This is a genomic window from Microcoleus sp. B4-D4 (genome assembly GCF_036705185.1).
In the GTDB taxonomy this organism is placed as follows: domain Bacteria; phylum Cyanobacteriota; class Cyanobacteriia; order Cyanobacteriales; family Microcoleaceae; genus Microcoleus.
Window position 1 is genome coordinate 1 of record NZ_JAUBTX010000013.1, and the last position, 57,671, is coordinate 57,671.

The window sequence follows — 57,671 nt, forward strand, 5'->3', positions numbered from 1 at the left end:
GCTTGGATGGCTCCGATCGACCAACCTCACGAAAACTTCATGTTCCCAGAAGAAGTTCTTCCTCGCGGTAACGCACTTTAAAAAAATCAGGATTTGGATTTCAGATTAATTTAAGTTTTTTAAATTCTAATTGGAAATCCAAATACCTGTGCCTCGGGCGATCGCGGGTTCACCGCGATCGCCCGAGGCACAAAAAACCCAAAATCCCAAAACTAACATCGTTGGAGGTTCTACCGCGTGGTAACGCTCTCTAATTCCTATGTAAGCGGTCGCGACCAAGAATCCTCTGGGTTCGCTTGGTGGTCTGGCAACGCTCGTTTAATCAATCTCTCCGGCAAACTCTTGGGCGCACACGTCGCTCACGCTGGTTTGATCGTGTTCTGGGCCGGAGCAATGACTTTGTTTGAAGTCGCTCACTTTATCCCAGAAAAGCCCATGTACGAACAGGGGTTAATTTTGATGCCCCACGTCGCTACTTTGGGTTGGGGCGTCGGCCCCGGCGGTGAAGTCATTGATATCTTCCCGTTCTTCGTAGTCGGCGTTCTTCACTTGATTTCATCTGCTGTTCTCGGTTTGGGCGGCATTTATCACGCCGTTCGCGGCCCGGAAGTTCTCGAAGAATATTCTTCATTCTTCGGCTACGACTGGAAAGACAAAAACCAGATGACCAACATCATCGGTTATCACCTGATTTTATTGGGTGGCGGCTGCTTGCTGCTGGTTGCTAAAGCCATGTTCTTCGGCGGTGTCTACGACACTTGGGCTCCGGGCGGCGGCGACGTGCGTATTATCACGAACCCCACTCTGAATCCTGCCGTGATTTTTGGCTATTTGACTCGTTCTCCTTTTGGTGGCGAAGGCTGGATTGTCAGCGTCAACAACATGGAAGACATCATCGGCGGTCACATCTGGCTCGGCTTGATTTGTATCGGTGGCGGTGTTTGGCACATTTTGACCAAGCCTTTCGGCTGGGCTCGCCGTGCCTTAATCTGGTCTGGTGAAGCTTACCTGTCTTACAGCTTGGGCGCTTTGTCCCTGATGGGTTTCATCGCCGCCTGCTTTGTCTGGTTCAACAACACTGCTTACCCTAGCGAATTTTACGGCCCGACGGGCCCGGAAGCTTCTCAAGCACAAGCTTTGACCTTCCTGATCCGCGACCAACGCTTGGGTGCTAACGTCGGCTCTGCACAAGGCCCTACCGGTCTGGGTAAGTACCTGATGCGCTCTCCTACTGGCGAAATCATTTTCGGCGGTGAAACGATGCGTTTCTGGGATTTCCAAGGCCCTTGGTTGGAACCCCTGCGCGGTACTAACGGTTTGGACTTGAACAAAATCAAAAACGATATTCAGCCTTGGCAAGCTCGCCGCGCTGCTGAATACATGACTCACGCTCCTTTGGGTTCTTTGAACTCTGTGGGCGGCGTGGCAACTGAAGTTAACTCGTTTAACTTCACGTCTCCTCGTTCTTGGTTGTCCTGTTTCCACTTTGTGATGGGTTTCTTCTTCTTGGTCGGCCACTTGTGGCACGCGGGTCGCGCTCGCGCTGCTGTTGCTGGTTTTGAGAGAGGTATCGATCGCGAAAATGAAGCTGTGATGTCTATGCCTAACTTGGACTAATCGATCGAGCTTACGCTGATTTGATGGTCTAGTCAAAAAAAAGCTCCTGCGGTTAAGCAGGAGCTTTTTTTTGAGTAAATATAGCAGAAGGAAATTCGGCAACGAGCAATGTACGGGATGTAACGAATGGATGGATGGAACAAGAAAGAAGCAATAGACTGCATGGCTTTGGGCCATCAAGAACGTCCTAACTGTCAGGACGCTACATCGCATAAAAATTGGCGTTACGGTCGATCGACCGTTTTATAAATAATTATGCAAGTCTTGACACTTGACATTTTTCATGCTTTCGGGTAAAGAGCTTGCAAGGCCGGGTCTACAAAGTTTATATTTAATTAAGGTACAAAAGTTTTAATCGCACAAAATTGAAAAAAGTCATCAAAAGTTGCTGTTTGAAGGCAGCTCGCTAGCGGTACAAAACAAATCGACAATTGTTCTCAGGATATTCATATTTTTGATTAAATAACTGTGCTTGACAATTTTTTAAACACGCACAAAACTTTTGTGCCGCTTACTGTTATTGCTGGGAAAGCAAAAAATTAATAATGGACTCATTAAAAATCGAAAATGTCCAGGTAAGTTACGATCGAGCAAATTTACTCGATCGCATTGCCAACCGCATTCGCCACTCTCTAGAACTGCCAGAAATTCTCGGTGCCACAGCAGCAGAAGTTCAATCCTTCTTGGGAACAGACAGAGTTAAAATCTACAAATTTCATAGCGACGGCAGCGGTGAAGTGATTGCCGAATCAATTAACGGCAACCGCTTGCCATCTTTATTAGGACTGCATTTTCCAGCAGACGATATTCCCCCTGACGCCCGCCAACTGTTCGCGCAACTACAAGTGCGATCGATCGCCGATATCGATTCCGGGCTGCTCGGCCAAAGTCCCCGCCGCGACGCGGTTTCCGGTCAACTGCTGCCCGACGGAGTGCGCTTTCGGGCGATCGACCCCTGCCACGCCGAATACTTGAGCGCACTCGGTGTCAAAGCTTCCTTGGCAGTACCAATTTTTCACGGCGCAGAATTCTGGGGGTTGTTGGTATCTCACCACTCCGAATCCCGGAGTATCGCAGAAGAGGAACTGCAAGGCGTTCAGATGGTGGCAGATCAGCTCGGCGTAGCCATAGCCCAATCAACCCTCCTCGCCCTCGCCCAAGCCAAAGCTCAGCGGGAAGCTGCCGTCAACCGCGTCACCGCAGCCCTGCACTCCCACCCCGCGATGGAACTGCAAGCAGCTTTGGCAGAATGTGTAGCTGCACTAGCCGGAGCCGGCGGCAGGCTGTGCATTTTCGACAGCAAAATCACCAGTTTAGAGCCCGACTCGAACAATTCCACTCCCACACTCAAAGTCTACACTTGTGGCTCCGGGCCGAGGATGCAAATTTCGGCAAAATACCAGCAGGTAGAGCAATACAGCGTCTGGCACGAATATTTTAAATCCGGCGAGCAACAAGTTTGGGCAATTCCCGACTTGTACAAAATTAGCACTTTGAGAAGCCTGCAACCTGCATTTCGATCGACCAAAATTCGTAGCATTTTAATCGTACCGCTCAGAACCAGCCAGCAAATATTCGGTTACTTGAGCATTTTTCGAGAACAATTTGACACCGAAACTCTCTGGGCCGGACAGTTGGATGCCGACGGGCGGCTCGCCCAATCTCGGATATCTTTTGAAATATGGAAAGAGTCAAAAACCGCCCAAGTTCGCAAATGGAATGCTGAAGAACTTGAATTAGTAAAAACTTTTGGCAGATTTTTTTCTCAGGCGATTAACCACTCACAGCTTCACCAACAAATAGATGAACTTAATGTTAATTTAGAAAATCAAGTTCAAGAGCGCACGGATCAACTGCACCAGTTGACCCAACAGCAGCGAGTGCTGTTTGAAGTTGTGGCAAAAATGCGGGAATCCCTAGACTTGAACAGGATTTTTAACACGATGTCCCAGGAAGTGCGGCGGGCTTTAAATGCCGATCGCGTTGGGGTTTACCGCTTCGATCCTGCATCGGAATTTAAGGATGGCGAATTTGTTGCCGAAGATGTTTTGCCAGATTTTCTGTCAGCAATGGCAGTCAAAGTACACGATCATTGCTTTGGAGAAAGATACGCCCTGCTCTACTCTCGGGGGCGAGTTCACGCACTACCCGACATCACACAGGTCGGACTCCCAGATTGTTTTCGGCAAATATTAGATCAATTTCAGGTGAAAGCTACTTTAGTTGCACCAGTAATGAAAGGCAACGACCTTTGGGGGTTGCTGTGCGTACATCAGTGTTCGGCTCCCCGCAACTGGGAATCTTCGGAAATTCAGTTTCTTACCCAAATTTCCGCTCAGCTCAGCATCGCCCTAGAACAAGCAGATTTGCTCGCTCAAACTCAGCAGCAAGCAGTTGATTTGCAGCGGGCAGCCGAGCAGGAGCGGATACTATTTGAGGTGGTTACTAAGATTCGACAATCCCTCGATTTAGATAAAATCTTTCGCACGACAACGACAGAACTGCGGCGGATTTTAACTGCAGATAGAGTTGGAATTTATCGCTTCGACCCTGATTTAAATTTCAATGAAGGCGAATTTATTGCCGAAGCTGTTTTGCCAGCTTTTGATTCAGCAATCAATGTGAAAGTTTACGATCGTTTCTTTAGCGAAAAGTATGCAGAAAAATACAGTCAGGGACAAATTCAAGTGCTGCCACACATCGAAACTGCGGGACTCTCAGACTGCCACACTGCTCTTTTAGCTCAATTTCAAATTAAGGCGCAAATAATTATGCCTATGATGAATGGCAGCGCACTTTGGGGTTTGCTGTGCGTGCACCAATGCGACAGCCCGCGCAATTGGAATACTTCGGAAATCCAATTTGTGACGCAAGTTGGAGCTCAGTTGAGCGTTGCATTAGAACAAGCAGATTTGCTCGCTCAAACGCGGCAGCAAACGATCGACCTCCAGAGGACATCTGAGCAACAGCGGATACTGTTTGAAGTTGTGACAAAGATTCGAGAATCTCTCGATATGAACCTGATTTTTCAGACTGCAACCCAAGAACTTTGTCAGTTTATGCAAGTCGATAGAATGGCTGTCTATCACTTTAATCCTGATTGGGGCGGCGAATATGTTGCTGAGTTTGTCAAGGATGGCTGGAAAAGATTGGTAGGGGAAGATATCAATACAGTTTGGGAAGATACTTATTTGCAGCAACACCGAGGCGGCAGGTATCGCAATAATCAAACTCTAGCCGTTGACGATATTTATCAAGCTTGTCACTCGGAGTGTGTCGTCGGTATTTTAGAGCAATTTCAGGTGAAGGCTTATGCGATCGCCCCAATTTTTTTGGGACAAGAACTTTGGGGCTTGCTGGCAGCTTATCAACATTCTGGGCCGCGCTACTGGGAAAGTTCAGAAGTTAAATTTTTAGCTCAAGTCGCCAATCAGTTAGGCGTAGCTATCCAACAAGCCGATTTTCTGGATCAAACGAGACTACAATCCGCACAAATTGCTCAAAATTTAAAGGATTTACAGCAAACTCAAGCTCAATTGATTCAGACTGAAAAAATGTCGGGTTTGGGGCAACTGGTGGCAGGCATTGCTCACGAAATTAACAATCCCGTTAATTTTATTTACGGAAATCTCAATCACGCCAGTGATTATACTGAAAATTTGCTGACTTTGCTGGAACTTTACCAGCAGCAATATCCAGATTCTAGTTCTGAAATTGCTGAATTGACCGAAGAAATTGACTTGGAATTTCTGCTGGAAGATTTGCCTAAATTGCTATTGTCGATGAAGGTGGGAGCAGATCGCATCCGTCAAATTGTTCTGTCTTTGAGAAATTTCTCTCGGCTGGACGAAAGTCAAATGAAGGCGGTTGATATTCACGAAGGCATTGACAGCACGCTGTTAATTTTGCAGCACAGGTTGAAGTCTAATCCCGACAGTGCACATATTGTGCTAGTTAAAGAGTACGGCATTTTGCCTCTGGTTGAGTGTTATGCGGGACAGTTGAATCAGGTGTTTATGAATGTCATCGGAAATGCGATCGATGCTTTGGAATCGGAAAAGTTGCTTTCTGGTAAATCTGTGACTCCTCAAATTAAAATCTCTAGTGCTGTGGGTCAACTTAATGGCAATGTTCCTAGCGCGGTGATTCTGATTTCTGACAACGGCCCGGGAATTTCGGAATCTATGATACAACGCATATTTGACCCTTTTTTCACCACTAAGTCGGTGGGAAAAGGTACTGGATTGGGATTGTCAATTAGTTACCAAATTGTGGTAGAGAAACACGGCGGTGTTTTTAAGTGTAGTTCTCAATTGGGCAAAGGTACAGAGTTTGCGATCGAGATTCCGATTAATCAGCCGTCATCAGTCATTAGTCATTAGTCATCAGTCATCAGTCATTAGTGTTGTCCTCCCCGAGTTATTGTAGGGTGCGTCAGGGGGCTGAATGTTTTCGTCGCCTACTCAAGGATTCGGGCCCCCTGACGCACCCTACGGTTAGCTAACAGTCCCCTGGTGATCGCATTATGCAATACGAGGTTGAAGATGTGGGGGATGCGGAAGCATTTGAGGAAGAGTGTGCGGCGTTACCAGATTTTTCAGCAATGTTTGAATCACTTTGAAGAGTTGGTGATATAATAAAAAACCTTCAGCTTAAAGCCGAAGGTTGTCATCAGGGTGCATCTACTTGTTCTATATTCATTGGGGATTGAGTTGGATCAGGAAGAAGTGAGGGTATTGTGGCAAAGATTGCTTAACGAGTAATATCAATAGGTTTAGCGATCGCTATTTTCTACAACCTTACTTCACCGATAGACTTGCGGCGCTTCGTGTACATGGGCTTGTGCGACTGCCCGTGTCTCTCCCTATGTTTTGATGCTATCGCAAAGAAGCACGTAGACTTTCAAGTTCATCATCCTGTAAGCACTTAATAAAAGAACGAGGCATTCGCGCATTTGGATGTGGAAGAAAAGCAAAAAATCTCTCATAGTCCCCGATTTTAATGGACTCGGATATCGAAGCTGTTGAGGAAATATTGAATTGACTTTGGATCGCTTGGCGCGCAGGAGCTCCTAGAACCACAATGACTTTTGCTCTTGATAGTTCTAAAGTCCTCAATAAATAGGCTTTTACGCATTGATCCTGAGCTTGTTCTACGCCAATTTCAGAATGGGATTTGCAATGTACTATTTCGGTGAGAGCATAATCAATTCCTGGATTAACATCCCGTTGCAATAATTCAATCGCACGTTGACGGACTGCTGCCCAAAACTTAACAGCACGACTATATGTCCCATCCTTCATCAAGGATTGTTTACCATTGATAATCCAATCCTTTTGCCCTCCTCCAAAACGATAATTAAAGTAATTGTTTATATCGTTATCTGACCAACGCCAAGTGGGGTAGACTTCATCAGAACCAATTGATGGATTTGAACTCAAAAAAAGAATAGGCGCTTGCTCGATCTGCCCACTCCAAGGTTCAGGTATTTGGAAATTGTCTAAATCGAGCGATTTTTGAGAATTAACTATGTCACGGCAGGGATTTTCTGTAGAAGGATCTTCTAGACATTTCCGTGCATGAGGGCAGTGAGTAATTTCAGATAACAAATTTTTCTCAGACATTATTAAGGAGGTCTCAACTGAGACAGTCTTTCTTATAGTTTAACAGGGAATCTGGCTGTCTAACGGTTGAGACGAGCCGCAGCAGAAACTTCTGATTCTCAAAGATAACCTCTCGGTGGCTCCATCGATTTGTTGTCTTGCTTAACAAGCACATACCGCTCACTCCCCAATCATCGTCTTTGTGGCGGCTATTTCTTTTGGGCAGTTATTGTAGGGTGCGTCAGGGGGCTGAATGTTTTTGTCGCCTACTCAAGGATTCGCGCCCCCTGACTACGGTTAGCTTTGTTTATGTAGAGTCTCGGTTTTAACCGCCGAGTCAAGCCCAGTTCGATCGCCCGCGCCTGAACATGGTAAATTCAGTCAGACAGGCTTTTTTTAAAATAGCAAACTAAGCGCTTACAGTCGATCGACCCATACGCCATGCCAGATTCCGAATTCTCAGACGATTTAAAATGGACGCCCCAAGCCAAGGCTAAGCTGAAAAATATTCCCTATTTTGTCCGGGGACAAGCCCGCGTCCGCATCGAGCAATTGGCCCGCACCGCCGAAACCCAAGTCGTCACAGTTGACTTAGTTGAGCAAGCTCGCATCGAGTTTGGACAATAAGGGATCGAAATGTACCCTAAAGCTTTAGACTATATATTGCGTTGTAAGGACAAGGATTTAAAAAAGTAGTGCGTAAAATCGTTATAGCTGGCAACTGGAAAATGTACAAAACTAGGGCAGAATCCCTAGAGTTTCTTCAAGGATTCATGTCCTGCTTGACGGAAACCCCAGAGGAACGGGAAGTCGTGCTTTGCGTTCCTTTTACAGATTTGAGCGCCCTCTCGAAAAACCTTCATGGCAGCCGCATCAGACTCGGTGCTCAGAACGTTCACTGGGAAGAGTCGGGAGCTTTTACTGGCGAAATTTCCGGGTTAATGTTGGCAGAAATTGGGGTTCGCTACGTCATCGTCGGCCACAGCGAGCGCCGTCAATATTTTGGGGAAACTGACAAAACGGTGAATTTGCGGCTGAAAGCTGCTCAGAAATACGGCTTAATTCCAATTCTCTGCGTGGGAGAGACGAAGCAGCAGCGGGATTTAGGGGAAACAGAAGCTCATATTTTCTCTCAGTTGGCTGAGGATTTGGTTGGTGTTGACCAAGATAACTTAGTAATAGCTTACGAACCGATTTGGGCGATCGGCACTGGCGATACTTGCGAAACAAAGGAAGCTAACCGAGTTATTGGTTTGATTCGCTCTAAATTGACTAATCCTGACGTGCCGATTCAGTACGGCGGCTCTGTCAAAGGTGAGAATATTGATGAAGTTATGGCGATGCCTGAGATTGACGGAGTTTTGGTAGGCGGTGCGAGTTTGGAAGCTGCGAGCTTTGCTCGAATTGTCAATTATAAATAATTAGTATGTGCTAATTGGTAATTGCTAATTGGTGGTTGTCTGAGGCGTTTTGATGTTGAGAAATGACAATCTTTACGAGTTACCCCAAAATCTTCCAGTACCCAGTTGATGATGGGGCAACTAACCACCTTTTGGGCTACCAGCTTCTTCCAATTCCCTTGATGTCAACGGCTGGACTTATTTGAGGATGATAAATAATACGACGTTCGAGCGATCGCCTATAATTGTTATGTGCCTGTGAGTATTTCTCCAATCGAGAGAATTTTTCCATGAATGCGATCGTTCAAGCCAAACCCGCTTTAGAGGAGTTCCTCAAACTTCCTGAAACTGAACCAGCCTCAGAATTTCTTGAGGGAGAAATCCTTCAGAAACCCATGCCTCAAGGCGAACATAGCATACTTCGAGGCGCACTCTGCGAGACTATCGATCGAGTAGCGGAATCTCGGAAAATTGCTAAGGCTTTTCCCGAATTGCGCTGCACTTTTGGCGGTATGGCGATCGTACCAGATATAGCAGTATTCCGATGGGAAAGAATTCCTTTTTTGCCTTCGGGTAGAATTGCCAACATCTTTGAAATTAATCCAGATTGGTCGATCGAAATTTTATCCCCAAACCAAAGCCAAACAAAAGTCCTTGGTAAATTGCTGCACTGTTCGCGACAGGGTACTGAGTTGGGTTGGTTGCTAGATCCAGAGGAAGAAAGTATTTTAGCTGTATTTCCCGGACAAAAAGTAGAATTGTACCGAGGTACAGATCAGTTGCCAATTATTAATGGAATTGAGTTAGAATTGACCGTTGATAATGTTTTTAGCTGGTTGACTTTTGGTTGAAGAATCTTGGACATATCAGACTTTAAAAAACCTCATTTTAAAAAATGGTTCGTAGTGCGGAATGCAAGTCCGCTCTCAGGATGCGGAATGCGAGTCCGCACTACAAACCGTTTTTGTTATGCTAATCTACCGGACAGGATATCCAACCTAAAATCTCTAATTTAAAATCTCACTCGCCATGACACCTAACTCAGCCCAAATTATTATTAGAAATAAAGCTTTCGAGTGGGGAAAACGCACTTATTTAATGGGTGTTTTGAATATTACGCCTGACAGTTTTAGCGACGGCGGTGAATTCTATAGCATAGAATCTGCTTTAGCGCAAGCTGAAAATATGGTAAAATATGGCGTAGATATTATTGATATTGGCGGTCAATCTACGCGGCCCGGTGCAGCGGAAATATCCTTAGCAGAGGAACTCGATCGCGTGATACCTCTCGTAGAATTACTGCGACAAAAAACCGATGTTTTTGGGTCAGTTCCGATTTCGGTAGATACTACCAGAGCGGATGTTGCCAAAGCTGCTGTTGAGGCCGGAGCTGATATTGTCAACGATATTTCGGGAGCAACTTTTGACTCGGAAATGCTGTCAACCGTTGCTCAGTTGAAAGTGCCGATAATTTTGATGCACATTCGGGGAACTCCTGAGACGATGCAAAAACTAACTGACTATCGGGATTTAATAGGGGAAATTGGGGAATTTTTAGAGAGCCGAATTGCGGCGGCAGTTGCTGCGGGAATTGACAAATCTCAGATAATTATCGACCCCGGTATTGGCTTTGCTAAGACTTACAGTCAAAGCTTGGAAATTCTACAACAGTTGCCAAAATTTTGTTTTTTGGACTGTCCGATTTTAGTCGGAGTATCGCGCAAAAGCTTCATCGGTCAGATTTTGCAGCAGCCGGAAGCTAAACAAAGAATTTGGGGGACAGCGGCGGCTTGTACAAGTGCGATCGCAAATTTGGCCGATATCTTGCGAGTTCACGATGTCAGAGAAATGCACGATGTTTGTCTGGTGGCCGACGCTATCTTCAGAAATCAGTCTTGAGAAGTGTTGCTATCGATAACTTTTATTTCCCCGCCCTCAGAATGAATCACATCGGGCATAGAACCCATCAGCTCGCCCAGAGCTTCGCTCATGCTCCTCGGATCCATAAACAGAATTTTGGCGTTATCGCTTTCGCCTAATTTTTGTTGAGCGTCTAAGTATTTTTCAGTTACTAAGTAATTCAAAACTTGTTTGCTATTCGGATGGGAGTCTAAAGCTTCAACTAAGAGCCTCATGTACTCTTTAGTACCGATCGCCTTATTGACCATTGCTTGCCACTCGCTCTTGGTAGCCCGCTCTTCTTCCATAGCTTCTTGCACCCTTTTCGGAGGTGTAATGCTTTGAATTTCTACGCGAATTACTTTAACGCCCCAAGTTTCGGTAGCTTCGTCCAACTTCTTGAGTAACTTTTTATTCATGTCATCTCGGGAACCCAAGATGTCTTGCATGGGCAATCGACCAATTTCGGCGCGAAACGTAGTTAAAACTAAGTTGGCGATCGCATTTTCAATTTGATCGATTCCATAATAAGCTTTCTGCAAATTCACAACCCGCCAATACACAACGGCATCGACTTCAAGGGCCACATTATCTCCCGTGATTGCTGACTGAGGTTTAATATCTAAAACTCGTTCGCGGGTTGTGTCCACGCAGACTACTTTTTCGACCACAGGACTGATAAAGTGGAATCCGGGCTGGAGGGTTCGCTTGTATTGACCCAAACGTTCGACTAAAGCTTGATCCCCGCCGCTGATTATTTTGACGCTTGAGTTAAGAGTGTAGCCGAGGATGAGCGTAACGAGCATGGTGAGAATAGACGGCCCCATTTCTACTTTCCTGCTAAGGTTGACTGAGAATCGATCGGAAATATAATCTAATTTAACTCAAAATCAGCCGCACAGTGCTAAAATATCACGACTGTTAATAAGTCCTAACAGTTACTCGTATTGCTTCCGACTTAATATGCCGGACTTAACGTACCCGATTTGACCGCAGGATATCAAAAACACTTTTCCACAAAAATGAAAAACGATCGAGAGTTTCGCTTGTTCAAACCTTTGAAGTGGATCGCCCCAAGCATTTTGGCGGGTGCAGGAATCTGCCACATTGCAGTGGCCCAACCGGTACAAGCTGAACCAATCGCCCTGCAACTCTCGCAAAACTTGCAGTCGCAGAACTCGCAGCCACCGCGCCGGGGGCCTGCCGTGCGCGAAGTTATATCCTACGAAATGAAGGGAGACGAACTCAGGATTTGCAAGCAGGAAGGCAATTCCGAGAAAAAGTGCCAAGTTGTAGGTAAAGGCTACACGGTGGGTTTGAGAACTGCCAACGACCTCTACGGTCAAGGAAATCTGGTCAATGCCGAAGTTTTGTACCGACAAATAATCGCTCGCTATCCGAAACAAGCTGATACTTATTATAAGCTGGGAAATCTGCTTTCCGGGCAAGGTAAAATGAGCGATGCGATCGTCCAATTCCAAAAAGCAGTTGAAGTCAACCCACAGCACGCCAAAGCTTACAACGATTTAGGCGTGGCGATGGCAAGTCAAGGGCAGTTGCCAGAGGCAATTTTGCAGTGGAGACAAGCAGTTAAAATTAACGATCGATATCCCGATGCTTTAAACAATTTAGGAGTCGGTTTGTTCCAGCAAGGAGACAAGGAAAAGCAAGCCGAAGCAGTAGCCAGTCTCAAAAAAGCTAAGGAGTTATTTATCAAGCAGGGCAGAACTCAAGCGGCGACTAGAGTCGATCGAATTTTGGAAGAAATGAACTCGCAGTCGAGCGGTTCCTAAAACCGTACCGTGTCCGATCTACCTGGAATTAACCCGGTTCGACAGTTCTGAATGTAAGTTTTGTGACTCTGAAAACTTGGATTCAAAACTGTCAAACCAATCTTAATTATGCTCGTCGGCGGATTGAATGTGCGATCGATCTTGAGGTTTCTCCGACTTAAGTAACTACACAAAATTAATTACATAAAAACTCCTTGCTAGGTAAGGCTTTCACGCGAAATATTGTGTAATTAATTTTGCACGACTACTTATTCAGCCCGCCCTAACTACTGACTACTAACTAATGACTAATGACTTCTTAAAGCATTTCCCTCAAAACTTGTAAAATTACATCTCCGTCCACCCGATCGCTCACAGCAGCCTCGCCCAAACGCACCGGCAGCACAAACCGCACCTTACCATCCTGCACCTTCTTATCCAGTTGCAAAGTATTCAAAATCTCCTCAACATCCACACCAGCAGGCAACTTGGCAGGTAAACCCGCTTTTTCAATCAAAGCAGACTGGCGGCGATCGCACTCAGCGTCCCACATACCCAACTCCACAGCCAACCGGCTAGACGCAGCCATACCAATTGCCACACCTTCCCCGTGATTGATGACCTTGTAATTAGTCAAACTTTCCACAGCATGACCGATCGTGTGACCGTAATTCAAAATCGCCCGCAAACCCGACTCCTTCTCGTCCTTGCTGACCACATCAGCCTTAGCTTGACAAGACCTGCTCAAAATTTCCGCCAACAAATCCGCCTTCACATAGCGCATTTGATCCAAACGCTTGCAATTCTCCAACTTCGCGAAAAGTTCAGCATCCCAAATCACCCCGTACTTAATCACTTCCGCCATCGCCGAACGAAACTCCCGCGCCGGCAGAGTTTTGAGCACATCCGGGTCAATCAAAACCAAACGCGGCTGGTGAAAAGCCCCGATTAAATTCTTCCCCAAAGGATGATTTACCCCCGTTTTCCCGCCAATAGAAGCATCAACCATCGCCAGCAGCGAAGTCGGAACCTGCACCACATTAATTCCCCGCAGCCAAGTCGCCGCAGCAAAACCCGTCATATCCCCAACTACCCCGCCGCCCAAAGCCACCATTGTCGAAGAACGTTCCAAGCGATTGGCCAAAGCCGCACCGTAAATCTTCTGGATCGAATTTAAAGTTTTGTACTGTTCTCCCGGTGGTAAGATGCAGCTACTAACTTCCAGACCCGCAGATTCGAGGGCTGCTGTTGCTCTTTCGCCGTAGTGCCGAAAAATCGACTGATTCGAGACCAGCAGCACTTTTTTACCCAAATTTATCTCGCCCATCCGACTGCCGAGTTCGTCTAAACCGCCCGATCGCACGCAAACATTGTAAGATTGCGGCCCCAAGTCAACTTTTATCACTGAGTGCATATTTATTGATTTTAGATATTAGATTATAGATTATAGTTCTTAGTGTATGTCTTCTTATTGATTGTTTGGGAGAAATTGCAATGAGTCTTACCGGAGCAATAGCTTATTTTGGGATTTTCGGGGGCATGGTCGGCTTGGCGACAGTGCTGATGTTTGGTCTGCGGGCTGTCAAACTCATCTAATTTACTAACTTCAATGTGAAAACCAGAACATTAAACTTCTGGTAAAAATTGCGATCGGACGAAGTATTCGTGCAAAAAATCTTGAATTGTTCCTCTAGATTTAGCCTGCCAATACTTCGACCGATCGAACAATTATAGGATAGGTTTAATATAGTCTTTCTCAAAAATATTTTAGATACTTAGGCTTCGCTCAGTACGAGTTTTAGATTTTAGATTGAGGTATTGATCGATCGATACCTCATTTTTTGCTCGAACTGCTATAAATATTTAACCAGATGTGATAGATCGTGTTTTTAGATTTTGAGGATTTATACTTCTGATACCTGAAATAACTAAGAACAATGACGAAAAAATCATCTGGGTTAGGAACGTTCGGGGGTGTCTACACACCGTCAGTTTTGACGATCCTGGGCGTAATCATGTATCTGCGCTTTGGTTGGGTTGTCGGAAATGTTGGTTTGGTGGGAACCTTGATTATCGTCACCCTCTCCACCAGCATTACCTTTTTAACCTCCCTTTCGATCGGCGCGATCGCCACCGATCGCGTCGTTAGAGTCGGCGGAGCGTACTATATGATCGGTCGTTCCCTAGGACTAGAAATTGGCGGTGCTGTAGGCATTCCCCTTTATCTAGCCCAAGCCCTCTCCGTAGCCCTCTACACCCTCGGGTTTGCTGAAAGCGTAGTAGCAACCTTCCCGCAACTCAATCAGTTGTACGTAGCGTTAATTACAACGGTATTGGTCGCAGTATTGGCATTGACTTCTGCAGAAATCGCCATTCGCGCTCAGTACATAATTATGGCAGCGATCGCCCTTTCCTTGATCTCCCTCCTATTGGGCAACCCCTTAAATGTCCCCAACCCACAGATGTTTGAGACTCCAGCTTCTGGGGAGCCCTTTTGGGCAGTATTTGCGGTATTTTTTCCTGCCGTGACAGGGATTATGGCTGGGGTGAGTATGTCGGGAGATTTGCGAGATCCCAGTCGATCGATTCCCCTGGGCACGCTAGCAGCAGTAGGCACCGGATATTTGATCTATATGGGATTACCATTGATTCTGGCTATGCGGGCAGATACCCAGAGTTTGATCGACAATCCCCTGATTATGAAACAAATGTCTCTGTGGGGCCCAGCAATTTTGTTAGGCGTGTGGGGAGCAACCTTGAGCAGCGCCCTAGGTAGTATTCTCGGCGCACCCCGCGTTTTACAAGCCTTAGCTCGGGATGGCATTTTTCCTCGATGGTTGAGCTTTCTCGGCCAAGGAAGCGGCGCGGGTGATGAGCCGCGCATCGGGACAGCAGTAACTCTTGGAATTGCAACCGCGACGGTTTGTATCGGCGAGTTAAACCTGATCGCCCCCGTGCTGACAATGTTTTTCCTCACCACCTATTTAGTTCTCAACGTCTCCGCCGGGATAGAAGGATTTTTGCAAAGTCCCTCGTTTCGCCCCACCTTTCGCGTCCATTGGTCTCTATCTATGTTGGGGGCTTTGGGTTGTTTGGCGGTCATGTTTTTAATTGATGCTGTGGCCACCGTCATCGCTGGAATGATTGTCCTAGGGATCTATTTCTGGCTGCAGCAACGAGAATTGATCTCTGCCTGGGGAGACGTGCGACGGGGCCTTTGGCTGGCTATTTTTCGCTTTTGCTTGTTTAAATTGGGTACAGATGAAGACACGAAAAACTGGCGTCCCCATATTTTGGTACTCTCTGGTGCGCCAACCAAACACTGGTCGTCGATCGAACTGGCTGATGCGTTTACCCACAACCGAGGACTGATTACAGTTGCCACCATTCTGCCACTAGGCTCTCGGAATTTAGCCCAACAAACCCAGTTAGAAGCCACTATCCGGGACTATCTCGAACAGAGAAGCGTTCAAGCCCTGGTGCGCGTTTTCATGGCAAGCGATCCTTTTGTAGGGGCCCTGCGGTTGATCGAAGCCTACGGGTTGGGGTCTTTGGTTCCCAATACAATTCTTCTGGGGGATAGCGAAAGTCCAGAACGGCGATCGGGATACTGTCAGAACATCGCTGCGATTCACGCCTGCGGCCGCAGCATCGTTATTTTGCGAGAAAATCGCGATCGAGGGTTTGGAGCACGCCGCCGCATAGACGTCTGGTGGGGGGGACTGAAAGCTAATGGTAGTTTGATGCTATTGTTGGCCTATTTATTACGCACGGAAAGCGATTGGCGAGAAGCTACCATTAATCTCAAATTAGTGGTGAAAGACCAGAATGCTGCTCGTAGTGCCCAAAGCAATCTCGCCCGCGCGATCGCAGATTTACGCATAGAAGCGCAGCCGCAAGTGTTAGTAGCCGACGGAAGAACCTTTCATCAGATTCTCCACGATTCTTCAGAAAAAGCAGACCTAATTTTCTTAGGAATGGCCGTCCCTAGAGACACCCAAGATTACATTCAATACTATGAAAATTTGCAGAACATGGCGAAAGGATTACCCACAACTCTCTTTGTGCTAGCAGCTCCTAATTTTGCCTTTGAAGAAATCTTGAGCGATAGTCTTTGAACTCATATTTTCCATTGCTCGTTACCAGGATGTTCCTGGTAACGAGCAAATCCCCCAATCTAAAATCCCCCAATCTAAAATCTAAAATCTAAGCTGCTCACATTTTTGATAAAGGCTATATTACGACATACTCACCTTCACATTATAATTGGAATCAAAATTGTAAAATCTGTTAGTTTTCCCGGAATTGAGGAACAATTTAGCTGACCATGATGGTTGTCGCAAATAATGTGATAGCTAATAGATAGTCCCATTCCTGTACCTTTACCGATTTCCTTCGTGGTGAAAAATGGATTGAATATTTGCCCTTGAATCGATTTTGGTATGCCGTATCCATTGTCGGCGATCGCAATTTGAATAAATCCATCGACTACAGATGTCCGAATAGCAATCTGACCTACCTTTATTTCACGTTGATTAATATTATCTATAACACTTCTTTCATCAATTGCATCAATAGCGTTAGCGATAATATTCATAAATGCTTGGTTCAATTGTCCCGCACAGCACTCAATTTTTGGCAGCGCTTCATACTTTTTGACGATCGAAATTTGCGGGCGGGTAGAAGTAGCATTCAAACGATGACTTAAAATTAGCAGACTGCTATCAATTCCTTCGTGAATATCGACTTTTTTAAACTCAGCTTGATCTAAACGAGAAAAGTTACGTAACGATAATACAATATCTTTAATTCGGGTAGTGCCGACATTCATAGACTTTAATATTTTGCTAATATCTTTTTTCACAAAATCAAAATCCACCGCCTCTAATTCAGTTTTAATTTCAATAGGAGGGTGTGGTAAATATTTATGATAAAGCTGTATCAAATTCAGTATTATTTGAGTGTATTCCTCGATATGTCTAAGATTGCCGTGAATGAAACCAATGGGATTGTTAATTTCGTGGGCTATACCTGCCACTATTTGTCCTAGACTGGACATTTTCTCGCTATGAATCAGCTTTGCTTGGGTTTTTTTAAGCTCAAATAAGGTAGTCTCTGTTGCGATTTGAGCGCGACGGTAAACCTCTTGAGTAACTCGTGTTGCTAATAATTGCTGGAACGTGTAATGATAGATATTAACGTTAAGCAGAACAAATAGTGAACCCAGGCAAAATACTAAGCCAATCAAAATAGGAAGGAATTGCCACTGTTGATTTATAAGTAAGAATAAAGCTAGGCAATATCCCAATAGAAAAAATACCATCAAAAACCGCAGTATCTTCCAAGCTAGGTAGCCACTGTGTTCTTTTAGTAAATTTAAAATTTTTTGAGTTTTGATGATTGACAAGAGCATAAACCCTGCTCCTAACGCAATCAATAATAATGAAATCAACAATAAAATATCGACGTTCATAGATTTAAATTCTTCTTATAAAAAGCCTATATTACTTGTTTTTAAAGTAATATAGGCTGGTTTGTTTAGTAATTGATAATCGATAGACCTCTTGCAGAAATCTTCGAGTCATAGAGCAACCGCAGATATCGGGCAGATAAACACCGATTGACGCAGATGGTTTCAGGGTATTTTCGGATTTTTGCAAGAGGTCTGATGTATATGGCCATTACTCGTCACTTATCTTTTGATAATTGCTATAGATACAATTGATATTTCACTACCACAGAGTTGTTAATGAGAGCGGAGCTAAGTTAATCAGCAAATATCTGCGAAGCTTGGTTAATACCAATTTCATAAAGTAGCCCTAGATATTACCCCCCCAACCCCCCCGCGAGTTCGGGGGGGCTAAGAATTCATCTCTAGCACATCTTTAGAAAAATGATATAAATTAGCAAAATTAGCGAACCGAATAGTTCTATGTGTAACATTGCCGATCAAAGCATCGCAAGCAGACTCGACATAAAATTGTTAGTGGAGATCGATATTGTATATGACTTACACATCAATACCCCAGAAACCGGATTTTTGTCGTTTAAGCGGCCTTTAACGATAGTAGAGAGCATCTCATTTCTGTCGCAAAGCATTTTTTTTTGAGTGCTGTCTCGCACAGCACAGCTATACAAGACTCGATCGCAAAACAGCACTACAAATGTAAAACTACAGATGATCCCCAAGAGTATTTCGGGAAAACAGAAAAGTGATGATACCCGTGCGTAAGTCCTATAGTAGTTTAAACTAGATTTGTACTCAACTGCTTTCAAATCATCATTAAATTATCTGCGTCCATCTGTGTTAATCCGCTTGAAATCTGCGGTTAAAAGCTAGATAGAAATTGATCTAACTCAAGTCTTGTGTTGCATTGATTTATTGATTGATTAAGAGTATCCCCAAAAAAGAGAAAATCCCTCAATCAGAATTTTTAAATAAGTGGGAGAGCAAAATCGCCAATCGATCGCTCTCGCTTTAACCTAAAATAACTTCTACTCCCCCCAATCCAAAATCTAAAATCTAAAATCTAAAATCGATATGTCTCATTCCACCGATATAGTCACCCTCGCCCGCTGGATGGCCGCCGACTTCAGCAATCAAGCCCAAGCCTTTGAAAATCCGCCTTTTTTCGCCCACATCCGCGTCTGCATGAGACCGTTACCCGTGGAAGTATTGGGCGGAGTAAGTCTTTATTTAGAACAAGCCTACGACATCGAGATCAACTCTCCGTACCGAGTGCGAGTGTTAAAATTAGTCCCGGCGGACGATCGCATCGACATCGAAAATTATGCGATCGAAAATGAAGCACAATTCTACGGCGCATCCCGCGAACCCCAACGGCTGCAAGAAATCAAAACAGCGCAACTGAAACTGCTCCCCGGATGCACCTTTCTCACGCACTGGACGGGCAGCAGCTTCAAAGGGTGCGTCGAACCCGGAAAAGGCTGCGCTGTGGTCAGAAACGGCAAAAACACCTATCTAGACAGCGAATTCGAGATCGACCAAGACAAGTTTATCAGTCACGATCGCGGACGCGACCCAGAAACCGACGCCCACGTCTGGGGAGCTCAAGCCGGCCCCTTTGAATTCACTCGCTGGGCCAGTTTCGCCGACGAAATTCAGGTTTAATGCCGAAAAACAGAGTCTCTTTTGGGCGATCACTTGCAGATTAAAGGTTCACAATGCACCATTACCTGGTACATTAACCCAGTATTGGCAAGCAAGATTCACCGTTGATTTATGAAAGTCCTGGTTATTGGTGGCGATGGCTATTGCGGTTGGGCAACCGCACTCTACCTTTCTCAAAAAGGTCACGAAGTTGGCATCCTCGACAGCTTCGTGCGGCGGCACTGGGATCTGGAACTGTGCAGCGACACCCTCACTCCTATCGCGCCGATTCAGCAACGACTCCAGCGATGGCAAGATTTAACGGGTAAGTCGATCGACTTGTTCGTCGGTGACATCACCAACTACGATTTTCTCAGCAAAAGCATGAGAAAATTTGCACCAGAGGCGATCGTCCATTTTGGCGAACAGCGTTCGGCACCTTTCTCAATGATTGATCGCGAACACGCAGTCCTCACCCAAGTCAATAACGTCGTCGGGACACTCAACCTGCTGTACGCCATCCGCGAAGACTTCCCCGACTGTCACCTAGTGAAACTCGGGACAATGGGCGAATACGGCACCCCGAATATTGACATTGAAGAAGGCTACATTACGATCGAGCACAACGGCCGCAAAGATACACTACCCTATCCCAAACAACCGGGCAGTTTCTACCACCTGTCAAAAGTCCACGACTCCCACAACATCCATTTTGCTTGCAAAATCTGGGGTTTAAGAGCCACCGACTTAAATCAGGGCGTAGTCTACGGCGTGCTCACAGAAGAAACCGGCATGGACGAACTGTTAATCAACCGTTTGGACTACGACGGAGTATTCGGTACGGCATTGAACAGATTTTGCATCCAAGCTGCGATCGGTCATCCCCTGACAGTTTACGGCACCGGCGGACAAACCCGCACCTTCCTAGACATTCGGGATACAGTGCGCTGCGTGGAATTAGCAATCGCCAACCCCGCAGCCGCCGGAGAATTCCGCGTTTTCAATCAATTCACCGAACAATTCAGCGTCGGCGACTTAGCCTTGTTGGTGCAAAAAGCAGGCACGGCAATGGGATTAAAAGTAGAAATCAACAACATCGAAAATCCCAGAGTCGAGAAAGAAGAACATTATTTCAATGCTAAAAACACCAGTTTGCTAGAACTAGGCTTGCAGCCGCACTATCTCTCAGATTCCCTGCTCGATTCTCTGTTGAATTTTGCTACAAAATATCAGCACCGCGTCGATAAAAACCAGATTTTGCCGAAGGTTTCTTGGCACAGGTAATTTTGGGTTTCTAGTTGCGGGAAAGAGTTTTTGTTAACGAACCGCGAAGGCGCAAAGGGCGCTAAGGAAGAGAGGAGAAGGGAAGGGAATAACTGCTAGCTTGTTTGGGAATAAATATAGCAACCGCGCCCGATGGTTAGGACGTTCTTAATTGCTGAAAGCTGGGGATCGATTCCTTTTTTATTTTTTTCACCCGCTCAGCTTCGCCCTTATAGCCTTCTTTCTTCTTCTTTCTTCCTCTTCCTTCTTTTCACCCGCTCAGCTTCGCCCTTATAGCCTTCTTCCTAATGACTAATGACTAATGACTAATGACTAATGACTACTGACTACTGACTACTGACTACTGACTACTGACTAATGACTACTGACTACTGACTACTGACTACTGACTACTGACTGCTGACTAATGACTAATGACTGCACTAACGGCGAGTTATCAAAATTATCGCCGAGTTAGCGCCTCGCCTGTGGCTGCGGACAAGGAGATATTAATTGCCAAAACAGCACAGGAAATTCACAGGATTAACTGCTTCGCTGAAGGTGTGGGTTTGCTTTTAGGTGGAATAATTTCATCTATTGGGATTCAGGGAATTTGCCTTTTACCTCAGAAACCTCTCGATCGCACTTAACTTAATTAAACAGTGTATCCTGTTACTAACCGCGAGATTTACCAAAGACTAGAAATATCGATTTCCTCAAGAATATATAATAAAGAATAACTATAACCTTCTTCCTTATTCCTGATGACGTTATACGGAAAGCTCGGAGACGACAGCACTAATGACTAATGACTAATGACTGATGATTGGCCTTCGACTTCGCTCAGGCTAAAATGACTAATGACTTCTTCCTTCTTCCTTCTTCCCTCTTCCCTCTTCCCTCTTCCTTCTTCGTTCTTCCCTCTTCCTTCTTCCCTCTTCCTTCTTCCTTCTTCCTTCTTCCTTCATTGTTATGAAAATTGCTCTGTTCACTGAAACATTTTGGCCGAAAATAGACGGCATTGTCACGCGCCTGATTCACACTGTAGATCATTTGCAGCGATCGGGCGAACAAGTTCTGATTTTTTCTCCAGATTACGGGATTACAGAATACAAAGGCGCTAGGGTTTACGGTGTGGAGGGTTTGCCTTTGCCGATGTACCCGGAGTTGAAAATGGCACTTCCTTCTCCGGCTGTCGGTCGCGAATTAGAGCAGTTTAAACCGGATATTATTCATGTTGTCAATCCCGCTATTTTGGGGTTGGGCGGCATATATTACGGCAAAAAGTTTAATATTCCGATTTTGGCTTCTTACCACACGCATTTACCTAAATATTTACACCACTACGGTTTTGGAATGCTCGAACCTTTGCTGTGGGAATTGCTTAAAGGTGCTCACAATCAAGCTGAATTAAATCTGTGCACTTCTACAGCAATGGTGGAGGAACTCAGAAATCACGGGATCGATCGGGTAGACTTGTGGCAGCGGGGCGTTGATACTGAAATGTTTGTCCCCGAATTGGCAAGTCCAGAAATGCGATCGCGCTTGTCTGAAAATAACCCAGACAGCCCCTTACTACTCTACGTCGGCCGCCTCGGTGCCGAAAAAGAAATCGAGTCGATTAAACCAGTCCTCGCCGCGATTCCCGGTGCCCGCCTCGCCCTCGTGGGAGACGGGCCGCACCGACAAACCCTCGAACAATATTTTGCTGACACCCCCACTAATTTTGTCGGCTACCTCAAGGGGCAAGAACTAGCTTCTGCTTACGCATCTGCCGATGCCTTCATTTTTCCCTCCCGCACCGAAACGCTAGGCTTGGTGCTCCTAGAAGCTATGGCTGCAGGAACGCCCGTAGTGGCGGCGCGCAGCGGCGGAATTCCCGATATCGTCACCGATGGGGTTAACGGCTATTTATTTGACCCGGATGATGAAGCAGGAGCTCTGGCTGCTACAAAGCGCCTGTTTGCGAATCCCGAAGAACGGGAAACCCTGCGCCAAAACGCTCGCTCTGAAGCTGAACGCTGGGGTTGGGGCGCTGCCACCGCACAACTGCGGCGCTACTATCAATCGGTGGTATTTGCCCAGTCGATGCCTTCTGCTGCGTGAATTTTTCAGTCAAAGCTGGCGATGCTAAAAACCTGGTTTCTCGATCGAGCCGATTCGCGCGTGCGTATGCAAATTCGCACTACGAACCTGATTTATTGCGATTAATCCACCGGACGCTATCGGACTCCTCTGTTAGAAGCTGTTGTGCTTTTTGCTACCGACCGCCCGACCGATCGCCCGATCGCCCGTTGGTAGCGAAAACCCGCTTTCTCCAAGATCGATCGAATCGAAATTTTTTGCGGCTGGGATTGCTGTAGCTATCGTGTTGTTGCGTTTACCATTAAACTATGAGTAGCATTTGGAATGCTTCGCCCGTGACAAAATACCGCCATTCAGCAGACCGCATACGGTAGCCGAAGGCGCTAAAGCAGTCAGATTGCGTAGCAGCCCCCTTACATAGCGTCAAATCTACATTGCCCGCGCTCGATCGCACCAGCCTGCAAGTTAATTTTGAAGCTGGCAGTGTTCCTCACTCAAGTTCAGCTTTAATTCACGAACCCAAATTGGTATCGATGTTGTAAAAAAACGATCGATCGAGCATATCTAAAAAGCCAACTGAAGTTGCGGCCAAAAAATAAACTCGCGATCCCTCAAAGCTACAAGCAAGTGCAGGCTTTTGGAGCAAACAACTTAAAAGTTGGCACCGCCGCAGAATCTAGCACCGATCGACCAGCAGGTCTGTCTACCCCTCTGAGCAAGCACTTAATCATGACATTCTCCAATGCTGGTAGCGTTCTGGCTACACTGACTCAAGTCAATTTTATGGGGGCATTAACCTCCCGTGTTAAGAGCCTGCCAGTTCCTGAATTAGTGTGCTTGCTGGACTTTATCACGGCAGAATTTCAGCAATTCATCCGGGCGATGGACCTGATTAACAATGAAGCACTCGAAACTCTCTTAGAGCAACTGTTAGATGCCTTCACTGTCAAAATTGGTCAAATTCTGCAAGCAGACCGGACAACAATTTTTTTGGTTGACTCCAGCAAAAATCAACTTTGGCACAAAAGAGCCCACGCGCTCACGGGCGAAGATGTAGAAGTTCGCTTGCCTATGGATGCAGGCATTTTAGGCTACGTAGCAACTACCGGAAAATCGATAAATGTCACAGAAGCTCGATCGCACGAGCATTTTAATTCCGAAGTAGACGAACCGCCGGGGTATCAAATCGAGACCATCCTCTGTATGCCGATTTTTAGCAGCAAGAGCCAAAACGAACCCGTAGCGGTGGTCAGACTGCTGAATAAAGCTGGCAATGCCCCCTTTGACGAAGAAGACGAAGTGCAGTTTCAGGCTTTTGCAGATTCGATCGGGATTATTCTCGAAAGCTGTCAGTCTTTCTACGTTGTCGCCCGCAATCAGCGAGGAGTGGCCGCGCTTTTGAGAGCCACCACAACTTTAGGTCAAAGTCTTGACTTGGAAACAACTTTGCGCGCAGTCATGGATCAAGCTCGCGACTTGATGCAGGCCGATCGCAGCACGCTATTTTTATTAAATCGGGAAACCAACGAACTCTGGACAAAAGTCGCCAAAGCCGACGGTACAACCATCGTCGAAATTCGCATTCCTGCCAATAAAGGAATTGCCGGCTACGTGGCTTCGACCGGTCAACCCCTAAATATTACAGATGCTTACGACGATCCCCGCTTTGACCCATCTACAGACCAGCAAACGGGATACCGCACTCGGACTGTCTTGTGTATGCCGGTGCATAACGCTAAAGGTGAGCTGATCGGGGTAACTCAGCTAATTAATAAAAATCAAGGCACTTTCACCGCTTCCGATGAAGAGTTTTTGCGAGCGTTTAATTCCCAAGCCGGAATGGCGCTGCAAAATTCTCAACTGTTTCAGAACGTGATGGTGGAAAAGCAGTATCAAAAAGATATGCTGCAAAGTCTGTCAGATGCAGTGATTTCCACCGATTTGCAGGGGCGGATCGTCACAATTAACGAAGCAGCGCTAGAATTGTTGGGCTGTCCCCCAAATCAAGCCAAAGGCAAACACCATCCCCAGATTTGGGAAGAAAAACTGATCGATCGTTATGTTTGGGAAGTTTTGCCGATCGATAATTTGCAATTTAGACTCGAAGATAGTCTCAACCATGCAGCCCGACATTACGTTCCCGAACAAAGTTTAACCGTGGGACTGTTGGTGGAAAAAACATTTTGTTCTGCAGCATCCGCAGAAGAAACAGCAGAAGACAGTTATATTTTGGCCGTGCCCGATCGCACAGACCCGAATTTATATTACGCTTGGGGCGAAAACACGGCCTGGACTGAAGAAGTAGCTCTAGCAGAATTAGCTAACTCCCAATCTCTATTTTCGCTGCCGAATTCTGCCCGGAATCACCCTTATTGTCCCCTACCCATCAAGAAATCTCAAATTAAACTAATTGAACGCAGTTTGAATTTGACAGTTAACCCGCTGATCAATCCAGAAGGCGGCGTGCGCGGCGGTTTAGTGGTACTCGAAGACATCAGCCGCGAAAAGCGGATGAAAAATACGATGTACCGCTATCTGACTCCCGGAGTTGTAGATAAAGTGATGGCCCTGGGCGAAGGAGCCCTGATGGTGGGCGAACGCAAAGACGTTACTATTTTATTTTCCGACATTCGCGGCTACACAACGCTGACTGAAAATTTGGGAGCGTCGGATGTGGTATCCCTGCTAAACGAATATTTTGAGACGATGGTGGAGGCAGTTTTCCACTACGAAGGTACTTTAGACAAGTTTATCGGCGATGCTTTAATGGCCGTGTTCGGCGCGCCGCTGCCGCTGAATCCTCCCGAAAGTCACGGTTGGATGGCGGTTCAGTCGGCTTTAGATATGCGGAGGCGTTTGAAAGAGTTTAATGATTCTCGCCCCACGGAAGTTCCGTTTCGTTTCGGAATAGGGATTAGTTCGGGAGAAGTCGTTTCCGGCAATATTGGTTCGGAAAAACGGATGGATTACACGGTAATCGGGGATGCGGTGAATTTGAGTTCGCGCTTGGAACAGCTTACAAAAGAGTACGGCTGCGATATTATTTTGAGTGAATTTACCTACAATTTGTGCCGCGAAGGAATTTGGGTGCGAGAGTTGGATAAGGTGCGGGTTAAGGGCAAAAATCAGCCTGTGGGAATTTACGAGCTGCTGCAAAATAGTACCGATCCCCTTGACGGCGAAACTGAAAGGTTTTTGGAACTTTACAGTAACGGTCGGGATGCTTATATTTCTAGAAATTTTCCGAAAGCTATTAGTTATTTTGAAGCGGCTTTAGCTATTCGACCGAGCGATCGACCTGTGGAAGTTCACCTACAGCGATCCCTCAGTTATTTGGAAGTACCCCCGCCCGACGATTGGGACGGCGTGCATACTATGACAACAAAATAGTCTACTCTATCATATCCGAGCGTTAAAACATAAAAAGATTGGAATAATTTTTGATATCTTCCTTATGACAGAGTTGATAAGTATAAAAATGTGAAAAAATCAATCTGATACCAAATTAAAGTTAGTATTTATTTCCAGGCCAACCATTAAATGAACTATTTATCTGTTCCGAATGCCACAAAAGCCGATCGCATTCTGGTGGTAGATGACGCACCAGATAATGTTTTGTTGGTGCAGACAATCCTGGAAGAAGAAGGTTACGAAATTAGCACGGCAGAGAACGGCTTTTCTGCCTTGAGCCAAATTGACAAGTCCGCCCCGGATTTGGTACTGCTAGATGTAATGATGCCGGGAATGGACGGTTACGAAGTCACCAAGCGAATTCGACAAAACAAGGAATTGCCCTTTATCCCAATTTTACTGATTACGGCTCACGACAGCGCCAGCGTAGTCCAAGGATTGGATATGGGAGCAGACGATTTCATCCGCAAACCGGTGGAAATGGACGAACTGCTAGCTCGGGTGCGATCGCTCCTGCGGCTAAAACACAGCGTAGACGAACGAAATTCGATCGCCCTCCAGCGCGAAGATTTTGTCTCCAGACTCGCCCACGACTTGCGGACGCCCCTGGTAGCTGCCGATCGAATGCTAACTTTAATGCAGCAGGGAGCTTTGGGAGAAATCTCCCCTCAGATGAGCGACGCTTTCGGGACAATGGTTCGCAGCAACAAAAACCTGATCGCGCTGGTAAATATGCTGCTGGAAGTCTACCGTTACGAAGCAGGCCGCAAATCCCTCAGTTTCGCTCCCGTGGACTTGCGCCAGTTGATTACCGAAGTAGCTGAAGAACTCGCTGCCCTAGCCGATGTCAAAAATTTGTCGGTTAATTTAGACTTGAGCGAAAGCGCAGAAAGTGCTCCGATTGCGAAGTATCCGGGCGATCGTTTGGAGCTGCACCGCTTGCTGACAAACTTAATCGGAAATGCAATCAAATTTACCGACAGCGGCTCCATAGATGTCAGCTTAAAAGCGGCAAATTCCCCCGCTTATACGAGCTTCAAAAATCAACCGCTGGCCTGGGTAATTATTCAAATCCAAGATACCGGCCCTGGCATTTCTGCAGCAGAACAAACCAAGTTATTTGAAAGGTTTAGCTCTGGAACTCACAAGACATCGGGCACGGGTTTGGGACTGCATCTCTGCCGCCAAATAGTCGAAGCTCACCGTGGCACAATTCATGTAGAATCAGAGTTGGGTAAAGGTAGCTTGTTTACTATTCGTTTGCCTTGTTAGAGCGGTATAAATAACTCTAACTTTTTGGGTGGAAAATGCCGACATTACTACAGATCAACTGTAATTGTAGGTTGCAAATTGCGTACCTAATCGAATTATGGTTAATTTACCCGATGTCATATAATTACTTGGCAACCGAATTTATGGCAATATGTGTAACTGTCCAGTGTGCGGTGCCCAATACACAGAAGCAAAAGCCGAATTTTGCTCGATTTGCGGCTGGGAGTTGACTCCCTACCCGCAACGCCCTAAGCCTTCCAAAACTTATTTAAAACAAGAACAAGTTAGATTGCAGTGGGCAAAAAAAATGTGGGAATCGACCCGCAATCAACAAAATTGGTCAGCCAGATTTGACGAGTTGCAACAGGAATTGCAGCAAGGTGCGATCGCCCGCACCTACATTCAATCTCAGTTAGAATGGGTTCTGTACCGCCTCGAACAACTAAACCCCGAATTCATAGCCGACACTTTACTCCGACTCGAAGAAAAAATTGGCGCGATACCTGACCAAACTCCGGCTATCTCTGAAGTGGGGATGGATTACCGACAACTGACAAAGCTGTTAGAAACCGGAAAATGGCGCAAAGCCGACGAACACACTTGGGAAATTTTGCTGCAAATTGCTGTCAGGGAAGATGAAGGCTGGCTGAGTGCAGCCGATATTGACGCCTTTCCTCTTACAGACCTTCGCACGATCGACCAACTTTGGCAACAATACAGCAGCGGGCGGTTCGGATTGACCGTACAGCAGCAGATTTGGGAAAGTGTTGGGGGGAAATATACAGAATTGTGCGATCGAGTCGGCTGGCGAGTCAAGGAAAATTGGAAATATTACAGTGAGCTCTCGTGGGGCGAAAATGCCCCCGCCGGACATCTCCCCGTCACCGCATGGAGACAGCGCGCTTGTTACGGCGCGGGCACACTCACCGCAGCCGAAAACTTTGCCCGCATTGTGGGGAGAATGGCTGCGGGCGATCGATAATTATCAAAAATTAAAAAACTCAACTAGACAGCAGGAGTCGGGCCCTCTAACTGTACTCCGTTGAGTGCCGGGAGGAATGCGCGTGAGGCCTGACTGCCGAGAAAATCTTTGATTTCCGCTATTGCAATATGAGTTTTCACGAGATACGATAACACCAGAGTTTGTGAAGAAAATGTCCCAAGTAATCACCGCCAAGCTAAAACTAAACCTGACTACCGAGCAAAAAGCTTTGGTGACTCAGACTACTTTAGCCTACCGAGATGCCTTGAATTACACTTCACAAGTCGCTTTTGACGCAGGCAAAACCAGCAATGGTGCTAAGCTGCAAAAAGCCGTCTACAACGAATTGCGGGTGAGATTTGGACTTGGAACCCAAATGGCTTGCAACGTACCCAGACAAGTTTCTGGAACCTACAAAACTCTGTGGACTAAGGTAAAACAATCTAACGATGCTATTGCTTCATGCTACACCAAGAGACGATATAAAGGGTTAGACAAAGCCCCTAAATACATCTCTCGAACTTGCACCCTAAATTATCAGCGCGACTACTCTTTTAAAACCGAAAGGCGAGTAAGTATCATCACTCTCCAAGGTCGAATAGTAGTTTTGTATGATGGCTACAACAAGCATTTAGACTTAATTGCCAATGGCGCTCATATTGGAGCAGCTAAAATTGTCTATCAGCGTTCCTCCAAAATATATTACCTGATGGTAAGTCTTGAAGTAGAAACGCCTAAAATTAACCCACTGAAAATAACTAGAATTTCTGGTGTTGACGTGGGTATGCGCTACTTAGCGGTAGAAACAGACTTACAAAATAAGTCTAAATTCTACTCAGGTTCAGATGTTAGACATAAAGCTAACCGCTACCATAAAGCACGGATGACTCTTCAGCGTAAAGACACTCGTTCAGCGAAGCGAAGATTAATCGCTTTGTCTGGGAGAGAGAGACGGTTTATCGCTGATGTAAACCACCAAATCAGTAAGGATATTGCCAAACCTAACAGCCTGATTGGACTAGAAAACCTCACCGGAATCCGGGACAGGACTAGAACAAAATCGGGTAATAAGGCAAGCAAGAAGAGACGACTAGCTAATCGAAACAAAGCTAAATGGTCATACTCCGAATTGCACGGGTATATTGACTACAAAGCTAACCTAAATGGTTCGTTAGCAACGAAAGTTCCGGCTCATTACACATCGAAAAGTTGTTCTAAATGTGGACATACTTCGGATGCTAATAGACCAAACAAAGGACTATTTTTTCGATGCGAATGTTGTAGTCATGAGCTTCATGCTGATTTGATTGGTGCGCGAAATATTGCAATGAGAGCGTTGCTTGTCCGGCAAGACTGGATGAGTACGGGGAGTTTGTCAGCATCCCCTGATGTGTCGGGCCGTGAAACTAAAGCTGAGATTCTTTCTAGATTCTCAGAATTGCGGTGGAGCTCAGATACAAGCCCACACCTCCGGCGGTACTCCGCTTGGTGATGGGTAGTTGACAATTGACAAGAAGCTGCTATAATCAAAACGGTTCAGCAACTGGGGCTGTGGCTCAGATGGATAGAGCAAGCGCCTCCTGAAGAATCGGGCACCCTGCGAGGAAACTCTGGGAGTGAATGTGGTCAAACTCAAGGAAGCCTAAGTCTGACGGCAGATAAGGTAATCTTGAGCCAAGCTTTATCTAAGTTTAGGTAAAGAAGGTGCAGAGACTGGCTTTAGGAAGTAAAACACAATAAAACCTCCTAAACATACGGCCACCACCTAAAGGCTGCAAGCCTATGGTGAAGGAATAGTCCGGAGAGTGGGGAAACTCACACAAATCTGAAGCGCTAGGTCGCCGGTTCGAACCCGGCCAGTCCCGTTCAAAAATCCATAACCGCCAAAAACACAAGGGTAAAGCCTGCTTTTGCCCTTTTGTTGTGCGTATCCGCTAACCAATTCACCTGACGGGGCGACCCGTACAAGTTATAGATTCAATTATTCAATCTAAAATCGCCACTTCCAGGCCCAACACAAGCCATAGATTCAATTATTTAATCTTTAATCTAAAATCTAAAATCTAAAATCCCCTGACCCTTTTTTAAATTCTTAATTTTAAATTCCTGTTAGTGGGTTGTACGTGCGGTATTTTTTGTTATGGTTCCTTTGTCAGCTATGCAAAATTTTTATAGGTTTAGATGTGGTTAAGAATCAATTCAAACACGCGGCGTTACAAGCGTTTGAGAACTTCATGCAGTTTTTGGTTCCTCGTCGGGCTGGTGATAGCGTGTTGGTTTGGCTATCTCCAGCTTAAAAGCGAATTTCTGAAACCCCAAGCTTTGCTAGTTCTAGGTGGGGCTACGGAGCGAGAGGTGTTTGCGGCAAAATTTGCTCAGAAGCATCCTCAATTGCCAATTTGGGTGTCTTCTGGCAGCAATCCAGAGTTCGCCGAATGGGTGTTTTCAGAAGCGGGCATTAAGTCCGATCGCCTGCACCTAGACTACAGAGCGGTGGATACGGTAACAAATTTTACCACGCTGGTAGATGAATTGAAAGCTAGAGGGATTGAGAGCGTGTATCTGATTACTTCTGACGATCATATGCGGCGAGCCGAGATTATCGGCGAAATCGTGCTCGGCAGTAGAGGCATTAGTTTTAAGCCTGTAGCAGTTCCCTCCGGGCGAACCCCCGAACCGGTAGAAAAAGCTGTTCGCGACGGCGCTAGAGCCCTTCTTTGGCTGACAACGGGTTATACCGGTGCTAACTTCAGCCAAGCCAGAATTGAATAAATTACTCTGGGATGCACGGGTAGCCAGAAACCGAGTTTTCTCACCACAATATTTGTTTAAAACCTTCAATAATAGTCAAACAACCCCGGTTTCTTGACTCCGATGCGTAAGTTTTTTAAACAAACGTCAGGATTGAGCAAGCTTTAAATCTTTTTACACTTGTCTCCTATAGCGCAATTTAACAAACCACGAAAACGCTAATGAAAAATGTGCAATCAGAGCAGAGAAAAGCACAAAAAATCAGAAGAAAGCAAAACATAAAAGAGAAATAGTAGTTTAAAATTAGTAGATGAACTTCAATCGCCAAAGTTAATGACTGACATAATTATGCCGCAAGTTTTGGAGCAAATTTTGAGTAACAGCAAGACTGCGGATGCTGTTTTTTCAGCTTTGCTACCGGCTTTAGGTGAAGTGTTAAAATGCGATCGCGTTTTTCTTTATCTCCGCAATCCTGAAACCAAAACAGGTAAAGCAGCTTACTGCTGGTGTCGCAACTCGAACTATCCCGATGTTACCACTGTCGAATGGAAAAAAGAACCGGAATCTTTAGGGGAAGAAGACCCTTTGTTTGCAGCAGCCTTGCGAGCTGAGCCGTCGATTTTTGTTGAGGATGTCGAAACAGCAAATCCTGAAGTTGTCAACAAAGATTTTGAAGCAAAACAGTTCGGCCATCGTGCTTTGATTCACGCTCACCTTTGTGTTGATGGCTTGTTGTGGGGGGTTTTGCAGCCTTGTATTTTCGATCGCCCCAGAGTCTGGACTGACTCTGACCACCAATTTATTGCAGCAGTTACAGAAAAAATTTCGCCCTTGGCTGTTGCTTTTGTTAAGGGCGCGCAACCGACATAAAATAGGTTTGTAGTGTGGAATGCGAGTCCGCTCAAAAGAAAAAACTGAAGTCCGAACGATCGAACAAGGGCAAGCACATCAGCGGCCCAAATCGTGCATCGCATTAATCTCCCTTGCACATCTTTGAGTCAGCGCTTCCAACTCCTCGCGATCCGACGAACCGGGCGCCTCAATTACTTTACCAATTCGTATAGTTAACGGCACCGGTTGCGGTACTAGCAAACCTTTGATGGAAATCGCATGAGTTCCCCACAAACTAACAGGTAACAGCGGGGCTTTAGCCTTAGCAGCTATCAGCGCAGCACCTAATTTTGGTTCAGTAATTCTGCCGTCTGGCGTGCGACTTCCTTGCAAAAATACACCAGTCGCCCAGCCATTGTCCAAAGAGTTGATAGCCGATCGAATTGCACTGCGATCGGCACTTTTCCGGTTGACTGGATAAGCACCGTAAAGCGTAATTGCCTGCTTCAAAATAGGAACTTTAAATAATTCTTCCTTCGCCATAAATGCGACAGGCCGCCTCATGCAATTAGACAAAATTGGCGGGTCAAAATCGCTGGCGTGATTGCTGACTACTACCAGCGGCCCTTCTGCTGGAACGTTTTCGGCACCGTAGATGCGGCCCCGAAAGTAAAGGTGCAGCATGGGGCTGACTATTGACCACTTGAATAAATAGTAGAGAAGTAAACTTTCGACTGGTTCGCGACTTTTACTCACAGAAAAACCTGAAATTTTAAATTACATCGAATATTAGCCTATCAGTTCAGCAATCAAAATTGAACAGTATTTTGAGGTTTTTAGGGTGCTGGTGGCGCACCAGCGGTATCAACTCAAGCAAAAATATCCCGGTTGTCTGCGGTTGGAAACCGCGCCTGCACAAACAAAACCTACTCCAAGCGGTTAGCAACGTAGATTTTCAATTGAGGTTTTCGAGCCTTCTCGATCGCCCGTACCGGCTTTGCACAACAAGCCGCAGTAAAATTTGCCTGTTGTGCTATTTATTTTTCGCCACTTTTCGGGCCAACGAACTCAATTTTAGAGCCTGGGGCTTAATTCAACGTTAACAATCGATTAAGCGGGTACATCTGCAAAACTGCTCACATTTACCAAGTCTAGATCCGGACAAGTCCGTTTGATCAAACCTGTGAGAACTTTGCCGGGGCCAATTTCCAATACCCGATCGATTCCTTGTTGCGGCAATTGCAGCGAAATTTCTCGCCAGCGCACACCTTTAGTCATCTGCTGGTTCAACCGCTGCTTTAAAGTCGCCGCGCTGGTAGTCGCTGTCGGTTCTGAGTTCGAGAGCACCAGCATTTTAGCATCCGAAAACCTTGCCGCTTTTAAGGCTTGTTGAAACTCTGATGCCACTGATGCCATCAACGGAGAGTGAAACGCACCAGAAACATTCAATTTAACGGCGCGTTTGACTTTGATTTTGGCAAGCAAATCTTCTACTGCTTCTGGAGTTCCAGAAATCACAACTTGTGCTTCGCTGTTGTCGTTGGCGAGTACCACGTCTTGGCTGTATTGAATTTGCAGTTCTAGTTGCTGCCTGTCAAACCCGATCAAAGCCACCATTTTGCCACCGGAGGCTGTGTCCATGAGTTCGGCGCGACGTTTGACCAAGCGCAATCCCGTTTCAAAGTCAAACACGCCTGCTGCGTAGAGGGCAACGTATTCTCCTAAACTGTGACCTGCCACCACTGCTGGCCGATCGCTCTTTTCTCGCACTAAGTCTGCCAAAATGCTTTCTATTACGTACAAGCAAGGCTGAGTGTAGAGAGTGCGAGATAGTTTTGCTTCTTCTTTTTGGCAAACTTCTGGGACAGACCAGCCTAAAATATCTTTGGCTAGCTCAAATTTGGCTTTCGCTGTTGGCAAGTTTAATAAATCTGCACCCATCCCGATCGCCTGGGAACCTTGTCCGGGAAATACCCATGCTGTTTTAGTCATTTTTCCGGTAATCTGCTAATTGGTGGTTGCTAAGAAAGTGATTCCAAAAATTCTTTGTTTCCCGCTTTTAATTTCGCTTGCTGGTATCCGCTATCTTTCGGTTCACGAACTATCTACTAGCGACTCACAATTATAACATATAACTGCGCTTTTTACTAGGTTTATATTTTTTTGCTACTTTAGTTCAGATCGATCGCCCTAGCGTAATTTTCCACCTGCGACGAGGGGAAAGTCGAACCCAAAATAGAGGATTTTCAATTGCAGCATACACTTTTCCAGAATTCCGGTCGGAGAATGTACGGCTTTGTGCGCGCATTACCCTATTTACAACCTATTAAAAAGGTAAAGAATTTTTATTTTTCAATCGTCGCACTCCCGAAAATCACGCTTGGCAAGTTGAAATCTGCCAAATATTATACCAGCTACCTAAAAAAATGAAACCGCAGGCCCGCGATCCCAACCCATAGTTCATCAGTAATTCCCCAATCTACAATCTAAAATCTAAAACTCGTATGCTCGCTAAGCCGAAGTATCTAAAATCCTACTACCTTCCCCATTGAAAAATCCCCGCCCCCCAAGTCAAACCAGCACCAAAACCAGCAGCAGCAATAGTCTCGCCTGCTTTAACTTTACCCTGACGCACGGCTTCGTCTAAAGCAATCGGAATTGAAGCCGCTGAGGTATTGCCGTAATTTGCCAAATTGCTAATGACTTTTTCCGGGGGAATTTTCAGCCTTTGAGCAACTGCATCAAGAATCCGCTGATTGGCTTGGTGCAACAGCAGCCAGTCTATTTCTGCCGCGCTGACATTTGCCCGAAACATAGCTTTTTCTATGACTTCCGGCACTTTTTTTACCGCAAAACGATAGATTTCTTGACCGTTCATTGTGATGGGCCCAAACCCGCCTACTCCGATATTCACCCCTTCAATTAATTCTTTTGATTCGGCGTTGAAAGCCAAATTGAGAGACGCATTTTGCGTGCCGTCACTGCGAATTTCAAATCCCAAAAAGCGATCGACTTCGGAAGCTTGCAATACCACCGCACCTGCACCGTCTCCAAATAGAATGCAAGTACCCCGATCCGACCAATTCACCCAGCGAGATAAAATATCTGCTCCAATTAGCAAAACATTTTGATAAACGCCTGTGCGAATAAACTGCGAGGCTGTAACTAAACCAAAAACAAAACCAGAACAAGCTGCTGTCAGATCGAAAGCCACAGCTTTTGTTGCGCCTAACTGATATTGAATTTTGCCTGCACTACCAAACAAATCGTCGGGACTTGAGGTGGCCAAAATAATCAAATCGATATCTGCGGGCGAAATTTCTGCCATTTCGATCGCCCTTCGGGATGCTTCGGTTGCCAAATCGCACAAAGAAGTGCGATCGTCCGCCAACCTGCGCGATCGAATACCCGTTCGCGCCGCAATCCACTCGTCAGAAGTTTCTACTATCTGACTCAAGCCGTTATTATCAAGGGAAACCTGCGGTGTACAAGAACCGCTACCCGTGACGGCAATACCCAACCCTGATTGCTGCAACATTCCTCTCCATTTACTCGCTATTCAGTTCAAAAATTAAAAATTAAAAATTACAAATTAAACTTCTTTTTTAAACTACTGAAATTACTTTTTTAGCGAGTAAAACAGATTGTTTAATTTGACATTTTTAATTTTTAATTTCTACTTACTGCCTCTAATTGACAGCTTCTTGTTCCAGAGCGGTTTCGCGATTTTCAGAGCGAATTCGTTCCAGCACTTGGTTGTCAATAGCCTCTTTCGCCAAACGAATGGCATTAAAAATCGAGGCAGCTTGAGACGAACCGTGGCTGATAATGCAAACTCCAGCAACGCCCAACAGCAAACCGCCGCCGTGTTCAACGTGGTCTACCCGCTGCTTGAACCCCTTGAGGCTTTCTTGCAGGAGGGGAGCACTAATTTGATTTTTGAGTCCGGCTGCCAATTCTTCCTTAAGCACTTGCACCACGACTTCGCCCACCGCTTCGGCAAACTTCAACAACACGTTGCCTACAAACCCGTCGCAGACAATCACGTCGAACTTCCCCGACAGCACGTCGCGGCCTTCGGCATTTCCTACAAAAGGAATGTGAGGATTGTCCACCAATAATTGATGGGTGCGTACCGCCGCGTCGTTACCTTTAGAAGGTTCTTCGCCAATATTGAGCAGACCGATTTTTGGTTCGGCTACGCCCAAAACGCACTGGCTGTAAATAGTTCCCATCAGAGCAAACTGCTCCAAAAATTTGGGGCGGCAGTCCACGTTAGCGCCAACATCGAGAATGAGCACGGAGCTGCCCGATACCATTGTCGGCAAAACCGCACCGATCGCAGGGCGATCGATTCCCGGGAGCCGCCCCAACCTCAGCAGGGCCGCAGCCATCGCCGCGCCGGAGTGACCGGCGGACACCACAGCATCAGCTTGCTGCTGCTTTACCAAGTTCATGGCTACGTTAATCGAAGCCTTGGGTTTGCGTTTGAGGGCACTTAAAGGTTCTTCGTGCATTTCTACCGTTCCTTCAGAAGGAACGATTTCTAGCTGACCTTTGCAGACGCGGCCGATCGCGTCTTGAAGACGTAGCGACTCTTCTATTTGCTGCGGGTCGCCCACCAGCAAAATCTCGACGCCTAATTCTTCCTGTGCCTTAAGCGCTCCAGCTACAACTTCGGCGGGAGCATGATCCCCACCCATAGCGTCTATTGCAATTCTTGCGCGTGTCGATCCCATTGACCAATGTTTGAGAAACATTAAAAATTTTACCAGGAAGTCAGTCGATTTTAGATTTTAGATTTTAGATTTTAGATTGACTTGCAGTATTGAATCTGGGTGGAGGAACTAGGCTTTAAAATTTTGGGAGCATTCACTTCAGCAGTCGGGCGCAGGGTATCGGTTTTTTGCGGATCTGGAGTCTGAATCCAGAAAAGCGAATAAATCACTAAAATCTGCTCGCGCCCGATCGGACAATTGTCAATACCGACTACTCTGAGAGAGCTTGTTTTGTCCCTACTTTACTTTTTTGACTGCAAATTGAAAAACTCAACCGAATAGTTTACTGTGCGCCCCGCCGAAAAACGGATACTTGCTTCCACTCGTGGTGAGCCGCCCACAATTTTAGACTTTTGTTCAATCTCCCAGATTGAGTTGTGGACTAAATCTAAAATCTAAAATCTAAAATCTAAAATCGACTGACTGACTTAGGAGTAAAAAATGCTGGATTTATTTAGCTCGGGAATCATGTCTCTGTGGCTGGACATGGCTGGGGTACGCAGTGCCGCACCCAACGCCGTGTCGGTGCTGGCTTGGCGGGGAGGGATGCCCGGGTTAGTGGTGGCCGAAGAGCTGGCTTTTGGGAAAATAGATGCGGCAAATTCAGACTTGCCCGCAGAAGCTGCCGTGCAGGAATATTTAAAAGATTTGAAGGCGAAGCATCTCATCGACGGCAATCAGGGAATTTGGGTGCAAGCGGGAATGCTGCCGCTGGTAAGTCAGCAGGGGACGGTGCTGATGCCTGGGGCTTCCCTGACTAAGATTGCGACTTCTCTGGCTTCCCTAGAAACTTGGGGCGCGGATCATCAGTTTGAAACGCGGTTTTGGGGAACGGGGCCCATTAGGAATGGGGTGTTGCAGGGGGATTTGGTGATTGCTGGCGGGGGCGATCCGCTGTTTGTGTGGGAGGAGGCGATCGCGGTGGGTAATGCTCTCAATCAAATGGGTATCAATCGCGTGGCGGGAAATTTGGTCGTAACTGGCAATTTTCCCATGAACTACCAGTCCGATCCTCTGGTTGCGGGGGAGAGTATGCGACAAGCTCTCGATAGTCGCAGTTGGTCGCCAGACCTGCTGGCAATCTATTCTAAGATGGCTCCGGGCACCCGAAAGCCACAAGTAACGATCGCCGGCAGCCCGATCGCTCAAAAAATTCCTGCTTCCGGGCGTTTGCTGTTGAAACGCCGATCGCTTCCTTTAGCCGAAATTCTCAAGCAGATGAACGTCCACAGCGACAATGAAATTGCCCAAATGCTGGCCGACAATTTGGGCGGGGCAAAAGTTGTTCAGCAACAAGCGACTTGGGCTGCTGGGGTGCCGCAGGCGGAACTTCAATTAATTAACGGTTCGGGCTTGGGAGTCGAAAATCAAATGTCTCCGAGGGCGGCTTGCGCGATGATGCAGGCGATCGGGCGCAACCTTCAGACTACAGGGCTGACGATTGCTGACTTGTTTCCAGTGTCCGGGCGCGATAAAGGAACTTTGGAACACCGACACATTCCGCGATCGGCTGTGGTGAAAACTGGTACTTTGAACACGGTGATTGCTTTGGCCGGAGCCATACCCACGCGCGATCGGGGCTTAGTTTGGTTTGCAATTATCAATCGCGGCACCGATTGGGACTCTTTGAGAGAGCAGCAAGATATATTTTTGCAAAAGCTGGTGCAGCAGTGGGGCACTGCAACGGCTTTACCTATAGCAATTACACCGCATATAGACGGTGCCAGACCGGCCCTAGGCGCGGCAAATCGCAGCGATATTTTGCTCGGAGGTTGAAGAAGTCCTTAGTCAGTAGTCAGTAGTCAGTAGTCAGTAGTCAGTAGTCAGTAGTCAGTAGTCAGTAGTCAGTAGTCAGTAGGTAGGGGCGGTGCCAAGAGTGCCAGCCCTCTTAACAGTTAACAGTCAGCAGTCAGCAGTCAGCAGTTAACAGTCAACAGTCAACAGTCAACAGTCAGCAGTCAACAGTCAGCACTCAACAGTCAGCACTCAGCACTCAGCACTCAGCACTCAACAGTCAGCAGTCAGCACTCAACAGTCAGCAGTCAGCAGTCAACAGTCAACAGTTGCGGTGAATGCCCCAGAGCATAATGTGAGATTTCTCGCCTGGAGTATGTCACAATTGAGCCAGGACTATTGTGCAAGAAGATGATCAAACTGCGATTGAAAAGATACGGGAAAAAACGCGAGACCAGCTACCGGATTGTAGCGATGAACAGTTCTACCCGCCGCGACGGCCGTCCCCTAGAAGAACTCGGCTTCTACAACCCCAGAAATAACGAAACCAGGCTGGATGTTCCAGCGATTGTCAAGCGCCTCCAACAAGGCGCTCAGCCAACTGACACCGTGCGTGACATCCTGAGAAAAGCTAATGTATTTGAACAAGTCGGAGCCGGAGCCAACGTTGAGTCCAGCAGCACAACAGCAGTCAGCTAGCCCTAACTATGCTGGACTGATACAGTTTTTAATTGCACCTTTTCTGGAGTCGCCGGACTCTTTGCGGGTTGATTGCGAACTGCACCCCCGCCAATCTCGCGTCTGGGTAAGGCTCGCTTTTGAAGATCCTGACAAGGGGCGGGTTTATGGTAGGGGCGGACGCAATATTCAGGCGATTAGAACTACCCTCGAAGCGGTGGCGCAAACTGTGGGTCAGTCGCTCTACTTAGATGTATACGATAGCGAAGGAGGCGATCGAGGCTCCGGGCCACCTAGGGGCGATCGCGGTATGCGCGATCGAGGAGATTTCCGACCCCGAACTTCGCCTCCCTCGCCTACTCCCTTACCTAGCAGATCTCCGAGAGAACAACCTCGCCGTACTAACACACCTACGTTTAGAACGAGCAGAAATACTCCCGGTTATTAACTGCAAAATCCAAAAACAATTTTAGGTTTTAGATTGCCTGTTGTAGGCTTGGTATTACAAGCCCCCTGTGATTTTAGATTGCCGATTTTGCGATCGGACATAAATCTAAAATTTTCAATCTCAAATCTCAGCAGCATCAGGTAAATCTAAAATCTAAAACTTGTTCGCGAGCGAAGTCGAAGAATCTACAATCTAAAATCTCAAGTTGTGTGACTTCAAAGAAGGGAGATTTGATTTGTGCCGCAAGCACCAAACTCATTCATTTAAACAGAAAAGACGCCTTAGATACTAGGTAAAACTTAGTACCTGGCGTCTTTTTGTTCGCAAAAGCCAGCTAATTTAACCATCGATAGTTAAATTTTCTAGCAACCGTTAAATCTGGCGCGAACGTAAATAATATCTATCAAATCTGTTAGCATCAGAATAGTAAATTCACTGTTGACAGTTGACTGTTAACCGTTAACCGTTAACATCATGAGGTGTGCAACCGGAATTGATATAACCTCACGAATCACAACTATAATCGTTACAGATAAATGGTTTGATTCCCATACATAACTGTTTGCTGTTTGCTGTTTGCTATCCACTGCTACAATTGCTTATTTGGAGGAGCTCATGCTGGCATGACTGAAAAACTAACAATTGAGTTGCCGAACACTCAAAGCGCTATCTCGCTGGCCGGCAATCAAGAAGAAAACTTGAAAATTATCTCTAAGCAAACCGGCGCTAACCTGGTAATGCGAGGGCAAGAACTGCTGATTTCTGGCACAAAAACTCAAGTAGAATTGTGTCATCAATTAGTGCGATCGCTCTCCGACTTCTGGAAAGCCGGCAAAACCATTACCGGAGTAGAAATCCAAACAGCGCGCCAAGCTTTGGATAGCAACCGCCAAGAAGATTTACAAAACTTGCAGCGAGACGTGCTCGCCAAAACCCGCCGCGGCGAAGAAATCAGAGCCAAAACCTTCAAGCAGCGCCAGTACGTCCAAGCAGTACGCACCCACGACCTGACATTTTGCATCGGCCCGGCGGGTACTGGCAAAACATTTCTAGCAGCCATTTTCGCCGTACAAGCGCTGTTAAGCAAGCAGTACGAACGGCTGATTTTAACCAGGCCAGCCGTAGAAGCTGGCGAAAAATTAGGATTTTTGCCCGGAGATTTGCAGCAAAAAGTCGATCCCTACTTGCGCCCGCTTTACGACGCCTTGCAAGAAATGATCGAACCCGACAAAATGGCCGATTTAATGGAAAGAGGCCTGATCGAAGTAGCTCCTTTAGCTTATATGCGGGGACGCACTCTCAGCAATGCTTTCGTCATTTTGGACGAAGCTCAAAATACGACTCCGGCTCAAATGAAAATGGTGTTGACTCGTCTCGGCTTTCGATCGAGAATGGTAGTCACCGGCGATCTAACTCAAACAGATTTGCCCGCACACCAACAGTCGGGATTGTCAGTTGCTCAAAATATTCTGGGAAACGTTGAAGGCATAGCTTTCTGCGAATTCACTCAAGCGGACGTGGTGAGACACCCGTTAGTACAGCGGATTGTCGCTGCTTACGAAATGTACGAAAAATGAATGAAGGAAGAAGGAAGAAGGAAGAAGGAAGAAGGAAGAAGGAAGAAGAAAGAATTATCCTTTTTTATCTAATTAATTTTCCTGCTTTCCAACTAACCTTTGCTTCTTGTCGATTTAATCCAAAATCCAAAATCCAAAATCCCAAAGTGATATGACTGCGACTCTTAAAGAATTCTTAGAAGCTTGCGAAAAATTGGGGACACTGCGTTTAATCGTGACTAGCAGCGCGGCAGTGCTGGAAGTGCGCGGTTCAATACACAAGCTGTTTTACGCAGAGTTGCCCAAGGGTAAGTATGCAAATATGCACGCCGAAATATTTGAATTTCACTTGAATATGGACAAAATCAAACAAGTGAAATTTGAGACTGGCGAGGCAAAAAGAGGCAATTTCACCACCTATGCAATTCGTTTTTTAGACGAACAAAATGATGCTGCTTTGAGCGCATTTTTGCAGTGGGGAAAGCCGGGAGAATATGAACCGGGACAAGTAGAAAATTGGCAAGAATTGAAAGAACAATACGGTGAAGTTTGGGAGCCAGCACCGGTTGAAATACTTTAAAGCTAAACAACAATAAAAAAGGTTCGATTGTTCGGACTTTAGTCTGTAAAACAGCCCAAAACTCCTGACTAAAAAAGGTTCATAGTGAGGAATTTAGTCCGCAAAAATTAGGACTAAACTCCTCACTACGAACCTTTTTGATTAAAAGATACAATTAGCTGTTTGAATATCATTTAGTATGAAATTAATTTGGGGTTTTTGTTTGGTTTGCGCGTTAATTTTGTGGGGTGGCGGCGCGCAGGCGGGAGTTTTGGGCGATCGCATTTCCAGTTTTCCCAATTGGGAAAGCAAACCTGCTATTGCTGCTGCTAAGGGAGATTTAGTGTATCCAGACTGGATGGCTGGCGAGTGGAATGTTGCTAGCACTTTAGTAGATTTAGCCGCTCCTTTAGCGCCAAATATTGTCACGCCCGGATTTGAAAGCAACCGCCAGTATTTGCAGCAGCCGGTATTATTTAAAGTGCGATTTCAACCAGAAATAAATACTGGTTTTTTTTCTAATTATAAATCTAAGCTAGCTAAGAAGATTGTGGCCGATCGCGCTTTTAACGGTTTGAACATCGCCAAAGCCTATTTAGGCGACGGCGGCGTACTTTCGGTGAAAGTCGATCCGAACAATCCCAACCGCCAGATTACCATACTCAAAGGCGATCGCCAACTAATCTCGATTGTTACCAGTCGCGGCACCCAAACATCGAATCCCGATGAGTTTGTGTCTGCAGAAATTTCTCAGCAAGTGTTTCGGGGAGAGACTGATATTTATTTAAACGAGGTGGAAACAACAACGGCTTATCGAGTGGTTGGAGGCGGGGAAAAAGGCGATTCTGCGAGTAAAAGAATCGAGGCGGATCAGGTGACAGCGATTTATTTATCGCCGCAAGATCCGGATTATTTTGCCGCTGGGGGGCATCCTGTCGCTTTGTACCGATATCGGTTGGAGTTGTTACCGGCAGAATAAGCTAATTTATGGTGAATTATTAGTATGGAAACTCTAGCGGGGCGCATGGCATGGGAACGAATAATACAAGCTATCTCAACTGGCATTAATCCAAAAGCCAGCGACTTTAAAGTGTGGGCTGAGTCAGAACAGGGATGGCATCGTCAGGAAACATCTAATGGCCCGTTAAAATATATTGATAACAACGGAGTAGCTAGGCTAACGCTTAAACAGGGAAGCCCAAGAACTCCGGGAAGCAATGATCCTCATGTAGAGTTGAAAAATGCCAACAACATTAGAATAGATCTACAAGGAAAGCCCGTCACCAGAAAAAGTAAAGATAATCATACTCCTATCGATTGGGACATTTAACAATGGAACGCTTAAACTACTGGCAGTTGCCGGGATTTGAAAATATTTATTTAGAGGATAGCTATGTACTCAGCATTAATGCTAATACAATATATATACAAATCCTCTTAGAAGCTGTCCTCACTGAGAATCACCCTCTATACACTCCAGCCTTATCTGGGGAACAGTATTGTTATCGGCAGATGACAGTCAATTTCCCCCATCCTCAAACCTATGATTTGGTTCTGAACAACATCAGCCCAATTGCCGATCCAGATGGTAGCGTTGATTACGGGAACATAGACGAATTTTTTAGGGCGGATGACAAATACTATTTAAGAGGGGAATGGGGAGAACTTACTATAGTTTCCGATCCACCCATAATTTTTGATGTAGAAAACTATTTGATTGTCAGAAACGGCGATAACTTTATTCAAATCAATAAGGATAAAATCAGTATGTTTGAATGGAAAAGGGAAGGAGTAATCGCTTTAGTTTACGAAAACGATTCAGGAAGTGGTTTATCTGCTCAAATTGAGGCAGAGCAAGATCCCGAAGGCTTTGAAGCAGCTTTGGGGTATATGAGGGAACTTGAAACAGGTTATACAACTGATATTACAGGAGGAGGCGAACTGACATTTGACAAAATCAAGCAGTATTGTGCCGCTAATTTTAATCAGAAAAATGTGCAAGCATTTTCTGTTAAATATCCTAGCTCAGCGGGTAATCAATATTCGATTTCGGTAATTACTTCCGAGAAATAAGGTGAAATCTAGCTCTAGGGATTGTGAACTGAGATTCAAGAAATCTATACTAATTGTGCTTGTCCTCAGCAATTTTAGCCTGATTCAAAAATTCTTCCAACAGTTTGAAAAATTTATCGAGGGCATCTTTTTCATCAGCAGAGAAGAAGAGAATTATACTGTCCCATCCGTGACTTGACGTAATTTGATATCTTTCCTGTATCCACTCTTGAAATCCATCAAGTTGTTGTTGCTGTTCTGTGTCGGGCAACCCAAGTTCCGCTCTAGCCATCTCATATCCATCTAAAAACGCACGCAGGCGGGTAATTGAACATTTGCCCAAATACATACCAGGTCTCTGTTTAATTCTTTGCAGCAAATCAAAGAAGTATTCATTTTTAACATCTAGTTTTTTATTAACATTAACTTCGGCTACCATAAAAAAGTCTCCTATTAAAAGTCTTCTTCTGTCACTATAAACTGTAAACCATTAAATATTTTACCGTGAAATAGCAGGTTTGTCATCCATTGCTCTCTAGTAAGCCCGTCCGGGTGATGGTTGTCAAAAATAGTTTCTATGCTGTTGATAACAATAGCGATTCCTTCGTGGCGGCCATTTTCTGAAATAGCCTCTCCCGGTACGCTATCATCATAAATGCCACTGTTGCGACCTCTCCCGTATCCTGTGTACAGTTTTATCCGCTTCCCATGAATTCCTTGACTTAGCAAGTAATCTCGGATTTTTTGGGCGCACTCAACACATTCTAAATTTTCATAGCGATCGACAATAGCTTTGATTTGCAGTATTTGCTCAGCAGTAATCTCACTCATATCCCGCCAATGCCAACAACATAAAATTTAGGGCAGGCATTTTGCCTACCCTACAGAGGTGAAAAATTAATTTTTCACCTTTTAACTTTCGACTTTCAAGTTGTCCGTTACTGAACAAACTTCTTGAAGGCCAGCGTCACGTTGTGGCCGCCAAATCCAAAGGAATTCGACAGCGCCACATCAACTTTTAGATCGCGACTTGTATGCGGAACATAGTCTAAATCGCACTCTGGATCGGGATTCTCCAGATTGATTGTCGGCGGAATTTTGTCATTGGCGATCGCCATTACCGCAGCCACCGCCTCAATTCCCCCAGAACCGCCCAAAAGATGGCCGGTCATTGACTTGGTAGAACTAATTGCTACTTTGTAAGCGCTTTCCCCCAAAACCTTCTTAATCGCCTTCGTTTCAGTAGAGTCGTTGGGAAGCGTACTCGTGCCGTGGGCGTTGATATAACTCACCATATCCGGTGTCAAACCAGCATCCTTGAGCGCTAAAGCGATCGCCCGCGAGGCACCCTCGCCCCCCGGTACTGGGGATGTCATGTGATACGCATCGCAGGTTAAACCGTAGCCAACGATTTCTGCATAAATTCTCGCGCCGCGCGCCAGAGCGTACTCCATTTCTTCTAAAATCAGAATGCCAGCGCCTTCGCCGACGACAAAACCATCACGATCGCGATCGAACGGACGGCAAGCATGAGTCGGGTCATCGTTGCGAGTCGAAAGCGCCCTCGCCGCCGCAAAACCCGCCACGCACAAAGGTGTCACCGCAGCTTCCGTACCACCGCAAATCATCGCTTGCGCGTAACCGCCCTGAACCATGCGAAACGCATCGCCCACGGCATTCGACCCAGCAGCGCAGGCTGTCACAGTGCAAGAGTTTGGACCTTTAGCACCCGTTTGAATCGCCGTCAGGCCCGCGGCCATATTCGCAATCATCATGGGAATCATAAACGGGCTGCACCGATCGGGGCCGCGAGTCAAATAGATCTCTTGCTGGTCTTCCAGAACCTTCAGCCCGCCAATGCCAGTGCCAAGAATGACACCCACCTGTTCTGCGTTCAGGTCGTTAATCTCAAACTTCGCATCAGCTAGAGCTTGTTTGCTCGCTGATACCCCAAATTGAGCAAAGCGATCCATCCGCTTTGCTTCCTTGCGCTCTAAATAGTCGTGTGGGTTAAAACCCTTCACCTCTCCAGCAATCCGGCAGTCGTGCCGCGACGCATCGAACAAAGTAATCGGGCCGATGCCATTTTTCCCGGCCAGCAACCCGTCCCAATATTCGGACAAGGTATTGCCGATCGGTGTAATCGCGCCGAGACCCGTGATAACAACGCGCTTACGCTCTAAATTTGTCATGATTTCAGTTTCAAAAAATTAAACACCCAGAACGCAGAACAAAAGAGGAGTTTTTAGTTTTTAAATTTCTCTCCTCTTAGGGGAAAAGACAGGTATTTTATGCTTTTGGAGCTGCAAGTTTGCTGCTGATGAAATCTACAGAAGCTTGAACCGTGGTAATTGCTTCGGCTGCTTCGTCGGGAATTTCAATATCAAACTCTTCTTCCAAAGCCATGACCAGCTCTACAGTATCTAGGGAATCTGCTCCTAAATCGTTAGCAAAGTTGGCTTCGGGCTTGACTTCGCTCGGATCGACTTCGAGTTGATCGGCCACAATTTTCTTGACTCTGGCAAAAATGTCGTCTTGACTCATAACATCCTGTCCTCATTGGTTGCTGCGTATCTAATCTTATCCGAAAGGGGGATCTGCAAGAAAAAGGGTTGCCGCTTTTCTAAGTGACACGAGGGAAATGGGGAGATGGAGATGGAGATGGGGAGATGGGGAGATGGGGAGATGGGGAGAGGAGGAGATGGGGAGATGGGGAGATGGGGAGATGGGGAGATGGGGAGATGGGGAGATGGGGAGAGGAGGAGATGGGGAGATGATTTTTGCTCAAGTCATCGAAATATACAATTTCAATCTATAGCGGTTCGATCGCGTGGTGCCATGCCCTATGCCCCATTCCCTATGCCCCATTCCCCATCCCTCCGCTTCGCGCTCGCCCGATGCCCCATCCCTCCGCTTCGCTCCGCCCAATGCCCTATGCCCTATGCCCTATCCCGGATAGTACCTCATATGAGATCTCGAAAGGCTATAGTAGCAACTTACTCATACCATTTGAGATGTGAGATTTGAGATTGGGATTACTTACTGGATATGGGTTTTAAGTTTTTTTACAGTTGCATCTTTTGGGTAAATCGGTCTGAAAATTCTTGAGAAAAGCTGACAATTCACCCCTAGCTAGACTCTGATGCGGTAATTGTGGAGAGGAAATCCGATCGCCCTCCTTTTTTGTCCCTTGCCTTGTCTCCCCAGCAGAAACAATTATGCCATCCCCAACTCTCAAATATGCTTACTTTCCCGGTTGCGTAGCCCAAGGTGCCGCCCGCGAACTTTACCAGTCTACCCAAGCGCTGACTCAAGCCTTGGGCATTGAACTGGTGGAACTCAAGAAAGCTTCCTGCTGCGGTTCTGGTACTTTTAAGGAAGATTCGCAGTTGCTGGAAGATACCGTCAACGCCCGGAATATTGCCTTGGCCGAGCAACTGAATCTGCCTTTACTCACCCATTGCAGCACTTGTCAAGGGGTAATCGGTCATGTGGACGATCGCCTCAAGCAATCCCAAAAGACCGATCCCAACTACATAGAAAAAGTCAACGGTTTGCTGGAAAAACAAGGCTGTTCGCCCTACCAAGGCAGTACGGAGGTAAAACATCTGTTGTGGGCGATCGTTGCCGATTACGGTTTGGAGGAAGTGCAGAACCGAGTCACCCGCAAGCTTTCCGGTTTGAAGTGCGCGTCTTTTTACGGATGCTATCTGCTGCGAGCTCAGGAACATTTGGCTTACGATGACCCGCACCAACCGGAATCGATGGAAAATGTATTTCGGGCGATCGGCGCAACTCCCGTTTACTATCGAGGGCGGACGCAGTGCTGTGGCTGGCCGCTGGCGAGTTATGCCACTAACCAATCTTTTGCGATGGCTGGAAAACACATTCAAGATGCTCTTGACAATGGTGCTGATTGTATGGTAACTCCTTGTCCGCTTTGTCATTTAAATTTGGATTCGCGGCAGCCGGAGGTGGAAAAAGCGATCGATCGCAAATTGGGTTTGCCGGTGCTGCATTTGCCGCAATTGGTGGCTTTGGCTTTGGGCGTGGAACCAAAAAAACTAGGACTCGATCGGCATATTGTTTCCACTAAGCCCGTGTTAGAAAAATTAGGCTTTTAGTCGATCGATTTGCACCAGTTTGCAGCAATAGTAATTATCAAAAAATTTGCAACAGTTGCTATAGGAGCTGGCTCACCCAAAATTTTTCTACAAGCCAGAATCTCAAATAACAAGCCTTTGCAACTGTTGCAGCAGTTTGGGAGATTAGCATAAAGACTTGAGTTTTTACTCAAATCAAATCCGGTTAGATCGGAATTATACAGAGCCCGCGAGCCGAAAGCTCGATCGGGCTCATACATTTTTGAGTCAATACAAGATACAGACAAAAAAACAGTATACTATTATACAAAATAGTTTTAAGACTTCCTAACTTCCTAGTTAGAGACAAGGAACAAGCAATGAAACGAAACCCAATAAATCTCACACGTTCGGTATTAATATGGGCAATGCTAGGAATAATTTGTGGTTTATTTGCTGCAAGTTATTGGATATGTTTGTCTTACATGATGCGGGGATTTGAAAATTTTAGTGGAGGTTATCTACTAATCGTCATGCCCCTTACTGGTTTGCTCATCGGTTTGCTCATTCATTGGCTGGGAAATCCTGGAGAAATTGGGTTGATTATTGACAATATTCATCTCAAGGGTGGCCGATTACCAATGAATGAAAATCCTTCGATGATTCTGTCGTCGCTACTCAGTATTGCCAGTGGAGGAAGTGCTGGCCCAGAATCGCCAATGGTGCAAGTCACAGGTTCAATTGGTACCTGGTTAGCCGATCGCTTTAAATTAAGCGGAGAAGCACTACGAACTTTGAGTCTTGCTGGTATGGCATCTGGTTTTACAGTTTTGTTCGGCGCTCCTTTAGGCGGTACTTTTTTTGCTTTAGAAATCCTGCATCATCAAAATGTTGTAGAGTATTTTGAAGCAATATTGCCTGCGGTAGTGGCAAGTTGTGCAAGTTACACCATCTTTGTCGCAATTACTCAGCTTGGACTTGGGCCTACCTGGAATTTTCCTCAGTACAATGTGGAAAGCCTTTATGACTTTGGCGCAGCGATTGCTTATGGAATCGTAGGGGCGATTATGGGTGGTTTTTTATCGCCGTATTTCGCAGTGTTGGTCGCTTGTTTGATTCGATACACAGTCCCATTTATGTGCGAACTACTTTAGCCGGACTAGCACTTGGTGGTTTCTCAGCTTACTTTCCGCTCACACGTTTCTTTGGGGAACATCAAATAGAAAAAATTGTTGAGGGAAACTTTTCTTTGACATTTCTCTTGACTTTAGTTGTTGTTAAAGTATTGGCCATTAGTGTGACCATCAATGGGGGCTGGCGAGGTGGAATAATCATTCCGCTATTTTTTATAGGAGCCTGTTTGGGAAAGGCAATCACCATCATGAATCCCATCGGCTCGAATGAGACTTTGGCAATGATTTGTGTAATGGCTGCTCTGAATTCAACGGTTACTCGCACTCCAATTAGTACAACTCTGCTCCTCGCGAAGTTGACAGGCTTAAGCACTTTTACACCGATTCTATTTGCTAGTCTCGTGGGCTTCTTCTTAGCTCCCCGATCTCCCTTCATTGCCTCACAGCGTAAAGTAGATTGACAAACGGGTAAAATTCCTCTAATAGCTCGTGTAGCGGTAAGCAATGCTTGCAAATTGCGAGTGTAGAGTCTCAAGGCTTCAAAGTTTATGCCATTACAAATAAACTGTTTGCATCAAACAACATCTGGCCGTTGATATTCGTCAATTTGCGGTTTTTTATCTTCACAAAAGCCACTGTTTCCGATGACTCCGCCTAAAAACGGATACAAGTTTCGACGAATTCGGCTTTGAGTCGATCGATAGGCGCGGTTTTGCAGTCAGAATTGGAGTTTTTGCTCATATCCAATCCGGCGGATCGAAATTATAGCCTAGTGCTGTCCCCGGTCGCGTTAAGACCGAATCCGGCGATCGCAATCATACCCTAGTGCTGGAACTCGGGCACGCGAACTCCCTAGGGCGCTCTTCAAGCTACTTCTATGGGACTGGAAGCGTGAATAACTGTGAAGTTTTGTCGCTTTTTGGGGAAGTGCTTCCAGCCACTGCGGTAAACTAACGCTTAACTCTCTGTGCAGGCTATAGCGGTGGCACGTCGCCGTCAAATCTGTTAATCCGCAGAGCTAGCAAATTTTTAGTGACTCGTTGGGAGCCTTTATTCAATGTCTCATTCAGTCAAAATTTACGATACCTGCATCGGCTGCACTCAATGCGTCCGCGCTTGTCCGACTGATGTTTTGGAGATGGTGCCCTGGGATGGCTGCAAAGCGGCTCAGATTGCCTCATCTCCGCGCACAGAAGACTGTGTAGGTTGCAAGCGTTGCGAAACTGCTTGCCCTACCGATTTTCTAAGCATCCGGGTTTACCTGGGAGCAGAAACTACTCGCAGTATGGGTCTAGCCTACTAAATATCGATCGACACGCCGATCGAATTACGGGCACGTATAGAGGGGGCGATTAAATTGCCCCCTCTCTTTTAGTCGCAAAATCTGCATTTTGTGGCACGAAGAAGCTAAAAATGATAAAACTTGGGTTTTATGGCGATCGCTAAGCAGGAGTTTTACCTTAAATGTGCGGAATCGTTGGCTATATCGGCACGCAAACAGCAAGCGAGATTTTGCTAGCAGGATTGGAGAAACTAGAATACCGGGGCTACGATTCAGCGGGCCTGGCTACCATCTCCGAAGGAGAAATTACCTGCATCCGAGCAAAGGGCAAGTTGCACAACCTCCGGGAAAAGCTAGCAGAGATAGACTCTCCGGCTACCATCGGCATCGGACACACCCGCTGGGCAACTCATGGCAAACCAGAGGAATATAACGCTCACCCTCACATGGACAATAGCGGGCGAATTGCCGTTGTTCAAAATGGCATTGTCGAAAATTATCGCGAGTTGCGACAAGAATTGACAGCGAAGGGACATAAATTTGTCTCGGATACCGATACAGAAGTTATTCCTCATTTAATAGCTGATTTTTTTGAGGAAGAAAGAAGGAAGAAGGAAGAAGGAAGAAGGAAGAAGGAAGAAGAAAAAGAGCCCACAGCAGAGGAAATTGCTGATTTGTCGTTTTTGGAAGTGGTTTCCAAGGTTGTCAATCGGTTAGAAGGAGCTTTTGCGATCGCTGCGATTTGCGCCGACTTTCCCGACGAAATAATTGTTGCCAGACAGCAAGCTCCTTTGGTTATCGGCTTTGGTGCTGGCGAATTTTTCTGCGCTTCCGACACGCCGGCCTTAATATCTCACACCCGCACCGTTTTGTCCTTGGAAAATGGCGAATTGGCTAGGCTAACTCCGATGGGAGTCGAAGTTTACAACTTTACAGGGGAAAGGCTCAAAAAAAGCCCGCGCATCCTTGGTTGGAGTCCGGTTTTAGTCGAAAAACAAGGCTTCAAACACTTCATGCACAAGGAGATTTACGAACAGCCGGCCGTAGTTCGAGCTTGTTTGGATGCTTATTTAGACAGCGATTGGCAGCCGGGAAATCTGCGCTCTCCCATCAATCTCAACTTGCCCGAAGAACTTTGCGCCGATGTTGAACAAATTTCAATTCTAGCCTGCGGAACGAGCTGGCACGCCTCGCTAATTGGCAAATATTTGTTGGAACAGTTAGCGAATATTCCTACTGCGGTGCAGTACGCTTCTGAGTACCGTTACGCACCGGCACCGCTGACAGCAAATACTTTAATTATTGGGGTAACGCAGTCGGGAGAAACGGCGGACACCCTGGCTGCTTTGGGGATGGAACAGCAGCGCCGTGCGGGTTTTACCGATAAATTTCGCGCGAGAATGTTGGGCATTACTAACGGAACAGAAAGCTCGATCGCCCACATGATGCCGCACGTAATCAGCACCCACGCCGGTATTGAAATTGGTGTGGCTGCTACTAAAACTTTTGTCACTCAGTTGATGGCATTCTATTTATTAGCTTTGGATTTAGCGCACCGGCGACAAACAATCAGCACGGAGAGATTGATAGAAATTATTGCTGGTTTGCGCCATTTACCAGGGCAAATTGAGAAGTTTTTGGAGATTCAAGAACAGTATGTGGAGGAATTGTCCCACCAGTTTACCGATACCCAAGATTTTATATTTTTGGGGCGAGGAATTAATTTTCCGATTGCTTTGGAAGGGGCGCTGAAATTGAAGGAAATTAGCTACATTCACGCTGAAGGATATCCGGCGGGAGAAATGAAACACGGCCCGATCGCCCTTTTGGATGCTAAAGTGCCTGTAGTGGCGATCGCCATGCCCGGAAGCGTCTACGAAAAAGTGCTTTCCAACGCTCAGGAAGCCAAGGCGCGCGACGCACGTTTAATTGGCGTTACCCCGAAGCAGGGCGCAGCGGAAGCCGAGATTTTTGACCACGTTTTGCCGGTACCTTTGGTGGATGAATTGTTGTCGCCGATTGTGACAGTAATTCCGCTGCAATTATTGGCCTATCACATTGCGGCGCGTCGGGGTTTGGATGTGGATCAGCCGCGAAATTTGGCGAAGTCGGTGACGGTGGAATAAGGGAAGTTAGTTGGCAGTTGGCAGTTGGCAGTTGGCAGTTGGCAGTTGGCAGTTGACTGTTGACTGTTGGCTGTTGGCTGTTGGCTGTTACCAATGCCCAACGCCCAATGCCCAATTCCCAATTCCCAATTCCCAATGCCCAATGCCCAATTCCCAACGCCCAATGCCCTATTCCCGATGCCCTATTCCCGATGCCCAATTCCCGATGCCCAATGCCCAATTCCCAATTCCCAATTCCCAACTCCGCAAATCGCCGCTAACAGCAACCAGCTTATTGTATTGACTCGGAAATCAAACAGCGTCACGTCTACAGTGTTAAACAGCGTACAGGCGGCGAAGGCTAATAAATAACTGAAGAAAATTAGGCGATTGCCCCCTCTTTCTTCTTGACAAAATACCCGATTTGTGATAATAAAGTTAGAGTTTTGATTGAGCAATAAAGTATTTTCCCCTACTTCCTCTGTTGCTATTTGCTCTTGTTGGATGTCCGCCGCAGAAACAGGCCAATTCATCAACAACAAAACACCTCTAGCCAAAACCCAGCCAACTAAACCCAAAAATAAAAGCGTTGCCGGTATTCCCGTTTCCGCAGTCAGCATCAATATCAAACTGTGAGGATGACCAAGCCATTCGTGCATTTGAGCTTCGTAGAGAGGAGTAAAATTTCGCAGTCCCCAACCAGTCCAAGGACGCTGCTGAGTCATCGACCAAGCAAACTCCCACTGAGTAGTTCTCAAAGTACCAGTAGGCCGATTTGGAAACATCTCATCGGTAAGTCTCGCCCAGAAAAAAGCCGGGATAATTCTTCGTAAATATTGTCGCAGCGGTTCCGGCCCAAACGCCGACAAAAACACTGCACCAACCCCACTAAATACCGCAGCTAATATTTTTTTATAACCCGCATAAAATGCAAAGCTCAAAACTGCCAAAACAGCCAATCCCCACGCATTTCGAGAATTAGTAAAAATCAAAGCAACAGCATTGCCCAGCACAGCCAAACTTAAAAATAGGAATTGGGCATTGGGCATTGGGAATCGCGAATTGGGCATCGCGAATTGGTAATTCTCCCCCTCTCCCCCTCTCCCCCTCTCCCTCTCTCCCCTTCTCCCACTCTCCCACTCTCCCCCTCTCCCTAGCTCTTCCATCCACAATCCAAGTGTTAAAATAAGAGCAATTGTCAGATAGCAAGCTAAAATATTAGCGTACATAAATACAGAAGCCATACGGCCGGGGGGATTGCCTTTGGGTTCGAGTACCCAGCCAAAAAAAGGCTGCAATAAATCGATGCCACTCCAGCCTAAAAATTGCTGTCCCAGACCTAAAATTATCACGAACACTGCACTAATTGCGATCGTCCAAGACATTTGTCGCAACTGAGCAGGAGTTTGAATTAAACTGCTGAAAATGGCAAAAAATATAAAGTAAGGCCAAAAATTGCACAAGCCTAAAACAGCATCGATGCGGTTGTTAGCAAAAATCGTTGTGATGACTAGCACCGCAAAGAGGATGGCGAATCCTCGGTTCAGCGGGCGGCGGCTAATTTGACGATACTTTTGCTTGAAAGTACCGGCCAATCCTAAGAATATTCCTAAACCTCCCAATATTGGAATTAAGGGAAAAATCAGCATCCCGATTTGAGCGAAATTCCAAGGAATTACCAGGCGGCTGTCGGGATGTTTTTGGAGGCGAGATTTGATATTTTTTGCTGTCTGTTTAGCAGCTAATTTGCACCGATTTTTTATATTCACTCACACTCCAATTCTTCAATTCTTCAATTCTTCAATTCTTCAATTCTTCAATTCTTCAATTCTTCAATCCAAAATCGTTAGGCTAGTTCCCAAGCACATTCCGATCGCGTTAATCGAATTTGAGCTAAGGCAAAAATGGTCGGGATAATCCGCCCGTAGTTCGTGGAAATCGATCGCCAACCCAAATCCGCCACAAACCAAGTCCACATCACCGGGCCGAGCAGCGAAAACACGCTCCGCGTCGCACCGTAACGAGCGGCACTCACCGCCATCCCGCGCCGCGCCGCCTGAATTGCGACATAATTTTGAAACTGGGTGGCTGCGGTTGCACTCCCTGCAAGCACTCCTTGTCTGGCCATTTGATAGGTGGCAAAATGCAGCGCAAATTGATTGGCCATCAGTTTGAGCAACATGGGTTTTAAGATAGAACTCACAGCTAAAGCGCTGCCACCTTTGAACAGCAAACCCAGCGGGTCTTTTTCTGCAGAAATCGGCAGGGGTTGGGAGAGTTTAGAATCAACAATTGCTCGCTGTACGCGCAGTGTTAGCGCTTGCTGTTCGTCGGCGGGTAAGCGCTTCCAAGCGCGGCCCATTAAATGCAGAAATACTTCGGCTTCTAAGTCGGTGGTTGACAACTGTTTGGGATAAGGAATTTTGAGATAGCGACAAACTTGAATTAGTGCTTGTCTGTAGGTTACTTGTTCGGTTCGCCCTCTGAGTACCGTCACCCCGTCGGCTGCAAGATACCGAAACCGCTGTTCTACGGCGTCTAGCCATGCTTCGCGATCGCGGCTTTGTACGTCTGTGGGTGCGGGGGTTTGCACGTAATCTAAAGGGTTAAACTTGCGGCTGAACAAGAGTTCTGTTAGTTGCTGCAATTCTTCTTCTGTTGTCAATTCTAATGCTGCTCTGAGTTCGTCCAAGATTTTGCCCTCCGCTAAAGTTATTTTAGATTTTAGATTTTAGATTTTAGATTGTTGCTGCTTGACAACCATCGGGGTTGGGAATTTGCCTGCAGTGGCATTTTTTTTAAGCTAATCTCAATCACAGATTCCTGCTGTCCCTTATTCTACTACTTGGTGCAGGGCGATGGCGTTGGGCTTGCAACCCGTGCTGCGGCTCTCAGGGTTTGGCCGCAAACTGAAACACTGCACAGAAACTTCCCCCGCAGCTTTAAACTGATAAGTATTGACTGTTGAGTGTTGACTGTTGACTAATTATTAATGACAACTGACAACTGACAACTGACAACTGACAACTGACTAATGACTAATTATGTTCGATGTTGTGGCGATCGGTGCGGGGATGGCGGGGCTGATTTGCGCTCGCCAGTTGCGCCTCGCTGGCTATTCTGTGGCGGTTGTTGAGAAATCTCGCGGCCCCGGCGGACGAGTCGCTACTCGCCGCGTACAGGGCGCTAGGGCAGATCACGGGGCTCGCTATCTGGAGCCGCAGGGAGAGGCGGTGCAGGCGTTAATTGATGTTTTGGTCGATCGACAGATCCTGAAACTCTGGACGGATAGTGTGGCAGAATTCCGACAAGGAGAAATATCTGCTATTCCCTGTTCTTGTTATGTCGCACCTGCTGGGATGAATACTGTCGGTAAGTATATCGCAGAGGGTTTAGATATTTGGTACGGCCGCCGAGTCAAGGCGATTTCTCGTACCGACAATCAAATGTGGTGTCTTTCTCTGGAAGTTACGGACGACAATTTAGAGATACCTCAAGAATTGATTGCTAAGGCTGTGGTTGTAGCAATTCCTGCTCCTCAAGCTTTAATGTTTTTGGATTCGGAAATCGGTTTGTCGCCTGATTTTATTGACAAATTGCGTTCTGTGGAGTACGACCCTTGCATTACAGTTATGGCTGGCTATCCTGCAGCACGAAATTCAGAGTTGAGCAATCTCAATCCGCAGTGGAAATCTGTTTCTTTTCCCGATGACTCTGATTTAGCTTGGGTTGGCCTCGACAGCAGCAAGCGCAGCGAGTCTCAGCAGCCTGTGTTTGTGGTTCACAGCAGCGCCAATTTTGCGGAACGTTATTTAGAAGCTAGTGATTTGAATACTGTTGGTGGGGAATTGCTCGATCGCACTTCTGAATATTTAATCCCTTGGCTGAATCAGCCGGAATGGTTGCAAGTTCACCGCTGGCGCTATGCTTTTTGTCGAAATCCTTTGCCTGTTTCTTGTTTGCCGGCCCTGGAAGGTTTACCGCTGGTTTGTGCGGGGGATTTGTGCGGCGAAGGTCAAATTGAAGCTGCTTTGCGATCGGGAGTGGCGGCGGCTGCTTGGATAAATTCTCAGTTACAGAATTTGCCGTTAGATGCAAACTTTCAATAGGTGATTAACACCGAAATTAAGGTGCGGCTGGGAAGGAAATCAAAGTTAAGCTTGATGTTAGGTTGGGTTCTGCAGTCATGGCTGGTACGCGATCGAACTGATGCTCTGTTACAGCATAGCGATTGTCGATCGATTTGTGGGGTACAGGATAGGCATCCTTCAGAAAAATCGATCGTACTACTTACAAAAAAAAGGGAAAATGGCGCTTAATTCCACTCTCCCAATTTTTTATTTCTTTGCTGTTTTTTGCTCCTTTAACTCTTCTTCTTGCATCTCCAATAACTCAGGAACCGTTACAAATTTGTACCCTTCTTTTCTCAATCTAGCAATAATATTCGGCAAAGCTTGTACAGTCTTCGAGCGATTGCCTCCGCCGTCGTGCATCAACACAATGCCGCCGGAACTTGCTTGCCGCAGTACGTTGTCCATCAACGATTGCGTAGCACTCCGCCAATCTAAAGAATCGGCCGACCACATCACAATTGTATAATTTTTCTTCTGTGCGTAAGCTGCTAATCCATTGTTTAAAATGCCTCCCGGCGGGCGGAAAAGCGATGTTTTTACCCCGGTCAATTCTTCAATTAACGATGACGTGCGATCGATCTCCCGAGCTGCACTGTTTTCGTTGTACTTAATGTATTGGTGGTTCCAAGTGTGGTTGCCGATCGCGTGACCGGCAGCCACGACTTGTTTGCCAAGTTCGGGATGAGTTTTCAGGTACCTTCCTACCCAGAAGAATGTAGCTTTAATATTGTTTTTCTTGAGAATATCTAGGATTTGTGTAGTTGTTGTCGGCCAGGGGCCGTCGTCAAATGTCAGGGCGATCGCCTTGTGCTGCGAGTCGAGTTTCGCCTGACGGATGGTTATACCTTTCAACTCGGAGGGCAGGCTTGATTGAAAGCGCTTTTCCTCCAAAGAGGCGATCGCCTGTTGGGAAAACTCCACTCGACTGGCGATCGCCCCTTTGATTCCATTAACATTGGCGATCGGCTTTTGTTCTGAGGGCTGGGATACTGCCAACACTTGCGCCTGTATCGGTGGTGCCGTTCGCCCTGTCGCCCGCAAGTTCATCGGCAACGTCACGCCCAGCAAAAAACTGGCGGCGGCTGCCGTAAAAGCAACGATTAAATTTTTGTGCCGCCTCAACAGCCGTTTCAA

50 protein-coding genes and 1 pseudogene (1 of these 51 running past the window's edge) are annotated in these 57,671 nt (G+C 46.3%); 35 read left to right on the forward strand and 16 right to left on the reverse strand.

Annotated elements, in window-relative coordinates:
- The first annotated feature begins 237 nt into the window (after positions 1-237).
- The 3 genes from psbC to QUB13_RS12610 all read left to right on the forward strand — a co-directional run bounded on the left by psbC (position 238) and on the right by QUB13_RS12610 (position 5,999).
- Positions 238-1,617, forward strand: a complete 1,380-nt coding sequence (psbC, locus tag QUB13_RS12600; RefSeq protein WP_333117793.1) for a photosystem II reaction center protein CP43 — start codon at positions 238-240, stop codon at positions 1,615-1,617.
- A gap of 126 nt (positions 1,618-1,743) precedes the next feature.
- Positions 1,744-1,866: a hypothetical protein gene (locus QUB13_RS12605; RefSeq protein WP_333381115.1), complete on the forward strand. Its 123-nt coding sequence runs from the start codon at positions 1,744-1,746 to the stop codon at positions 1,864-1,866.
- Positions 1,867-2,162: 296 nt separating this feature from the next.
- Complete coding sequence (locus tag QUB13_RS12610) at positions 2,163-5,999, forward strand: GAF domain-containing protein (RefSeq protein WP_333381118.1); 3,837 nt, start codon at positions 2,163-2,165, stop codon at positions 5,997-5,999.
- Positions 6,000-6,494: 495 nt separating this feature from the next.
- Here QUB13_RS12610 and QUB13_RS12615 read toward each other — a convergent pair whose 3' ends face one another.
- Entirely contained in the window at positions 6,495-7,241 is a 747-nt protein-coding gene (locus QUB13_RS12615) for a uracil-DNA glycosylase family protein (RefSeq protein ID WP_333381121.1), read from the reverse strand.
- A 420-nt stretch (positions 7,242-7,661) separates the two neighbouring features.
- On the opposite strand from QUB13_RS12615, the gene QUB13_RS12620 reads away from it, so the two are divergent.
- The 4 genes from QUB13_RS12620 (at position 7,662) to folP (ending at position 10,519) form a co-directional block, all read left to right on the forward strand.
- Positions 7,662-7,847, forward strand: a complete 186-nt coding sequence (locus tag QUB13_RS12620) for a PCP reductase family protein (RefSeq protein WP_333381124.1) — start codon at positions 7,662-7,664, stop codon at positions 7,845-7,847.
- Between the two features lie 68 nt (positions 7,848-7,915).
- On the forward strand, positions 7,916-8,641 hold the full coding sequence (gene tpiA, locus QUB13_RS12625; RefSeq protein WP_194068146.1) for a triose-phosphate isomerase: 726 nt from the start codon (positions 7,916-7,918) through the stop codon (positions 8,639-8,641).
- A 269-nt stretch (positions 8,642-8,910) separates the two neighbouring features.
- Positions 8,911-9,471, forward strand: coding sequence for a Uma2 family endonuclease (locus QUB13_RS12630; RefSeq protein ID WP_333381126.1), 561 nt, complete (start codon positions 8,911-8,913; stop codon positions 9,469-9,471).
- Positions 9,472-9,649: 178 nt separating this feature from the next.
- Complete coding sequence (folP, locus tag QUB13_RS12635) at positions 9,650-10,519, forward strand: dihydropteroate synthase (RefSeq protein WP_333381127.1); 870 nt, start codon at positions 9,650-9,652, stop codon at positions 10,517-10,519.
- Here folP and QUB13_RS12640 read toward each other — a convergent pair.
- Positions 10,510-11,346, reverse strand: coding sequence for an SPFH domain-containing protein (locus QUB13_RS12640; protein WP_333381130.1), 837 nt, complete (start codon positions 11,344-11,346; stop codon positions 10,510-10,512). The genes folP and QUB13_RS12640 overlap by 10 nt on opposite strands.
- Positions 11,347-11,541: 195 nt before the next feature.
- Here QUB13_RS12640 and QUB13_RS12645 point away from each other — a divergent pair, with 195 nt between their 5' ends.
- A complete protein-coding gene (locus QUB13_RS12645; RefSeq protein ID WP_333381133.1) occupies positions 11,542-12,312 on the forward strand; it encodes a tetratricopeptide repeat protein in 771 nt (256 codons plus the stop codon).
- A 298-nt stretch (positions 12,313-12,610) separates the two neighbouring features.
- Here QUB13_RS12645 and aroB read toward each other — a convergent pair whose 3' ends face one another.
- Entirely contained in the window at positions 12,611-13,705 is a 1,095-nt protein-coding gene (gene aroB / locus QUB13_RS12650; RefSeq protein ID WP_194010187.1) for a 3-dehydroquinate synthase, read from the reverse strand.
- Positions 13,706-13,785: 80 nt separating this feature from the next.
- On the opposite strand from aroB, the gene petL reads away from it, so the two are divergent.
- Positions 13,786-13,887, forward strand: coding sequence for a cytochrome b6-f complex subunit PetL (gene petL, locus QUB13_RS12655; RefSeq protein ID WP_194010188.1), 102 nt, complete (start codon positions 13,786-13,788; stop codon positions 13,885-13,887).
- 341 nt (positions 13,888-14,228) lie between these two features.
- Positions 14,229-16,409 (forward strand): Na-K-Cl cotransporter, encoded by a 2,181-nt coding sequence (locus QUB13_RS12660; RefSeq protein ID WP_333381136.1) that lies wholly within the window; start codon positions 14,229-14,231, stop codon positions 16,407-16,409.
- Between the two features lie 137 nt (positions 16,410-16,546).
- Here QUB13_RS12660 and QUB13_RS12665 read toward each other — a convergent pair whose 3' ends face one another.
- A complete protein-coding gene (locus QUB13_RS12665) occupies positions 16,547-17,764 on the reverse strand; it encodes a sensor histidine kinase (protein ID WP_333381139.1) in 1,218 nt (405 codons plus the stop codon).
- Between the two features lie 1,068 nt (positions 17,765-18,832).
- Here QUB13_RS12665 and QUB13_RS12670 point away from each other — a divergent pair.
- The 10 genes from QUB13_RS12670 to QUB13_RS12715 all read left to right on the forward strand — a co-directional run bounded on the left by QUB13_RS12670 (position 18,833) and on the right by QUB13_RS12715 (position 32,036).
- A complete protein-coding gene (locus QUB13_RS12670; RefSeq protein WP_333381141.1) occupies positions 18,833-19,423 on the forward strand; it encodes a chromophore lyase CpcT/CpeT in 591 nt (196 codons plus the stop codon).
- Positions 19,424-19,534: 111 nt separating this feature from the next.
- The gene (locus QUB13_RS12675) at positions 19,535-20,686 is read left to right on the forward strand and encodes an NAD-dependent epimerase/dehydratase family protein (protein WP_333089210.1); all 1,152 of its coding nucleotides are present in this window, start codon (positions 19,535-19,537) and stop codon (positions 20,684-20,686) included.
- A gap of 413 nt (positions 20,687-21,099) precedes the next feature.
- The gene (locus tag QUB13_RS12680; protein WP_333381144.1) at positions 21,100-21,315 is read left to right on the forward strand and encodes a hypothetical protein; all 216 of its coding nucleotides are present in this window, start codon (positions 21,100-21,102) and stop codon (positions 21,313-21,315) included.
- A 322-nt stretch (positions 21,316-21,637) separates the two neighbouring features.
- The gene (locus tag QUB13_RS12685) at positions 21,638-22,771 is read left to right on the forward strand and encodes a glycosyltransferase (RefSeq protein ID WP_333117804.1); all 1,134 of its coding nucleotides are present in this window, start codon (positions 21,638-21,640) and stop codon (positions 22,769-22,771) included.
- A gap of 708 nt (positions 22,772-23,479) precedes the next feature.
- A complete protein-coding gene (locus QUB13_RS12690; protein ID WP_333381321.1) occupies positions 23,480-26,140 on the forward strand; it encodes a GAF domain-containing protein in 2,661 nt (886 codons plus the stop codon).
- A gap of 150 nt (positions 26,141-26,290) precedes the next feature.
- Entirely contained in the window at positions 26,291-27,433 is a 1,143-nt protein-coding gene (locus QUB13_RS12695) for a sensor histidine kinase (protein ID WP_333381147.1), read from the forward strand.
- A 151-nt stretch (positions 27,434-27,584) separates the two neighbouring features.
- Positions 27,585-28,415, forward strand: a complete 831-nt coding sequence (locus QUB13_RS12700) for a GUN4 domain-containing protein (RefSeq protein ID WP_333381149.1) — start codon at positions 27,585-27,587, stop codon at positions 28,413-28,415.
- 172 nt (positions 28,416-28,587) lie between these two features.
- Complete coding sequence (locus tag QUB13_RS12705; protein ID WP_333381152.1) at positions 28,588-29,907, forward strand: RNA-guided endonuclease InsQ/TnpB family protein; 1,320 nt, start codon at positions 28,588-28,590, stop codon at positions 29,905-29,907.
- Between the two features lie 689 nt (positions 29,908-30,596).
- Positions 30,597-31,187 (forward strand): YdcF family protein, encoded by a 591-nt coding sequence (locus QUB13_RS12710; RefSeq protein WP_194010197.1) that lies wholly within the window; start codon positions 30,597-30,599, stop codon positions 31,185-31,187.
- Between the two features lie 312 nt (positions 31,188-31,499).
- Positions 31,500-32,036, forward strand: coding sequence for a GAF domain-containing protein (locus QUB13_RS12715; protein ID WP_333381155.1), 537 nt, complete (start codon positions 31,500-31,502; stop codon positions 32,034-32,036).
- Positions 32,037-32,114: 78 nt separating this feature from the next.
- Here the strand turns inward: QUB13_RS12715 and QUB13_RS12720 are convergent, their stop codons facing one another.
- The 4 genes from QUB13_RS12720 to plsX form a co-directional block, all read right to left on the reverse strand.
- Positions 32,115-32,753, reverse strand: a complete 639-nt coding sequence (locus tag QUB13_RS12720; RefSeq protein WP_194068161.1) for a lysophospholipid acyltransferase family protein — start codon at positions 32,751-32,753, stop codon at positions 32,115-32,117.
- A 354-nt stretch (positions 32,754-33,107) separates the two neighbouring features.
- Positions 33,108-33,989: an ACP S-malonyltransferase gene (fabD, locus tag QUB13_RS12725; protein ID WP_333381159.1), complete on the reverse strand. Its 882-nt coding sequence runs from the start codon at positions 33,987-33,989 to the stop codon at positions 33,108-33,110.
- A 544-nt stretch (positions 33,990-34,533) separates the two neighbouring features.
- The gene (locus QUB13_RS12730) at positions 34,534-35,535 is read right to left on the reverse strand and encodes a beta-ketoacyl-ACP synthase III (protein WP_333381161.1); all 1,002 of its coding nucleotides are present in this window, start codon (positions 35,533-35,535) and stop codon (positions 34,534-34,536) included.
- Positions 35,536-35,686: 151 nt separating this feature from the next.
- Positions 35,687-36,736: a phosphate acyltransferase PlsX gene (gene plsX / locus QUB13_RS12735; RefSeq protein WP_194010202.1), complete on the reverse strand. Its 1,050-nt coding sequence runs from the start codon at positions 36,734-36,736 to the stop codon at positions 35,687-35,689.
- A gap of 480 nt (positions 36,737-37,216) precedes the next feature.
- On the opposite strand from plsX, the gene QUB13_RS12740 reads away from it, so the two are divergent.
- The 9 genes from QUB13_RS12740 (at position 37,217) to QUB13_RS12780 (ending at position 43,823) form a co-directional block, all read left to right on the forward strand.
- On the forward strand, positions 37,217-38,551 hold the full coding sequence (locus tag QUB13_RS12740; protein ID WP_333381164.1) for a D-alanyl-D-alanine carboxypeptidase: 1,335 nt from the start codon (positions 37,217-37,219) through the stop codon (positions 38,549-38,551).
- 369 nt (positions 38,552-38,920) lie between these two features.
- Positions 38,921-39,208 (forward strand): 30S ribosomal protein S16, encoded by a 288-nt coding sequence (gene rpsP / locus QUB13_RS12745; protein ID WP_194010205.1) that lies wholly within the window; start codon positions 38,921-38,923, stop codon positions 39,206-39,208.
- Positions 39,177-39,635: a KH domain-containing protein gene (locus QUB13_RS12750; protein WP_442922163.1), complete on the forward strand. Its 459-nt coding sequence runs from the start codon at positions 39,177-39,179 to the stop codon at positions 39,633-39,635. The genes rpsP and QUB13_RS12750 overlap by 32 nt, the downstream gene beginning before the upstream one ends.
- Before the next feature lie 623 nt (positions 39,636-40,258).
- Positions 40,259-41,212, forward strand: coding sequence for a PhoH family protein (locus tag QUB13_RS12755; RefSeq protein ID WP_194010207.1), 954 nt, complete (start codon positions 40,259-40,261; stop codon positions 41,210-41,212).
- Positions 41,209-41,367 carry a hypothetical protein gene (locus QUB13_RS12760; RefSeq protein ID WP_333381170.1) on the forward strand — a complete coding sequence of 53 codons (159 nt, stop codon included), beginning with the start codon at positions 41,209-41,211 and terminating at the stop codon, positions 41,365-41,367. The genes QUB13_RS12755 and QUB13_RS12760 overlap by 4 nt, the downstream gene beginning before the upstream one ends.
- Complete coding sequence (locus QUB13_RS12765) at positions 41,364-41,771, forward strand: ChuX/HutX family heme-like substrate-binding protein (RefSeq protein WP_333381172.1); 408 nt, start codon at positions 41,364-41,366, stop codon at positions 41,769-41,771. Before QUB13_RS12760 ends, QUB13_RS12765 begins: the two co-directional genes overlap by 4 nt.
- A gap of 178 nt (positions 41,772-41,949) precedes the next feature.
- Complete coding sequence (locus QUB13_RS12770) at positions 41,950-42,729, forward strand: DUF6816 family protein (RefSeq protein WP_333381174.1); 780 nt, start codon at positions 41,950-41,952, stop codon at positions 42,727-42,729.
- Positions 42,730-42,753: 24 nt separating this feature from the next.
- Positions 42,754-43,080 carry a hypothetical protein gene (locus tag QUB13_RS12775; RefSeq protein ID WP_333381177.1) on the forward strand — a complete coding sequence of 109 codons (327 nt, stop codon included), beginning with the start codon at positions 42,754-42,756 and terminating at the stop codon, positions 43,078-43,080.
- Between the two features lie 2 nt (positions 43,081-43,082).
- A complete protein-coding gene (locus QUB13_RS12780) occupies positions 43,083-43,823 on the forward strand; it encodes a hypothetical protein (protein WP_333381180.1) in 741 nt (246 codons plus the stop codon).
- 49 nt (positions 43,824-43,872) lie between these two features.
- Here the strand turns inward: QUB13_RS12780 and QUB13_RS12785 are convergent, their stop codons facing one another.
- From QUB13_RS12785 to acpP, 4 genes are all read right to left on the reverse strand, one after another.
- Entirely contained in the window at positions 43,873-44,241 is a 369-nt protein-coding gene (locus QUB13_RS12785) for a hypothetical protein (RefSeq protein WP_333381184.1), read from the reverse strand.
- Between the two features lie 14 nt (positions 44,242-44,255).
- A complete protein-coding gene (locus QUB13_RS12790) occupies positions 44,256-44,633 on the reverse strand; it encodes a papain fold toxin domain-containing protein (RefSeq protein ID WP_333381187.1) in 378 nt (125 codons plus the stop codon).
- A 107-nt stretch (positions 44,634-44,740) separates the two neighbouring features.
- Entirely contained in the window at positions 44,741-45,994 is a 1,254-nt protein-coding gene (fabF, locus tag QUB13_RS12795; RefSeq protein ID WP_194013074.1) for a beta-ketoacyl-ACP synthase II, read from the reverse strand.
- Between the two features lie 97 nt (positions 45,995-46,091).
- Positions 46,092-46,346 carry an acyl carrier protein gene (gene acpP, locus QUB13_RS12800; RefSeq protein WP_194068168.1) on the reverse strand — a complete coding sequence of 85 codons (255 nt, stop codon included), beginning with the start codon at positions 46,344-46,346 and terminating at the stop codon, positions 46,092-46,094.
- A gap of 83 nt (positions 46,347-46,429) precedes the next feature.
- Here acpP and QUB13_RS12805 point away from each other — a divergent pair, with 83 nt between their 5' ends.
- From QUB13_RS12805 to glmS, 5 genes and pseudogenes are all read left to right on the forward strand, one after another.
- Positions 46,430-46,579 (forward strand): hypothetical protein, encoded by a 150-nt coding sequence (locus QUB13_RS12805; protein WP_333381192.1) that lies wholly within the window; start codon positions 46,430-46,432, stop codon positions 46,577-46,579.
- 441 nt (positions 46,580-47,020) lie between these two features.
- On the forward strand, positions 47,021-47,926 hold the full coding sequence (locus tag QUB13_RS12810) for a CoB--CoM heterodisulfide reductase iron-sulfur subunit B family protein (protein ID WP_333381195.1): 906 nt from the start codon (positions 47,021-47,023) through the stop codon (positions 47,924-47,926).
- 491 nt (positions 47,927-48,417) lie between these two features.
- A pseudogene (locus QUB13_RS12815) lies at positions 48,418-49,478 on the forward strand (chloride channel protein).
- Between the two features lie 596 nt (positions 49,479-50,074).
- A complete protein-coding gene (gene psaC, locus QUB13_RS12820; protein ID WP_015175986.1) occupies positions 50,075-50,320 on the forward strand; it encodes a photosystem I iron-sulfur center protein PsaC in 246 nt (81 codons plus the stop codon).
- A 161-nt stretch (positions 50,321-50,481) separates the two neighbouring features.
- Positions 50,482-52,425, forward strand: coding sequence for a glutamine--fructose-6-phosphate transaminase (isomerizing) (gene glmS, locus QUB13_RS12825; protein WP_333381198.1), 1,944 nt, complete (start codon positions 50,482-50,484; stop codon positions 52,423-52,425).
- Here the strand turns inward: glmS and QUB13_RS12830 are convergent.
- From QUB13_RS12830 to QUB13_RS12840, 3 genes are all read right to left on the reverse strand, one after another.
- Positions 52,386-52,589 (reverse strand): hypothetical protein, encoded by a 204-nt coding sequence (locus tag QUB13_RS12830; RefSeq protein ID WP_333381201.1) that lies wholly within the window; start codon positions 52,587-52,589, stop codon positions 52,386-52,388. The genes glmS and QUB13_RS12830 overlap by 40 nt on opposite strands.
- An 18-nt stretch (positions 52,590-52,607) precedes the next feature.
- Positions 52,608-54,173, reverse strand: a complete 1,566-nt coding sequence (locus tag QUB13_RS12835) for an O-antigen ligase family protein (RefSeq protein WP_333381203.1) — start codon at positions 54,171-54,173, stop codon at positions 52,608-52,610.
- Between the two features lie 77 nt (positions 54,174-54,250).
- Positions 54,251-55,096 (reverse strand): YaaW family protein, encoded by an 846-nt coding sequence (locus QUB13_RS12840; RefSeq protein ID WP_333089165.1) that lies wholly within the window; start codon positions 55,094-55,096, stop codon positions 54,251-54,253.
- Between the two features lie 352 nt (positions 55,097-55,448).
- On the opposite strand from QUB13_RS12840, the gene QUB13_RS12845 reads away from it, so the two are divergent.
- Positions 55,449-56,513, forward strand: coding sequence for an NAD(P)/FAD-dependent oxidoreductase (locus tag QUB13_RS12845; RefSeq protein ID WP_333381206.1), 1,065 nt, complete (start codon positions 55,449-55,451; stop codon positions 56,511-56,513).
- Positions 56,514-56,741: 228 nt separating this feature from the next.
- Here QUB13_RS12845 and QUB13_RS12850 read toward each other — a convergent pair whose 3' ends face one another.
- Positions 56,742-57,671, reverse strand: partial view of a polysaccharide deacetylase family protein gene (locus QUB13_RS12850; protein WP_333381207.1) — the 3' portion only. It continues 9 nt past the right edge of the window; the window shows 930 of its 939 coding nt (coding positions 10-939); its start codon lies off the right edge, out of view — the gene reads right to left on this strand; it ends in the stop codon at positions 56,742-56,744.

What these genes read in the sequence shown, in the direction of transcription:
- QUB13_RS12605 (WP_333381115.1), top strand. Translation starts at nt 1,744, where the DNA reads ATGGATGGATGGAACAAGAAAGAAGCAATAGACTGCATGGCTTTGGGC.
- QUB13_RS12610 (WP_333381118.1), top strand. Translation starts at nt 2,163, where the DNA reads ATGGACTCATTAAAAATCGAAAATGTCCAGGTAAGTTACGATCGAGCA.
- QUB13_RS12615 (WP_333381121.1), bottom strand. Translation starts at nt 7,241, where the DNA reads ATGTCTGAGAAAAATTTGTTATCTGAAATTACTCACTGCCCTCATGCA.
- QUB13_RS12620 (WP_333381124.1), top strand. Translation starts at nt 7,662, where the DNA reads ATGCCAGATTCCGAATTCTCAGACGATTTAAAATGGACGCCCCAAGCC.
- QUB13_RS12630 (WP_333381126.1), top strand. Translation starts at nt 8,911, where the DNA reads ATGAATGCGATCGTTCAAGCCAAACCCGCTTTAGAGGAGTTCCTCAAA.
- folP (WP_333381127.1), top strand. Translation starts at nt 9,650, where the DNA reads ATGACACCTAACTCAGCCCAAATTATTATTAGAAATAAAGCTTTCGAG.
- QUB13_RS12640 (WP_333381130.1), bottom strand. Translation starts at nt 11,346, where the DNA reads ATGGGGCCGTCTATTCTCACCATGCTCGTTACGCTCATCCTCGGCTAC.
- QUB13_RS12645 (WP_333381133.1), top strand. Translation starts at nt 11,542, where the DNA reads ATGAAAAACGATCGAGAGTTTCGCTTGTTCAAACCTTTGAAGTGGATC.
- aroB (WP_194010187.1), bottom strand. Translation starts at nt 13,705, where the DNA reads ATGCACTCAGTGATAAAAGTTGACTTGGGGCCGCAATCTTACAATGTT.
- petL (WP_194010188.1), top strand. Translation starts at nt 13,786, where the DNA reads ATGAGTCTTACCGGAGCAATAGCTTATTTTGGGATTTTCGGGGGCATG.
- QUB13_RS12660 (WP_333381136.1), top strand. Translation starts at nt 14,229, where the DNA reads ATGACGAAAAAATCATCTGGGTTAGGAACGTTCGGGGGTGTCTACACA.
- QUB13_RS12665 (WP_333381139.1), bottom strand. Translation starts at nt 17,764, where the DNA reads ATGAACGTCGATATTTTATTGTTGATTTCATTATTATTGATTGCGTTA.
- QUB13_RS12670 (WP_333381141.1), top strand. Translation starts at nt 18,833, where the DNA reads ATGTCTCATTCCACCGATATAGTCACCCTCGCCCGCTGGATGGCCGCC.
- QUB13_RS12675 (WP_333089210.1), top strand. Translation starts at nt 19,535, where the DNA reads ATGAAAGTCCTGGTTATTGGTGGCGATGGCTATTGCGGTTGGGCAACC.
- QUB13_RS12680 (WP_333381144.1), top strand. Translation starts at nt 21,100, where the DNA reads ATGACTGCACTAACGGCGAGTTATCAAAATTATCGCCGAGTTAGCGCC.
- QUB13_RS12685 (WP_333117804.1), top strand. Translation starts at nt 21,638, where the DNA reads ATGAAAATTGCTCTGTTCACTGAAACATTTTGGCCGAAAATAGACGGC.
- QUB13_RS12690 (WP_333381321.1), top strand. Translation starts at nt 23,480, where the DNA reads ATGACATTCTCCAATGCTGGTAGCGTTCTGGCTACACTGACTCAAGTC.
- QUB13_RS12695 (WP_333381147.1), top strand. Translation starts at nt 26,291, where the DNA reads ATGAACTATTTATCTGTTCCGAATGCCACAAAAGCCGATCGCATTCTG.
- QUB13_RS12700 (WP_333381149.1), top strand. Translation starts at nt 27,585, where the DNA reads ATGTGTAACTGTCCAGTGTGCGGTGCCCAATACACAGAAGCAAAAGCC.
- QUB13_RS12705 (WP_333381152.1), top strand. Translation starts at nt 28,588, where the DNA reads ATGTCCCAAGTAATCACCGCCAAGCTAAAACTAAACCTGACTACCGAG.
- QUB13_RS12710 (WP_194010197.1), top strand. Translation starts at nt 30,597, where the DNA reads ATGTGGTTAAGAATCAATTCAAACACGCGGCGTTACAAGCGTTTGAGA.
- QUB13_RS12715 (WP_333381155.1), top strand. Translation starts at nt 31,500, where the DNA reads ATGACTGACATAATTATGCCGCAAGTTTTGGAGCAAATTTTGAGTAAC.
- fabD (WP_333381159.1), bottom strand. Translation starts at nt 33,989, where the DNA reads ATGACTAAAACAGCATGGGTATTTCCCGGACAAGGTTCCCAGGCGATC.
- QUB13_RS12730 (WP_333381161.1), bottom strand. Translation starts at nt 35,535, where the DNA reads ATGTTGCAGCAATCAGGGTTGGGTATTGCCGTCACGGGTAGCGGTTCT.
- plsX (WP_194010202.1), bottom strand. Translation starts at nt 36,736, where the DNA reads ATGGGATCGACACGCGCAAGAATTGCAATAGACGCTATGGGTGGGGAT.
- QUB13_RS12740 (WP_333381164.1), top strand. Translation starts at nt 37,217, where the DNA reads ATGCTGGATTTATTTAGCTCGGGAATCATGTCTCTGTGGCTGGACATG.
- rpsP (WP_194010205.1), top strand. Translation starts at nt 38,921, where the DNA reads ATGATCAAACTGCGATTGAAAAGATACGGGAAAAAACGCGAGACCAGC.
- QUB13_RS12755 (WP_194010207.1), top strand. Translation starts at nt 40,259, where the DNA reads ATGACTGAAAAACTAACAATTGAGTTGCCGAACACTCAAAGCGCTATC.
- QUB13_RS12760 (WP_333381170.1), top strand. Translation starts at nt 41,209, where the DNA reads ATGAATGAAGGAAGAAGGAAGAAGGAAGAAGGAAGAAGGAAGAAGGAA.
- QUB13_RS12765 (WP_333381172.1), top strand. Translation starts at nt 41,364, where the DNA reads ATGACTGCGACTCTTAAAGAATTCTTAGAAGCTTGCGAAAAATTGGGG.
- QUB13_RS12770 (WP_333381174.1), top strand. Translation starts at nt 41,950, where the DNA reads ATGAAATTAATTTGGGGTTTTTGTTTGGTTTGCGCGTTAATTTTGTGG.
- QUB13_RS12775 (WP_333381177.1), top strand. Translation starts at nt 42,754, where the DNA reads ATGGAAACTCTAGCGGGGCGCATGGCATGGGAACGAATAATACAAGCT.
- QUB13_RS12780 (WP_333381180.1), top strand. Translation starts at nt 43,083, where the DNA reads ATGGAACGCTTAAACTACTGGCAGTTGCCGGGATTTGAAAATATTTAT.
- QUB13_RS12785 (WP_333381184.1), bottom strand. Translation starts at nt 44,241, where the DNA reads ATGGTAGCCGAAGTTAATGTTAATAAAAAACTAGATGTTAAAAATGAA.
- QUB13_RS12790 (WP_333381187.1), bottom strand. Translation starts at nt 44,633, where the DNA reads ATGAGTGAGATTACTGCTGAGCAAATACTGCAAATCAAAGCTATTGTC.
- fabF (WP_194013074.1), bottom strand. Translation starts at nt 45,994, where the DNA reads ATGACAAATTTAGAGCGTAAGCGCGTTGTTATCACGGGTCTCGGCGCG.
- acpP (WP_194068168.1), bottom strand. Translation starts at nt 46,346, where the DNA reads ATGAGTCAAGACGACATTTTTGCCAGAGTCAAGAAAATTGTGGCCGAT.
- QUB13_RS12810 (WP_333381195.1), top strand. Translation starts at nt 47,021, where the DNA reads ATGCCATCCCCAACTCTCAAATATGCTTACTTTCCCGGTTGCGTAGCC.
- psaC (WP_015175986.1), top strand. Translation starts at nt 50,075, where the DNA reads ATGTCTCATTCAGTCAAAATTTACGATACCTGCATCGGCTGCACTCAA.
- glmS (WP_333381198.1), top strand. Translation starts at nt 50,482, where the DNA reads ATGTGCGGAATCGTTGGCTATATCGGCACGCAAACAGCAAGCGAGATT.
- QUB13_RS12845 (WP_333381206.1), top strand. Translation starts at nt 55,449, where the DNA reads ATGTTCGATGTTGTGGCGATCGGTGCGGGGATGGCGGGGCTGATTTGC.